Below are 56,750 nucleotides of genomic sequence, written 5' to 3' on the forward strand. Positions count from 1 at the left end.
AGATGGGGGAGTTTGAGGGGGCCTGCGGGCTCGCTGACTCGGAGCGGGCCCCCTCAAGTTTACCCCGTCACGCTTTCCCAAAGCCAATGGGGACACCCAAAAAACCAAAAACACCGTCCTCAATGGAAATGATAAAATTTCTCAAAAATAGTTCTTGACAACTAACAGAGGTTAGAATATACTAACCTCTGTAAAAGATAATCCTTATCAACAACGCAAAAAAACAAAGAAAAGAGGTAAAAATGATGCCGTTATCCATGGCAAAAGAAGGCGAACCCGTCGTTATCAAAAAGGTAGGCGGAAAAGATGAGACGAGACAGTTTCTGGAAAATCTCGGCTTTGTGGCAGGCGGCACAGTTACCGTCGTATCTGAGATCAATGGAAACCTTATCGTCAATGTAAAGGAGTCCCGCGTAGCGATCGGCAAAGATATGGCCAACAAAATTATGGTTTGATTCATAGCAAATCCGTGAGATACTGCACAATCCCGTGGAGCCGCTATAAAAAATCAAATAGAAAAGAGGAGAAAAACTATGAAAACCCTGAAAAATGTTGCCGTAGGGCAGACAGTCACCGTCAAAAAACTGACCGGTGAAGGTCCCGTTAAGAGACGGATCATGGACATGGGAATCACCAAAGGTGTGGAGATTTACGTCAGAAAAGTGGCGCCCCTTGGAGACCCGGTTGAAGTAACTGTAAGAGGATACGAGCTGTCCTTAAGAAAAGCAGATGCTGAAATGATTGAGGTAGAGTAAATTTTTTTGCCTGCGTGTTAGAGGATTCTAACAAAAGTTAGTAAAGGCGAATAAAAAGAAAAGGAGCGAAAAAATGTCAGTAAAGATTGCATTGGCAGGTAACCCGAACTGCGGTAAAACCACATTATTTAATGCGCTGACAGGATCCAACCAGTTTGTTGGTAACTGGCCCGGCGTAACCGTAGAGAAGAAAGAAGGTAAACTGAAAGGTCATAAAGATGTCATCATCATGGACCTTCCGGGAATCTATTCCCTCTCTCCCTACACCCTTGAGGAAGTTGTAGCCAGAAACTATCTGATTAACGAGAGACCGGATGCTATCATCAACATCGTTGATGGTACCAACATTGAGCGTAACCTGTATCTGTCCACACAGATTATGGAGCTTGGTATCCCCGTAATCATGGCCATCAACATGATGGACCTGGTTGAGAAATCCGGCGATAAGATACATATCGACAAACTGAAAAAGAAACTGGGCTGCGAGGTTGTAGAGATCTCCGCACTGAAAGGAACCGGCATTCAGAAAGCAGCTGAGAAAGCAGTTACCCTGGCTGAGTCCAAAAAGAATGTAACTCCGGTTCATGAGTTCCAGGAAGATGTGGAAGCCGCTATCCACGCAGTAGAGGAGCGCCTTGGTTCTTCCGTTCCGGAATCCCAGAAACGTTTCTTCGCAATCAAACTTCTGGAGAAGGACGACAAGATCATCGAGCAGATGACCAACGTTCCGGATGTTTCCAGAGAGATCAAAGCACTGGAGGACAAATTTGATGATGATACCGAGAGTATTATCACCAATGAGCGTTATGTTTATATTTCCTCCATCATCGGCGTTTGCTGCACCAAGAATAAAACCAAGAAGCTGACCACTTCCGATAAGATCGACCGCGTGGTTACCAACCGTTGGCTGGCACTTCCGATCTTCGCAGTAGTTATGTGGCTGGTTTACTATGTATCTGTAACTACCGTCGGCGGCTGGGCAACTGACTGGGCAAACGATGGAGTGTTCGGTGATGGCTGGCACCTCTTCGGAATCGGAACTTCCTCCTACGAAGATGCAGCAGCTGATTACAGCCGTGCAGACCAGATCGTAGCAGCTGTTGATGAAGACGGCAATGTAACATCTGTAGATATTGTTGATGACGAAGATAAAGTCATCGAGACTGTAAAGATCAGCGACAGCGTTGTAGCAGACGCAGAAAAGGTCGTTGAGGCTGGAGAGCCGGATCCCGCTGAGTACGGCGTATGGGTACCGGGTGTTCCGGTTATCATTGAGAGCGGACTGGATGCCATCGGCTGTGCTGGCTGGCTGAAGGGGCTGATCCTTGACGGTATCGTAGCCGGTGTCGGAGCTGTTTTAGGTTTCGTTCCGCAGATGCTGGTACTGTTTATTTTCCTGGCCTTCCTTGAGGCCTGCGGTTACATGGCCCGTGTCGCATTTATCATGGACCGTATCTTCCGTAAATTTGGTCTTTCCGGTAAATCCTTCATCCCGATGCTGATCGGTACCGGTTGTGGAGTCCCGGGTATCATGGCTTCCCGTACGATCGAGAACGACAGAGACCGTAAGATGACGATCATGACCACCACCTTTATCCCCTGTGGCGCAAAACTGCCGATCATCGCACTGATTGCAGGCGCTCTGTTTAACGGCGCCTCCTGGGTGGCTCCAAGTGCATATTTTGTAGGTATCGCAGCAATCATCTGCTCCGGTATCATCTTAAAGAAAACCAAACTCTTCGCTGGAGATCCGGCTCCCTTCGTTATGGAGCTTCCGGCATACCATATGCCCACAGTCAGCAACGTGCTGAGAAGCATGTGGGAGCGTGCATGGTCCTTCATCAAAAAGGCCGGCACCATCATCCTTCTTTCCACCATCGTTCTGTGGTTCCTGATGAACTTCGGTTGGGTTGACGGTTCCTTCGGAATGCTGGAGGCTGAGCAGCTGAATGACAGTATCCTTTCCAAAATTGGTAGCTTCATCGCACCGATCTTCACCCCGCTTGGATGGGGCGACTGGAAGATGGCAGTTGCAGCAGTTACCGGTCTGATCGCAAAAGAAAACGTAGTAGGTACCTTTGGTGTTCTCTTTGGCTTCGCAGAGGTTGCTGAAGACGGTAACGAAGTATGGGGCCAGCTGGCAGGCAGCATGACTCAGATTGCAGCTTATTCCTTCCTGGTATTCAACCTGCTGTGTGCTCCCTGCTTCGCAGCTATGGGTGCTATCAAACGTGAGATGAACAATACCAGATGGTTCTGGACAGCAATCGGTTATCAGTGTGGTCTGGCTTATGTGGTTTCCCTTTGCATCTACCAGCTCGGTACTCTGTTCACAGGCGGCGGATTCGGCATCGGCACGGTTGTAGCCATCCTTCTTGTGATCGGCTTCATCTATCTGCTGGTTAGACCGTACAAAGAGAGCACAACTCTTAACGTTGGCGTAAAAGCAACAAAATAAAAATTATCAGGGTCCGAAAGTGAGGTGTCCTGTAAAATGGGAACAGTAGTTGTCGGTGTAATATTAGTAGGCATCGTAGCTCTGATTGTACGGAGTATGATTCGCGACAAGAAGAGCGGTAAGTCCCTGCAGTGTGGCGGAGAATGCAAGAACTGCGGAGGCCACTGCGGAAAATAAAAACGCAGCCTTTGGAGGTGTGAGAAATTGCCAAAGAATTCCGGAACAAGGAAACTGAAAGATCAGGGAGATTACAAGAGAACACAGATGCAGAAGGATCTGATCATCCAGAAGCTGAAGGAACAGGGACTTCGCATCACCAAGCAGAGGCTTATCCTTCTGGATATCATTCTGGAGGAGGACTGCTCCTGCTGTAAGGAGATCTATTATAAGGCCTCCCAGAAGGACGACAAGATCGGCTCTGCCACCGTGTATCGAATGATCAATACCCTGGAGGAGATCGGAGCGATCAGCAGAAAGAACATGTACAGAGTTGACTGCAGTCCGGAATGCAGAAAGGAAAATGCCTGCACCATTGAACTGGAGGACAACACAGTCATTGAACTGAATGAAGAAAAATGGAATCAGATCATCCGCACAGGACTGGCAGCCTGCGGCATCACCGCAGACGGCCAGAAGGTCCGGAGCATTACCGCAAATATGCCGGCCTGTGTGGAAGCCTGATCGGTTTCCGAGGTAAAGCTGCCGCAAAGTTGACGAAAGTCGATTTTGCGGTAGTTTTTTTGTTTTGTTCAGAGTCAGGCAGATTTTCAGTCAAAAGTGTGAGTCATGCTTGCATGAACGAACACTTTTGACTGAAAATCTATTTGGCGGATACGCCACACCGACGAAATGCGAGGCATTTTGGAGGTGCGCTTGACTTTTTTGAAAAAAACATATTTTCTAATCCCCAAAAGGATGTTACAATAAGCTATAGTGAGATCAATGTCCGGTTACGGCCGGGAAAGGGGAAAGCTATGAACGATGTACTGATTATTGGAATTGCCGACGGCTCAGGAAGCGGCAAGACAACTCTGACGAATCAGATCGCGTCACTGTTCCAGGAACATGTGACGGTTTTGAAACATGACAACTACTACAAGGCTCATGACGATATGACCTTTGAGGAACGGAAAAATCTGAACTACGATCATCCGAACGCTTTTGATACCGAGCTGATGATTGAGCATCTGAAGGAACTGAGGGCAGGACGTCCGGTTCAGTGTCCGGTCTATGATTACAAAGTCCACAACAGGAGCAAGGACACGATCACCGTAGCGCCCAGCAAAGTGATCATCGTGGAAGGAATCCTGATCTTTGAAAATAAAGAGCTCTGTGATATGATGGATGTGCGTGTCTTCGTGGACACCGATTCCGATATCCGTCTGATCCGCCGTCTCCAGAGAGACGTTCTCGAGCGGGCCAGAAGCCTGGAATCCGTCATCAACCAGTATATGAATACGGTGAAACCGATGCATGAGCAGTTTGTGGAGCCCAGCAAGAAAAACGCGAATATTATTATTCCGGAAGGCGGTTATAATAAGACTGCCATGGAGATGCTCCAGAACCACATCAACAGCCATCTGAAACGGACGGCAGACTTATAATGGTAACGGCCGGCGAGATGCCGGATTGTTTATAAACAAAAAGGAGGAATTTAAAAAATGAAGAAAAAGGTATTAGCAGCAGTTTTATCTCTGTCCATGATCCTTTCCACAGGAGTAGTCGCTATGGCTGACGAGACAAAGGATCCGTCAGAAGTAAAGGTTGGAGTTATCACTGATGTCGGCGGCGTAAACGACGGCTCCTTCAACCAGTCTGCATGGGAAGGTCTGCAGAGAGCTCAGGAAGAGCTGGGAATCACTACAAGCTACCTGGAGTCCAGCACCGATTCCGATTACATCCCGAACCTGGAGACCTTCATCGACGAAGAGTATGACCTGATCATCTGTATCGGATACCAGCTGGCTGACGCAATGCGTGAAGAGGCTGAGGCTAATCCGGATCAGAAATTCGCCATCGTTGACGATTCCAGCTGTGCAGATCTGGACAACGTTACCTGCCTGATGTTCGAGCAGGCTCAGGCTTCCTACCTGGTAGGTTATGTAGCTGGCCTGACCACCAAGACCAACACCATCGGTTTCGTTCTGGGTATGTCCACCGGCGTTATGAACGAGTTCGGTTACGGCTACTGTGCAGGTGCTCTCGATGCTAATCCGGATGTTACCATCCTTCAGAACAACGCAAACAGCTTCGCAGATACCGCAGCAGGTAAGACCGCAGCCAACAACATGATCGCTGACGGCGCTGACGTGATCTTCCACGCAGCAGGCGGAACCGGTCTTGGCGTGATCGACGCTTGTAAAGAGGCTGGCATCTGGGCCATCGGTGTTGACTCTGACCAGAGCGCTGTTGCTCCGGACACCATCCTGACTTCCGCTATGAAACGTGTAGACAACGTTTGCTACGACGAGGCACAGGCTGTTCTCGAGGGCAAATATGAGCCGGGTGTCCAGACCTTCTCCCTTGTTGACGGCGGTGTAGATATCGCTCCGACCGTTGACAACATTGATGCAGAGGTTCTGAAAAAGATAGAAGAAGTAAAAGAGAAGATCGTTTCCGGTGAAGTAGAAGTTGCAAAGGACAAAGAGACCTTTGAAGCAAAATACGGCGATGTATATCAGCTGGATGAGTGATCAAGACGTTTAAACGACTGATCTGGGCAGAGGGGCTTTGAAAAGGGCACTCTGCCCCTTTTCCGTAAAAGGAAACAAGAAACAGGAGAGATTTTAAATGAGAGACATTAGTATGGAACGGGTAAACGAGACAAGAGAAAAAATGCTGGAGACAGTAAAAAGTCCCACTCTGACGCATGAGCAGAAGGTAGCCACGATGGCAAACCTGGCAGATTCCCTGCTTGAGGTTGTGGACCTTCCGGAAGGCCTTCATGAGCTGATGGACCAGCCCATCGAGTCAAAGTGCATCTGCGATCTGGCAGAGGGACACGCACCGCTCCGTCCCCGGTATATTATCCCGGATTATGCGAAATTTATGAGAGAGGGAAGCAAATTCCTGCAGCTGGATCCGCCGAAGGATCTTTTTGAGGCGCTGAATTCCCTTCTGATTTTTTACAAACATGTGCCCAGCGTGACAAATTTCCCGGTATATCTGGGAGCACTGGACGAACTGCTGGATCCTTTTGTACAGGATATGGATGAAGAACTGGCGAAGAAAATGATCCGTCTGTTCCTGATCCATGTAGACCGCACGGTTCTGGATTCCTTCTCCCATGCCAACGTGGGACCGAGGGATACCAAGGCGGGAAGGATCATCCTGGAGGTGGAAGCAGAGCTGGAACAGGCTGTACCGAACATCACGATGAAATACGATGAGGACATCACTTCCGATGAGTTTGCGCTCATGGGCATCAATACCACCCTCCACAGTGCGAAACCGAGCTTTGCAAACCACAAGATGTTCAAGAGCGAGCTGGGCGAGGATTATGTGATCGCCAGCTGCTACAACGGACTGAAGCTCGGCGGCGGTTCCTATACGCTCTGCCGTCTGCTCCTGGGCAATATCGCAAAACGTGCCTCCAGCGTGGAAGATTTCAAGAAAAATCAGCTTCCCTACGTCTGCCAGGTGATGGCCGATTATATGGATGCAAGAATCCGTTTCGAGGTGGAAGAGAGCGGTTTCTTTGAGAATAACTTCCTGGCAAAAGAGGGCTTCATCCACAAAGACCGGTTCACAGCCATGTTTGGTATGGTAGGTTTGGCCGAGTGCGTCAACCGTCTGATGGAACTCCAGGGCAAGACCGGCAGATACGGCCACGACGAGGAAGCAGACGCTCTGGGCGTGGAGATCATGGATCAGATCGACGCTTTCAACAAGGCCCATGTGAACCCCTACTGCGAGGCTACGGACGGCCATTTCCTTCTTCATGCCCAGGTAGGCATCGACAGCGATATGGGAATTTCCCCGGGAACCCGTATCCCCATCGGGGAGGAGCCGGAGGAGCTCATCGACCATCTGCGTCACTGCGAGAAATTCCACAAATATTTCCCGTCAGGAACCGGAGACATTTTCCCCATCGATACCACGGTACACAAGAACCACGACTTCCTTCTGGATGTCATCAAAGGCTCTTTCCGCGAGGGAATCCGCTACCTGTCCTTCTATGCGGCAGACAGTGATGTGATCCGTATCACCGGTTATCTGGTGAAAAAATCTGAGATCGAGAAACTGGAGCGGGGCGAAAACGTCCTTCAGGACACCACGGCCCTCGGCATGGGAGCCAAACACAACAGCCGCATCCTCCAGAGAAAAGTGCGGTAAGCTCATGGAACAGAAAGAAACAGGCATGGCCGCGGCGGAAAGCTGCGGCCGGGTGCCGGTAAATAAGATCATTCCCTTCAGTGCAGTGGACGGACCGGGAAACCGGACGGCCATCTTTCTGCAGGGCTGTAATTTTGACTGCCGCTACTGTCATAATCCGGAGACCCGAAATCTCTGCCGAAGCTGCGGGACCTGCGTGGAAAAATGTCCCAAAGGAGCCCTTTTCTTCGGGGAGGACAAGAAGGTTCATTTTCATCCGGAAAAATGCTGCGGTTGTGATACCTGCATCCATGTCTGTCCCTTCGGATGCAGCCCCAGGATCCGTATGATGAATGCGGAGGAGGCCTTTGCTGAGGTGAAAAAACAGCAGCCTTACATCCGGGGGATCACTGTGTCCGGCGGGGAATGTACCCTGTACCCGGATTTTTTGCAGGAGCTTTTCACCATCGCGAGAAAAGCCGGTTTGGGGACACTGATTGACAGCAACGGAACTTTGAATTTTGAAAAATATCCGGAGCTTCTTGCAGTGACAGACGGAGTGATGCTGGATATAAAAGGCTGGGATCTTGAAGACCATTTAAGGGTCACGGGCGTGTCCAACGAGATGGTATTAAAGAACGCAGAGTATCTGGCAGCTTCCGGCAAGCTTTTTGAGGTGCGAACAGTGGTGGTACCGGAGCTTTTTGACTGTGAGAAGACAGTCCGTGAAACGGCCCGCCTGGCTGCGTCTCATCTGGCGCAGGGAAATATCCGTTATAAGATCATTGCCTACCGGCCCATGGGAGTCCGGGAGGCATACTCACATTACCGTGTGCCGGATAAAGCATTTTTAAACGGCCTGGCTGATCTGGCTCGTCAGGAAGGAATGACGGACGTGCTGATCGTCTAATATGTAACTATTCAGAGCCAAGCAGATTTTCAGTAAAAAGTGTGAGTCATGCTTGCATGAATGAGCACTTTCTACGGGAAATCTATTTGGCGAGAAGCCACAACGAGATGAAACACAGCGGAATCGAGGTGCGGCTCTGAATAGTTATCTAAAATAAGGAGGAAATAGACGTGGAAAGGCAGAGCAACGTTGATAAAAACACTGTGGCCATTCAGATGACGGACATTGTCAAGAAATTCGGCGACTTTACCGCCAACGACCACATTCATTTGACTGTCCACAAGGGAGAGGTCCATGCGATCCTGGGAGAAAACGGCGCAGGAAAAAGTACGCTGATGAATATTCTCTACGGTCTGTACCAGCCCACATCCGGAACCATCGCCATCGATGGAAAAAAGGTGGTCATCGACAGCCCGCAGAAGGCCATCGATATGGGAATCGGTATGGTACACCAGCATTTCATGCTGATCCAGCCCTTTACCGTAACCGAAAATATTGTTCTCGGCATGGAGCCGAAAAAAGGAATCACCGTGGATATCAAATCCGCGAGAAACCGCATCATGGAGCTTTCCGAGCGCTACAACCTGAAGGTGGACCCGGATGCGAAGATCGAGGATATCTCTGTAGGTATGCAGCAGCGAGTGGAGATCCTGAAAGTCCTCTACCGGGGAGCCAAGCATCTGATCCTGGATGAGCCGACGGCTTCCCTGACCCCGCAGGAGATCACCGAGCTCATCGAGATCATTCACAACCTGACCGCAGACGGCAAGAGCGTAATCCTCATCACCCATAAGCTGAAAGAGATCAAGGCCGCCGCCGATTACTGCACGATCATCCGTCAGGGTAAATACATCAACACCGTGGATGTGGACGAGGTCAACGAGAACCAGCTGGCTTCCATGATGGTCGGCCGTGACGTGGAATTCAAGGTTGAGAAAAAGGAGCAGAAGCCGGGAGAGATCGTTCTGGAGGTCAAGGACCTGCACGCGAAGGATTACCGTAACGTGGAGATCCTGAAAGGACTGAATCTGAACGTCCGCCGGGGCGAGATCGTAGGTCTGGCTGGCGTGGACGGAAACGGACAGAGCGAGTTTGTGGAGATCCTCACAGGTCTTCGAAAAGGCGAATCCGGTCAGGTGAATGTCCTGGGCGAGGATCTTTTCGGAAGCACACCGAGAAAAATCTTCGAGCATGGCGTGACCAGCATCCCCGAGGACCGCCAGAAACACGGCCTGGTTCTTGATTTTACCGTGTCTGAGAACCTGATTCTTCAGAATTTCGGCAAGGAGCCCTATTCCAAAAAGGGAATCCTGAAAAAAGATGTGATCCGCAAACATGCCACCGAGCTCATCAAGAAGTTCGATATCCGTCCCAGCGGTTGTGAAAACCGTCTGGCAGGCCAGCTCTCCGGAGGAAACCAGCAGAAGGTCATCATCGCCCGTGAGGTGACAAACGACGGAGAACTCCTTATCGCCGTGAACCCCACCCGTGGATTGGATGTCGGAGCCATTGAGTTCGTGCATAAATATATTGTGGAACAGCGTAATAAAAACAAGGCAGTACTGCTGGTGTCTTTTGAACTGGATGAGATCATGAGCCTTTCCGACCGGATCGAGGTCATCTTCGGCGGTCAGATCGTCGGAAGCGTGCCGGGCAAGGATGCAGATGAGAACCAGCTGGGCTTCATGATGGCAGGAGGTACAAAACATGAGCAGGAAAGATAAGATTTTAAGTGGGAATGCACTCTACACATTCATTGCCATAATCATCGGCTTCGTGGCAGGAGCCGTGCTTCTGGCCGTGGCCGGCATCAATCCGGGCGTTGCTTACGGAAAACTGTTAAACGGCGTTTTCGGTCAGGTGAAATATGTCACCTGGGGCGTTGTGTATGCAGCGCCGCTGATCCTCACCGGACTGAGCGTTGCCTTCTCTTTCCGGACCGGCGTTTTCAACATCGGAGCTGAGGGACAGTTCGTTGTGGGTTCCATCGCAGCCTGCGTGGTCGGTATTGTCTTTCATCTGCCGGCCCCGCTCCACATTTTTCTCTGCATTGTGGCAGCTGTGGCAGCGGGAGCTCTCTGGGGCGTTATCGTCGGTTTCCTGAAGGTAAAACGAGGCATCAATGAAGTGCTTTCCTATATCATGTTCAACTGGATCGCCTTCTACCTTTCCAACTACATCGTAAACCTGAAAGCCATCCGGAGAGTCGGAGGCGGTGAGGCCAGCCAGGACGTGGCAGATACGGCCCGCATCCTCGCGCCGGAATTTGTCAAGACAGCTACCCGCTGTACCGCAGCCAACTGGGGTATCGTCATCGCTGTTGCAGCAGCCATCCTCGTATGGTTCATCATCAGCAAGACGACTCTGGGTTATCAGCTCCGGGCAGTCGGTTTCAGCAAGAGCGCCGCTGAGTACGGCGGAATCAACACCAACAAGATGTTCCTGACCGCTATGGCGATCTCCGGAGCACTGGCAGGCCTGGGCGGCGCTGTTCAAACCCTTGGTATGGCCGGCCGTGTGAGCCAGTTTGCCAGCCAGGAGCAGTACGGTTTCCAGGGAATCACCGTAGCGCTGATTGGTTCCTCCCATCCGGTGGGCTGCATCTTCGCAGGTGTTTTCTACGGAGCCATGAAATACGGCGGCGGTAAGTTAAGCCTGGTAAACGCACCGGCGGAGGTTGTTGATATCATCATGGGTATCATCATCTTCTTCATCGCCATCTCTCACATTTTCAAAGTGATCTTTAACCGGAAAAAAGGAGGAAAATAAAAATGAATGTAATCATTAAAGATCTTGGTCTTCTGATCAATGCAATGCTGATCGCCACGCCTCCTCTTCTTCTGGCAGCCCTGGGCTCCTGCTTTTCCGAGCGCAGCGGCGTGGTAAATATCGGAATCGAGGGTATGATGACCATCGGCGCTTTCATCGGCGCAGTTGCCGCTTACTACAGCGGAAACGGCTGGCTCGGTTTTTTCTGCGGCGGTCTTGCGGGAGCGGCCTTCGGCGTGCTTCATGCGGTTGCCTGCGTTACCTTTGGCGCGGACCAGACGATTTCTGGTACGGCCATCAACTTCATCGCGCCGGGACTTGCGGTCTTCCTCTGCAAGGCCATGTTTGAGAACTCTTCCGATTCACCGGCCCTTGACACTGCCAGCAAACTGCCGAAAATGTTCAACGGCGTATTTCCGGCCGGTTCCTTCGGTTACAACGTGCTTTCCACCTATTCCGCAGCTTATTTGAGCTTCGTGGTCGTTCTGGTGGTATGGTTCGTTTTCTACAAGACCCGTTTCGGTATGAGACTCCGGGCGGTAGGCGAGCATCCCCAGGCCTGTGAGACTCTGGGAATCAACGTGTTCCGCATCCGTTACATCTGCGTGATCCTCTCCGGATTCCTCTCCGGACTTGGCGGAGCCTATGTGACCCTGGCAACCGTAAGCCAGTTCCGCCCGAGCGTTATCGTAGGACAGGGCTTCATCGCTATTTCTGCCGTTATTTTCGGTAAATTCAAACCCCAGGGAACTTTCAAGGCCTGCCTGCTGTTCGGCTTCTGTAACGGCGTGAAATCCCTGCTGGGAGCAAGCAATGTCGTTTCCCCGTATCTGATCTCCATGATCCCCTATGTGGTAACGATCCTGGCGCTGGTATTCTTCGTAGGAAACTCCAGAGTTCCGGCAGCCAACGGAAAACCGTATGTGAAGTCCAAATAATTATGAGGTAAAAGAATGGAAAAAGAGAAGCTGAAATCAATGCCGAAGGTGGAGCTTCACTGCCACCTGGACGGTTCGCTTTCTCGCTCATTCATCAGTCAGGAGCTCGGTAGAGAGGTAGATCCTACCGAGCTCCAGGTGGCTTATGGATGCCGCAGTCTGAAGGAGTATCTGGAAAAATTTGACCTTCCGGTGCAGTGCCTTCAGTCGGAGAAAAGCATGAGAAAAGCCGGATATGATTTTATCCGGAGCGTGGCGGCGGAAAATATGAAATATGTGGAAGTGCGTTTTGCACCGCTCTTTTCCGCCCATGAAGGATTTTCCACAGAGCAGGTCATCGAAGCCCTGCTCAACGGTCTGGAAGACGGGCGGAAAGATTTTGGCACCGAGTCCAACATCATCGTCTGCGCGATGCGTCATCAGTCCGAGGAGGACAACCTGGCCATGTTCAGGGCGGCCAGAAATTTCCTGGGCGAGGGCGTCTGCTGCGGAGACCTGGCAGGAGACGAGGCGGCCTGGCCGATGAAGAATTTTGTCTATCTATTCGGGGAGGCGAAACAACTGGGCCTGCCTTTTGTGATCCATGCAGGGGAGTGCGGCAGTGCGGAAAACATCCGGGAGGCCGTGGAGTGCGGGGCCAGAAGGATCGGCCACGGCATCGCGATGAAAGGCCATCCGGACATTATCAAGCTGGTGAAGGATACCAGAACCGGCGTGGAGATGTGCCCTATCAGCAACCTGCAGACCAAGGCTGTGGAAGGGCCGGAGGACTATCCCATGCGGGAATTTCTGGATAACGGCCTTCTCGTGACGGTGAACACGGACAACCGTACCGTGAGTAACACCAGCATTTCCAGGGAGCTGGGCTTCATCCAGGAAACCTACGGTATCCGGGACGACGAGCTGAAGCTCATGATGGAAAACGCCGTGCGGGTGTCCTTTGCAGGGGACAGCGTAAAGGACCGGATTCTGAAAGAAATCCGGGCATTCGGATAAGGGAGGATAAAACAAATGAGAGAACAGCTGCGACAGATAAAACTTTGGAAGGTGATTTTTGCGGCAGTGGGTATCCTTCTGGTGGGAACCGGCGTGGCTTTCAACGCCAGGGCGGCCCTGGGAAACGATCCCATCGGCATTATCTATGACGGCGTCCGGAACGCGGCGAACCTTACGGCAGAGCAGCTTGGTATGACATCCAATATCGTAAACATCGTTCTTCTGGTACTGGTATTTCTGGCAGACCGGCATTATGTGAATCTGGGAACTTTTATCTATCTGATTCCCTACGGATTTGCCGTGGACCTGGGCGGAAAGCTCTATCAGGCCCTGATTCCGGCCCAGACGCTGCCGTTCCAGATCCTGGGCGCTTTCATCGGCTGTCTTCTCTTATATGTGGGTGTGGCAATGTTTATCACCATGGACATGGGTGTGGATCCCTTCACCGGCGTGGTGCTCGTCCTTAGGGACAGGCTCCACATGGAGTACCGGAAAATCAAGGTAATCTTCGACCTGTGCATGATGGTACTGGGCTTTGTGCTGGGAGGAAAACTGGGTGTGATCACGATCCTGACGGCCATCACCGCGGGACCCTGCATCCAGGCGTTCTCCGGCCTGCTCAAAAAATTCTTTGAAAGCAGGGGGATTGACTATGAGTAAAATGTATGAAAAACTTCAGAAATGTGTTTCCATCATCCGTGAGAAAACCGATTTTGTCCCGGAGGTGGCCCTGGTCCTCGGTTCCGGTCTGGGGGAATATGCCCGGAACATGGATGTAAAGGCGGAGGTTCCCTATTCTGAGATCGAGGGCTTTCCGGTCTCCACCGTGGCAGGCCATGACGGCCGCTTCCTTTTCGGCTATGTGGAGAAGGTTCCGATGGTCATTATGAAGGGAAGAGTTCATTACTACGAAGGGTACGATATGACGGATGTGGTGATGCCGATCCGGATCATGGGAATGCTGGGGGCGAAAAAAGTGATTCTGACGAATGCGGCCGGCGGTGTGAATCAGGATTTCCAGCCGGGGGATCTGATGATGATTACGGATCATATTTCGACTTTCGTGCCGAGTCCGCTTCGGGGGGAGAATCTGGATGAACTTGGAACCCGTTTCCCGGATATGAGTCATGTGTATGACCCGGAGCTCTGCGAGGTGATCCGGAAGGCGGCGAAGAAGCTGAATGTACCTTTGAAAGAGGGAATTTATGTTCAGTGCTCGGGGCCGAATTATGAGACGCCGGCGGAAATCCGCGCTTTCCGTGGAATGGGAGTGGATGCTGTCGGCATGAGTACCGTATGCGAGGCCATGGCCGCGAATCATATGGGGATGAAAGTGTGCGGGATCTCGTGCATTACGAATATGGCAGCGGGGATCTTGGATCAGCCGCTGAACCATAAGGAGGTGCAGGAGGTCGCTGACCGCGTGAAGACGACGTTTGAGCGACTTGTAACTGAGACTGTGATGCAGCTTTGAGGAAAGCTGGAGGAAATATATTTGAGGGGGTCCGCGACTCGGAGCGCGCCCCCTCAATTTTGCTTTTCTATGCCGTTTGGTTGGGATGGCGTAATCCCCTGGCATCACTAACTACCTACCTCTTTCCATCCAGCCATTTACAAATATACATGGCTGAAAAGTAGTCATGTGCAAAACATGTAAGTATTAGTGAAAGAAAATTTTTGACATTTAAGAAAAAGTGTGGTAGAGTAAATACAAAAAGAAGGTACTGCCGATAGACGGTTAGCCTGATATATTATTTTGCAAAATAGTCGTCTAGTTTTTCGGGCTGGGGCGGCTATTTTTGTGTTTTATGACTATCTTTACCGAATGTGTATCCGATACTGAAGCAGGTCAAACCAAAGCTGACTATTGCGATAAAATCTAAAATACTCATTGGCTCAGTCCTCCTTTCCATTAGTTTTCCGGAAGGGTGTCTATGTATTCGGATGATCACAGTCCGTATTTTGCATTGGTTTTTTCGAAAACTGAGTGTAAAAACACTCTGCAATCCTCCGCATAATAACAGGACTAACCGCCTACCGTTATGGCAGTACCCGTATTGATTATAACAGCTTAAATGACAAAATCCAACGAAAAACATATTTATATTTTACAAAAATAAATTTTTTGGTTGCAAAAAATGAAAGGAGAAAAATAATCAAATGGACATCATAGAATTAAAAGCCCCGTCCCCTGAATACGCCGCCGACATCTGGCAGTTCCGGCAGGAAATCCTGGAGAAGGATGCTGGAAACAAGGATCAGTTCGCAGGCTGCGGGGGACTTGAAAACTGTACCTCAGCGGAGGAATGGATCGAGCGTATGAAGCTTGGTGAGAGTGAGGAAAACTGCAAGGATGGCAAGGTGCCGTCCCATATGTATCTGGCAGTCCGGAAAGCGGATAACCGGATCGTTGGCCTGATTGACCTGAGACACCACATCAATCACCCGATCCTCGGAACCTGGGGCGGTCACAGCGGTTACTCTGTGCGACCCTCCGAGCGCGGCCATGGCTATGCAAAAGAGATGCTCCGCCAGCTTCTTCCCAAGGCCGGAGCCCTGGGAATCCAGAAATTTCTTATCACCTGCAAAGTCGGAAATCTCGCCAGTGAGAAGACGATTCTTGCAAATGGCGGTGTCTTTGACAAGATCGTTGATGGAAACGGAGAAGAAATCAAGAGATTCTGGATTACGATTGACCCGGAGAAATGATATTTTGAAGGAAAAGAAGTAAGGATTGGAAAAGAATCCTGACAGTAATAAGAGAGCCACCGGCCTTAAAGCTCCGGTGGCTCTACTCTATTTTTTCTTATACCCGCAATCGCAATAGGGTCCCCCGGAAGCCAGGGTGTATTCCCGCACAAAGACGGAGGCTCCGGTGGCTTCGCTCATATCATAGTCCAGGTGGCAGAGGGCGGGAGTCAGGTCGTAGAGGCCGAGTTTTTTCATGAGGGCGCAGATGCCGCACTTGTAAAAACGGGCCTCGTAGCCGCTGCCGTCAGGATATTCGAAGTAGTCCATATTCCAGGAAAAAGGATTGCGGTCGGCGGCTTTGAGCCGGGCCGTTTTCTGCATCTGCTGTCTGTCTTTTTCGGAAAATTTCAACTTTCCGCTCTGGCGGAAGAACCAGCTCACGAGGGGAGTCATGCTGGAATCCCGATAGTAGTTTGTCAGGGTTTTCACATCCGGCCGTTTTGGCATGGAGAGGACGAAAGCGCCGATCATGGCACAGCTGACGATATTCATCTTAAAGCGATCCTCTTTTTCAAACTCCGGCAGTTCGCGGATGATCTTCTTGTACCGTACTTTCGCTTTTCGCGTGACTTCCTTTGCCTCAGTGGCATTCAAACCGAAGCAGGTTTCAAGGTTTTTGCGGAAAGATCTTGTAAAAACTGCCCACAGGGCCACGGGCATTCCCATATACTTCATTTTCGGACTCCTTTCCACTCCGCGATGGCTCTTGTCATGATGACTTCGATATCCATGCGGGTTTTTCTGCATTCTTCCGGGTATTTTTTCGCTGCTTTAAAAGCGAGTTTTACGAAAAGGCCGGAGCCGATGGGCAGCATGGTTTTCAGCATTCCTTCCGGGAAAACGAAATGGGTGCCGTGTTTGTAGACGACAGCTTCCACCTCGCAGGCGTGGGGCCGTTCAGAGAGACGTTTTTCCATGCGGCGGATATATTTGGCGGTGTCCCAGAGAACGTCGTCCTCAGCGCCGATGAGAAGCAGTTTTCCGTGGATGTTCTCAACCTTGATTGTCTCGGCTTCCGTGATGGGATGAGCAGCCTCGGAATCGTCGAAAAGCTTTCTGGAGTTGAGCATATCTCCGGTGCGCCTGGACTCTACGGCGATGATTTGCCAATATTTGGGATGCTGATAGAAGAAGGGCATGTAGGGGAGCGGCTTGCCGTGGTAGGAAAAGAGGGATTCTCCTTCGATGGGCCATTCCTTGCAGCCGTCTTTTTTGCCCTGCATGAAGCCCTGCCAGATGAAATCGCTGGGCGTCATGGCGATGGTGAGGGTCAGCTCGGGAAAATAAGAAGCCGCGGTCAGAGCCAGCGTTCCGGTGGTGGAGGCTCCTGCGATGGCAAGCCGGCGGTTTCCGGTTTTTTTCAGCCATTTGATGGCCCGTTCAATCCGCTCGAGAGGATAATTGTGATGGCCGTAGTCTTTTTTCGCAGGGGACATGGTCAGGACGTTGATGCCGAGACTCAGGAGATATTTGACCGACGAGCGGGCCATGTAGTCCTCGGGGTCATCCCCCAGCATGGTGATCATCGCGCAGTCCGAACCGGCCGCGCATTTCCAGTATGCGCCGTAAAAGCCATCTTTTTCCGTATCAAAATGAATCTTTTTCATCAAAACTCTCCTCCTCTGTATTAAATTCTTACTGACATTATACCGTTTACAAAAGGGAATGAAAAAGTCTTTAGATGATAAAATCAATCAATAAGAGTGAGGTAAAAGAAAATGGCGAAAATCCTGATTATCGATGACGACGTTTCGATTGGAAATATGATAGAGACCGCTCTTCTGAAGGCAGGACATGAGGCGTGGCGGGCTTATTCCGGGACGGAGGCCCTGTTTTTGCTGGAGAGGGAACGGCCGGATCTCATCCTTCTGGATCTGATGCTGCCGGGGCTTTCCGGGGAAGAACTGCTTCCGAAGATTCGCGAAATTCCCGTGATCGTGGTCAGTGCGAAGGTGGGCATTGACGACAAGGTAAACATGCTTCTGGGCGGGGCAGTGGATTACCTCACGAAGCCTTTTGAGCTGAAGGAGCTTCTGGCCCGGATCGAGGTCCAGCTTCGGAAAAAGGAAAGCCGCAGGGAAAAGGAAAACCTGACGGCGGGAAAGCTTACCATGAAACTGACCTCCAGGGAGGTGACGCTTGCTGGCCATCCGGTTCACCTGACGAAAACCGAGTACGCAGTCTTAAAAATTTTGCTCCAGAATCCCGGTCAGGCCATCGCAAAGTCGGTGCTCCTCGATCGGATCAGCGAAGACACGCTGGACTGCACGGAAGCTTCCCTGAAAATGCACATCAGTAACCTGCGGAAAAAGCTCCGGGAGATCGACGGCAAAGACCACATCGAGTCGGTCTGGGGGATTGGGTTCCGGCTCCTTTGACCTTTACGAAATCTTTACTCTTTTCCTGACCGCTTTCTTTACGGTTTTGCGGTAGAGTATGGCAGAACGAAAGGAGCGATTGACATGACTGACTGTCTGGTAACAAATGAACTTTGCAAGAGCTACAGAAATTTCAAGGCACTGCATCGGCTGAACATGCACATTCCGAAGGGGGCCATCTATGGTTTTGTGGGAAAAAACGGAGCAGGGAAGACGACGCTGATCCGGCAAATCTGTGGCCTGCAGAATCCCACTTCCGGGAGCTACAGCCTTTACGGAGTAAAAAATACGGACCCTGCGATCCGGAAAGTGCGGAAACGGATGGGAGCTGTAGTGGAAACGCCGGCCATTTATCAGGATATGACGGCCGCTGAGAATCTGAAAATGCAGTATCAGCTTCTGGGCCTTCCTTCTTTTGAAGGGATCCCGGAGCTTCTGGAGCTGGTGGGCCTTGAGAAGGTCGGGAAAAAGAAGGCGAAAGATTTTTCTCTGGGTATGCGTCAGAGACTGGGAATCGCCATTGCCCTCTACGGGAATCCGGATTTTCTTGTGCTGGATGAGCCCATCAACGGCTTGGACCCCCAGGGTATTGTGGAGATCCGGGAACTGATTTTGAAACTGAACCAGGAATATCAGATCACAGTGCTGATTTCCAGCCATATTTTGGACGAGCTGGCTAAGCTGGCGACGCATTACGGCTTCATTGAGGGCGGGACCCTCATCAAGGAGATCAGCGCCAGGGACCTGGAGGCGGCCTGCCGGAAAAGTATCCGCCTGACGGTTTCCGACATCCGGGCCCTCTGCCGGGTCCTCGACCGGATGAAACTGGAGTACCGCATCGATTCCGAGAGAAAGGCGGAAATTTACGGGGAGGTGGGCGTGACGACGCTTACTATGGCCCTCGCCCAGGAAAAATGTGAGATTTTTTCCATGCAGGAGCACGAGGAAAGTCTGGAAACCTACTATATGAATCTGATCGGAGGTGGACAGCATGAGTAATCTTTTCTCCGCAGGCCTTTACCGCCTGAGAAAAAGTAAAGTTTTCTGGCTGGCTCTTATTTTTATGGCAGTGATCAGCGTGATTTTGTGCGTGGAAATGGCGCGAAACGCGGTTACAGACCCGAATATTACTTTCGCGGACGGTATGTTTTCCAATCAGGCCGTCATGAACCTGGTGATGGCGGTTTTTGTCACGCTGTTTCTAGGAACGGAGTACAGCGACCGGACCATCCGGAATAAAATCATCAGTGGCCATTCGAGAAGTACCATTTATCTGGCTGCGTTTCTTGTAAGCAGTGTGGGAGGACTTATCATTTATGCGGTTTCTCTGGGAATTTCAGCGGGTCTTGGCAGTTTGCTGCTCCATGCTGCCGAAACGCCTTCTGTGGGGAAAATTTTTTCTCAGGCCCTCATTGGAGCGCTGGTCTGCCTGGTGGACGCGGCTTTTTTCACCTTCTTTGTCATGGTGCTGGGGAATAAAACTGCCGGGGCTGTGACCGGGCTTGTGGCAGGAATCACGCTTCTGACCCTGGGTGTGGCTGTTTACAGCCGTCTTTCCGAAGACGAATTTATCTACGAGCCGAAGAGCGTTTACAAGGCGATGCAGAATTTAGTTGGGGAAAACACAGAGGAAAGTGTGGATTTTTATCTCAACGACGACACGGAATGGGTAAAGCTTCCCAATCCGCGTTATCTTTCAGGAAAGTTACGGCTGGTCTATGAGAATCTGCTGGACTTAAATCCGGTGGGTCAGAGAGCGGAGCTCAGCGGCTGGGAGTTTGCGAAACCGGCCCGGGCGGTTGTTTTTGACCTTCTGGAGATCGTGCTTTTCGGCGCGGCCGGAATCCTGATTTTCCGAAAAAAAGAACTGAAATAGAGGTGATCGGATGCTGACCTGGTGCCTTTTTGCCCTCAGCGTTGTGGTGATTTTTCTGCTGGGACTTAAGATTTTTTCCTTAAAAAAGAATATGGATCGGGTCAGCAGCGAGTTTGCGAGGCTTCTTACGGAGGAGACCAATGGGCTCATCACCGTTGACACGCGGAATCCGGAGATCCGAAAGCTGGCTCGGGAACTCAATGAGGAACTTAAAACCCTAAAGGAGCAGCGCCGGAACTATCAGAACGGCGACCGGGAGCTGAAGGAAGCCGTGACGAATATTTCCCACGACCTTCGCACGCCCCTTACCGCGATCAGCGGCTACCTGGAGCTTCTGGAGGAGGAAGAAAAAAGCGAGACGGTGGAGCAGTATCTCTCCTTCATTTCCGGCAGGACTGAGGCCATGAAGCAGCTGACGGAAGAATTGTTTCGCTACACCGTGGTGCTTTCTGCCGGGCCGCCCGAGCTCAGCGAGATCGACCTTCGGGAAGTGCTGGAGGCCAGTCTTTTGAGCTTTTACGGAGCCCTCACTGAACGAAAGATCACGCCGGAAATCCATCTTCCCAAGGAGCCGGTTTTGCGAAAAGGAAATCGCGAGGCCCTGTCCCGGGTGTTTGGAAATATTCTGAGCAATGTCCTCAAGTACAGCGACGGCGACCTGAAGGTGGAGTTAAAAGAGAACGGCGAGCTTACCTTTTCCAATCACGCCAGAGACCTGGACGAGGTTCAGGTGGGAAAGCTCTTCGACCGATTTTTCACCGTGGAAACCGCCCGGGGCTCCACCGGCCTCGGCCTCTCCATCGCCAGGACGCTGATGGAGCAGATGGGGGGAAAGATTGTGGTGGGGTATGAAGACGGGGTGCTGAAGATCCGGCTGAATGTTAATGAGTGAAAACCATATTTTACCTTACCTCCGCATAGGATATAAAAATCCCGTGCGGAGGTTTTTTCTATGAATATGCTCTGGGGCGGTATGCAGCTCATTGGAATTTTATATGGGGCATTTAACGGGCGGATGCAGGAGATCACGGACGCGGTTTTGAGCGCATCCCGGGAGGCGGTGACGCTCTGCGTGACGATGACGGGGATTCTGGCTTTCTGGCAGGGACTGATGGAGATTGCGAAGGACGCGGGGCTCACGGATGTGCTTTGCGGAAAGATCCGGCCGCTGATCCGTTTTCTTTTTCCGGAGATTCCGGCGGATCATCCGGCGTATGAGTCAATTTCCATGAATTTTATCGCGAATTTCCTTGGTCTTGGCATGGCGGCCACCCCGGCAGGCCTAAAAGCCATGAAAGATCTGGAAAATCTCGAAGAAAAGCGGCGGGGCGGCAGGCTTCTCGGCAGAACTCCGGTGCCTCCCGGAACCGCCAGCCGGGAAATGTGTACCTTCCTTATTATGAATATCTCCTCCCTCCAGCTGATCCCCGTCACGATGATTGCCTACCGCAGCCAGTACGGCAGCGTGAACCCCGCCGCCATCACCGGCCCGGCGATTCTGGCTACCGCGGCAAGCACCGGTGCGGCGGTGATTTTTTGCGGGGTGATGAACCGAAAACGTCGATAATGCTTTAAAAAGTTGAAGAATCCTTTGCACGAATAATGCACAGGATTCTTTACTTTATATATAATAAAAAATAATGTTTGCAAATTTTTACTATTGAAAGATACTATGGGATACGGTAAAATATAAAGCAGTTTTATACTCACTGAAGAGAGGGCGAATTTATGGCAGAGTATACATTGTATATAGATGAAAGTGAGACATTTAACAGCGCTGGTGATAAATATTTTGTTATGAGCGGAGTTATTATAAAAGACAGCAATTATTCAGACATAGAAAATGTTTTAAATAAAGCAAAACAAATCGTATGGGAAAATATTCCGGGGTGTGAGAGGTACATATTACATGAAAAAGATATCAGCTTTGCAAGCAATCGCCTAAATTCACGAAAACTGAGTATGATACCAACGTGTTACCATATTTTTCAGGACAAGCATAAAGTAGTTCAGCTGTATAATGAATTATCAAAGATATTTAAAAATATGGATATATCAGTACTGGGAGTGTGCTTAGCTAAAAGGGTGTTATATTCTTGCTATGGGGAGAGTAAATTAAACAATCAATTTACAATAGCCATTCAATTGTTGATAGAACACTATTGTCAGTTCTTAATAAAAAATAAGGCAGTGGGGAATATATGTTATGAAGCAATGCAGCCAGAGCAAAATGATAAAATACAGCAGAGAATCTATGAGCTGAAAGCATTGGGAACTTTATATTATTCGTCAAAAACCATTCAGGATCATATAAAACAAATAAATTTTGTACCAAAAACAGATAATTTAGCGGGATTGCAGTTGGCAGACTTTGTCCCGAATACATTGGGGAGATATGCAGCTTCCATGAAGCCTAAAAATAAGGATTTTGCTAAAAATGTAAGAGCCAAGCTTTATGATGGAGATGCAAAAGAAAAGTATAAATTTGGTTTTAAAATTTTGTCATAAAAATGATTGACTTTCTAACTAAAGAAAGTATAATATAAATCAATGGGATTGTGGTTGTGAGGTGCTGATGAACTTCAGTGACCGTTTATGAACCGTTCTTTCGAGGGCTGGGAATAAGAAACAACCTGTCGAACCCATCAACAAAAGATACTTAAGGGCCTTAGCTATTTGCTAAGGCTCTTTTTCTATGGTAAGATAAGGATATCAATAGAAAAAAGGAGGAACCTACCTATGGATGAGAACTTAAGAAAAAGAAACGAAACCCTCGCGAAAACCGTCATTAAGGGTCTGAAATCCCGCAACATGTCCGGCTATTATGCAGCGGATAAGGAGGAAGCGCTGAAGCTGGCTCTGGAACTGATTCCTGAGGGGAGCACGATCAGCATGGGCGGCTGTGCAAGCGCCCAGGAAGTGGGACTGATCAAAGCGCTGAAAGAGGGCAATTATAATTATATCGACCGGGCAAAGCTTTCACCGAGGGAAAGTCTTATGGCTGCCTACGATTCTGATATTTTCCTTTCCAGTGCCAATGCCATCACAAGCGACGGTATCATGGTGAATATCGACGGAAATTCCAATCGCGTGTCCTGTATCGCCCAGGGACCGAGAAAAGTGGTCTTTATCGTGGGAATGAATAAAGTCTGTCCGGACCTCGATGATGCTATGAAGCGGGCCAGAAATGTGGCGGCTCCGGCCAATGCCCAGAGATTTGACGTCAAGACACCCTGCAAGGAGACCGGAAAATGCTTCGACTGCAAATCCCCGGATACGATCTGCTGTCAGTTCCTGATCACGAGATATTTCCGTCACGAAGGCCGGATTCATGTGATCCTTGTAAACGATAATCTCGGCTTCTAAGTTGGAAAGTCAAATACCCCGCTACAGGCAACGGGGTATTTGATCCTCGCGGAAATAAATTTTTTTACCACTTGTACTTTAAAAAAGAGTGTGCTATGATACGCATGAGGGTGGCAGATAGCAGTCTGCAGCTCCCAACAGCTGAAAACTAAATAAGAAAATATCAGGTGCCGTTTTAAAAAGAGAAAACTTTCAGCAAACGGGTAAAAGAGAAGCAGGTGAAAGTCCTGCGCGATCTCGTCACTGTAAACAGGGAGTCAAGGCCAGAATGTCACTGGGAAACCGGGAAGGCGGCTGCGGCAAGGATCTGTGAGCCAGGAAACCTGCCTGATGTTGGTACGGGGATAGTTATCCCGGATCACGAGTAATTGATTGTACCGTTTATCTTTTTCCCGCGATCCTTTTGCCTGTGTGTAAGAGGATTTTTTCATGTCACCGTACCTTATGATTTTCGCTGATGCAAAAATTAACATACATCAGGACGTCAGACCATAAAGATCTGTGTCTGGATCAAGGAGGAGAAGTAACATGAAAAACAAAATGGTAAAAGCTCTGGCAATCATGATGAGTGTATCCACCATCACAATGATGGGTTCCGCAAGCGTATATGCTTCCGAGACTGAGACCGAGACAGCCACTGAGGCTGTAACAGAAGCAGCAACCGAGGCTGTAACAGAGACAGCAACCGAAGCAGCATCTGAGGATGCCACTGAGGCAGGCTCTGAGAGCGACGATCAGGCAGCAGCTGATAATGTAGCAGCTCTGATCGATAAGATCTATGTTCAGGAGAGAACCGATACCACCGATGCAGACTGTACCGCAGCCAAAGAAGCATGGGATCAGCTGACCGATGCTCAGAAAGAGCTGGTTGAAGGTGAAGAGGCAAGCCCGGAGTATTTCGGACGTGACACCGGCGACGCTTCCAAAGACGATCCCCGCAACGGCGATGAGATCGGTGACAACGAGCTTCTGGTAGTAAGCTTTGGTACTTCCTTCAACGACAGCCGCGCAGAGGATATCAAGGGCATCGAGGATGCTCTGCAGGAAGCATATCCGGACTGGTCTGTAAGAAGAGCATTCACTGCTCAGATCATCATCAACCATGTACAGGCAAGAGATGACGAGAAGATCGATAATATGGATCAGGCTCTTCAGCGTGCCGTTGACAATGGCGTTAAAAACCTGGTGGTACAGCCGACTCATCTGATGCACGGCGCTGAGTACGACGAGATGGTAGAAGCGATCGACGGTTACAAAGATAAATTTGAGTCCGTAGCCATCGCAGAGCCGATGCTGGGCGAGGTAGGCGACGACGCTACCGTTATCAATGACGACAAGAAGGCAGTTGCCCAGGCGATCACCGATGAAGCTGTAAAAGCAGCCGGTTATGACAGCATGGAAGCAGCAGCTGAGGATGGAACTGCATTTGTATTTATGGGTCATGGTACTTCCCATACTGCAAATGTAACCTATGATCAGATGCAGACCCAGATGGAAGAGCTTGGATTCACCAATGCTTTCATCGGTACGGTAGAGGGTAAGCCGGAAGATACCGCTTGTGAAGAGGTTATCAAGAAGGCTCAGGATGCAGGCTTCAAGAAAGTTGTTCTTCGTCCGCTGATGGTTGTAGCTGGTGACCACGCTAACAACGATATGGCAGGCGATGATGAGGATTCCTGGAAGAGCCAGTTCGAGGCTTCCGGAGCATTTGACAGCGTTGACTGCCAGATCGAAGGACTGGGAAGAATCGATGCTGTTGAGCAGATTTATGTAGAGCATACAAAAGAAGCTATCGATTCTATCGCAAAATAATCAATAAAGCGGACATTCGCAATCCGCTTTTGCGACTGCGTTCAAACAAAAGGATAAATCTCAGCTGCCCGGAATGTTTTCAAAGACATCCGGGCAGTTGTTGTAAAAGAGGAGGAAATTGATTATGAAACGTTCCATGACATTCTTTTTATCACTGATCTGTGCTACTGCCATGATGGCAGCTCCTGTGGCAATGGCAGCAGAGACCGAAACCGAGACAGCTGTTACCGAGATGGTATCTGAGGCTGAGACGGAGACCGGCAGCGAGACCGAAACCGAGGCAGAGGGCGTTCTGGAGGATGGCACCTACACCGCAGAGTTTGATACGGACAGCTCCATGTTCCATGTCAATGAGGCAAATGACGGAAAAGGCGTTCTGACGGTAAAAGACGGTGAGATGACCATTCACATATCTTTAAGCGGCAAAGGCTTCCTGAATCTTTTCATGGGAACCTCCGAGGATGCGAAAAAAGACGGCGCAGAGCTTCTGGAGCCGACCACAGATACCGTAACCTATAAAGACGGAACTTCTGAGGAGGTTTATGGCTTCGATATCCCGGTGCCGGCCATTGATGAAGAGTTTACCGTGGCAGCCATCGGCAAAAAAGGCAAATGGTACGACCACAAAGTCAGCGTCAAGAATCCGGTGAAAGAGGACGGCGCAGAGAAAAAGACCGTTGCTGATCTGAATCTGGAGGATGGCGATTACACGACAGAGGTAACTCTGGAGGGCGGAAGCGGCAGAGCAACCGTAGATTCTCCGGCAGCCATTACGATCAAAGACGGCGAGGCAACTGCAACCATCGTATGGAGCAGCCCGAACTATGATTATATGCTGGTAGACGGTGAGAAATACGAGCCGGTAAACACCGAGGGAAATTCTACTTTTGAGATCCCGGTAGATGGCTTCGATTATCCGATGGAAGTCGTTGGAGATACCGTAGCTATGAGCGAGCCTCACGAGATCGAGTACACCCTGCAGTTTGATTCTTCTACTATGGAAAAGGCAGAATAAAAATGAAAAAAAGAACAGGATGGCTTCTGAACGCAGTCCTGGGGTTTTCTGTGATCTTTTCTTCTTCGGCAGCGCTGGTTCCCATCCGGAGCTTCGCAGCCGAAGAAACCAGTGAGACGGCCGGAGCTGACACTGCGAAGGAGGATCTGGCAGGACTCAAATATGACCACAGTCTGGAGCTTCAGTATGCGGATCAGTTTGCCGTGGATTATTATGAGGGCGATTATGCCCTGATTACGATTGAAGGCGGCGACCAGTTTCTTCTGGTGCCTGAGGGAAAAGAAGCGCCGGACGGTCTGGATGCGGATATCACCGTGATCCATCAGCCTCTGGAAAATATCTACCTGGTGGCAACTTCCACGATGGACTTTTTCCGAGCTCTGGACGGACTTGGCAGCATCAGTCTTTCCGGAACGAAAGCGGATGGCTGGTATATCGACGAGGCGAAGCAGGCTCTGGAGGATGGTTCCATTGTTTTCGCCGGAAAATACAGTGCGCCGGATTATGAGCTGATCCTGTCAAAAAACTGTGATCTGGCTTTGGAATCCACGATGATCTACCATAATCCCGAAGTAAAAGAAAAACTCGAAGAGTTTGGCATTCCGGTTCTGGTGGAACATTCCAGTTATGAGAGTCACCCCTTAGGCCGGACCGAGTGGGTGAAACTTTACGGCGTCCTGCTGGATAAAGAAGAGGAAGCAGAGGCGGTTTTTGAGGAGCAGGCAGAGAAGCTCAACTCTATCAAAGACAGCGAGAACACGGGAAAAACCGTGGCCTTTTTCTATATCAATTCCATGGGCTCTGCCAACGTGCGGAAATCCAATGATTATGTGTCGAAAATGATCGAGCTGGCCGGTGGAAAGTATATTTTCAACGATCTGGGCACCGATGAGGAAGGCCTTTCCACGATGAACATGGGAATGGAAGATTTCTATGCGGGAGCCAAGGATGCGGATTATATCATTTATAACAGTACCATTGACGGCGAGCTGGGTTCTCTGGACGAGCTGCTGAAAAAGAGTACGCTTCTCAAGGATTTCAAGGCGGTCAAAGAGGGAAACGTCTGGTGCCTGACCAAGAGTATGTTCCAGGAAACGACCTGTCTTGGTGATGTCATCATGGATATCCACCGGATGCTGACGGAGGACGATCCCGAAGGGCTCACCTACCTGTATCGATTGGAGTAATATGGAAAAAAGAGGAAAAATCCGTTATATTTTTTCATTTGTTACCCTGACAGTGCTTTTAGGAGCACTGATTTTCTGGAATATCAACGCCGGCAGCGTCTCCGTGAGTCTGGGTGAGGTCTTCTCTATCCTTTTTCAGAAGGGAGGAGATGAGACGGCCAGAAATATCATCTGGTCCATCCGTCTTCCGAGAATCCTGGCGGCGCTGATCCTGGGTGGAGCTCTGTCCGTATCAGGTTTCCTGCTCCAGACCTTCTTCAACAACCCTATTGCGGGGCCGTTTGTCCTGGGAATCTCGTCGGGAGCCAAGCTGACGGTCGCCCTGACGATGATCTTTCTTCTGGGAAAAGGCCTGACCGCGGGTTCCGCGGTGATGATTATGGCGGCTTTCGTGGGTTCGCTGATTTCCATGGGATTTGTGCTTCTGGTCTCCAGAAAGGTCCGGAATATGTCGATGCTGGTCATCTGCGGCGTTATGATCGGTTATATCTGCTCCGCTGTGACGGATTTTGTCGTAACGTTCGCTGACGATTCCAACATCATCAACCTGCATAACTGGTCTCAGGGAAGCTTTTCCGGTATGAACTGGGACAATGTGGCTCTCATGGCTGTGGTGGTTTTTGTGGCGCTGGGGCTGGCATTTTTCCTTTCCAAACCCATGAGCGCTTACCAGCTGGGGGAGGCTTACGCGAGAAATATGGGCGTGAATATCAGTCGGTTCCGGGTGGAACTGATCCTGCTTTCCAGCGTGCTTTCCGCCTGCGTGACGGCTTTTGCAGGTCCGATCTCCTTTGTGGGAATTGCAGTGCCGCAGCTGATGAAGAGTCTTCTGAAAACGGCGAAACCGATTCTGGTGATTCCGGCCTGTTTCCTGGGCGGAGCAGTGTTCTGCCTCTTCTGTGACCTCATTGCCAGAACCGTTTTTGCGCCCACGGAGCTCAGTATCAGTTCGGTGACGGCAGTCTTCGGAGCACCGGTGGTGATCTATGTCATGATAAACCGGAAGCGGGGGTAAGCCATGGAGAAAAGTTTTATTTATACGGAAAATATGACCGTGGGTTACGATGGAAAAGCGCTTATCCGGGATATCCGGCTTTCGCTGGAGAAAGGCCAGATCCTAACGCTCATCGGCCCCAACGGTGCGGGAAAATCCACGATTTTGAAGAGTATTATCCGTCAGCTGAAGCTGGTGGATGGAGCCGTTTTTCTAGATCAGAAATCCATGGAAAAAATGACGGATAAGGAGATTTCCAGGAAGCTTGCGGTAGTTATGACGGGCCGGATGCAGCCGGAACTCATGACCTGCGAGGATATTGTGGGAACGGGACGTTACCCCTATACGGGTGTTCTTGGCATTCTTTCTGCGGAAGATCACGAAAAAGTGCGCGCAGCCATGGAGCTGGTTCATGCCTGGGATCTGAAGGACCGGGATTTTTCGGCGGTCAGCGATGGCCAGCGCCAGCGAATCCTTTTGGCCCGGGCCATCTGTCAGGAGCCGGAGGTCATCGTTCTGGACGAGCCGACTTCTTTCCTGGATATCCGCCACAAACTGGAACTTCTCTCTATTTTAAAGGAGATGGTCCGGGAAAAACATATGGCGGTGCTCATGTCTTTGCATGAGCTGGATCTGGCCCAGAAGGTGTCAGATCTGGTGATCTGCGTTCACGGCGACCGAATTGAGCGCTGCGGCGTTCCAGAGGAGATCTTTACCGATGAGTATATCCGTCACCTTTACGGGGTGACGGCGGGAAGCTATAACGCATCCTTTGGCTGCCTGGAAATGGAGCCTGCCAAAGGAAAGCCGGAGGTCTTTGTGATCGCCGGTGGCGGCAGCGGAATCCCGGTATTTCGAAAGCTCCAGCGTCAGGGCGTTCCTTTTGCTGTGGGTGTCCTTCAGGAAAATGACGTGGACTATCAGGTAGCGAAGGCGCTGGCAGCGAAGGTCGTGACGGAAAAGCCCTTTGAGGAGATCTCGGAGGAGCGCTATCAGGAGGCCAGAGAGCTGATGCGAAGCTGCAAAAAAGTGATTCTGGCGGTTTCCGGTTTCGGCACGATGAACCGGCGAAACGAGGAGCTGAAAAACGAAGCCGAGAGTTTAGGGATTTTGGAAAAATAAACTGAATTTCGGGCGGTGGAAGTGAGAACTTCTGCCGTCCGTTTTTGGTTGTGACGACCGCCAATCAGACACAAAAAGTGATGGATGTTTTATAGACAAGCATGGCAGCGGGATGGTATGATGCAGGTATCAACTACGGCAGTAATTGTGCGGAAATGGAGGATGAAAATGAATTTTAAAGCGGTAAACGTATCACCTATGGAAAAAGTATTTCCAACGGCGGCCCCGTCCGAGGAGGGAGCAAGAGAGAAACTCAGCGGCTTAAGAGGGGAGATCGTCTCTTTTCAGCTCGCCTACTATGCGGAATCCCAGGGCTTTGCGAGAGCAGAAGCGGAAGTGGTTTCACCGATTCGGGCAAATGTAAAGCTTCGGAAGGTAGCGCTGGTTCCCTGTGAATATCCCTGCGGCCCTATTGTGGATGAGGACTATCTCACAACTGCGCCGGGGCTTTATCCGGACCGGCTGGAAGTGCTGGAAAAAGTCTCTGACGAAGAAAAAGATGTTTATAAAGACGTTCCTCTGATTCATGGCCAGTGGAGAAGCCTCTGGATCGATGTGGAGATTCCGGAGGATATGGAAGCAGGCGAGTATCCGGTGACAATCCGCCTCATTCATAAAGGGGAGGTTCTGACGGAAAAAAACGTCTCTCTGGAGGTCATCGGAGCTGTGCTTCCGGCCATGAAGGTTCCGCATACGGAGTGGTTCCACAGCGACTGTCTCGCTAATTATTATGGCGAGGAGGTTTTCTCTGAGGAATACTGGAGAATCGTGGAAAACTTCGTAAAGACAGCAGTGAAGCATCGTTACAACATGCTTCTGACCCCGATCTTTACGCCGCCTCTTGATACGGCTGTGGGCGGAGAGCGGCGGACCGTCCAGCTGGTGGATGTGACCGTTCAGGCAGATGGAAGCTATGCGTTTGGCTTTGAAAAACTGGATCGCTGGGTGGAAATGGGAAAACGCTGCGGCATCCGTTTCTTTGAGCTGTCTCATCTCTTTACCCAGTGGGGAGCGACTGCTGCGCCGAAGATTATGGCGGAAAAAGACGGAACCTGTCAGCAGATTTTTGGCTGGGATACTGATGCTTCCGGGGAAGAATACCGGACATTTCTGCATGCTTTCCTGACTGCTCTGAAACTGGAGCTTGCAAAACTTGGTATCGAGAAAGAAACTTATTTTCATGTTTCTGACGAGCCTTCCATGGAGCAGATCAATTCCTATCGGGATGCGAAAAAAGCGGTGGAGAAGGATCTCGAAGGCTACGGAATGTTTGACGCCCTGTCCGATTATGGTTTCTATGAGCAGGGGCTGGTTCAGCAGCCGGTCTGCGGCCTGAACCACATCGCGCCTTTCCTGAAGGCCAGAGCGGAGGGTAAAGGACCGGAAAAGCTCTGGGGCTATTACTGCGTGGGTCAGCCGGAAAAAGTGACAAACCGTTTCATTGTGCAGCCGGGCTACCGTACCAGAGTTCTTGGGGCTCAGATGTACAAATATGAGCTGGCCGGTTTCCTGCAGTGGGGCTATAACTTCTACAACTCAGCCTTTTCTCTGCACCCCATTGATCCCTACCGCTGTACAGACGCGGACGGAGCTTTCCCGTCAGGCGATCCCTTCATCGTCTACCCGGGAAAAGACGGCGCTCCGGAGGAGAGTCAGCGTCTCATGCTCATGGATGAGGCCATGTCCGACCTCTGCGCCATGAACCTCCTCGAAGGTCTCTGCGGCCGGGAAGCAGTTCTCGCCTGCCTGGAACCCGATGGAGAGGAAATTCTCACTATCGAGGAGTACCCCAGAAACCGGGAGTATCTCACGGCAGTCCGGGAGAGAGTCAATCGGAAGATTGCGGAAAATATGTAAGTTCAGACGGCTCCGGAAGTGTTCCGGAGCTGTTTTTGGAAAAATTGAAGTGGAAATGCGGCTTACTGCTTTGCTGTATAATAAGTGTTCCTTGCTTTTCCATGTCGTACAAGCAAATTCTGTTTTAGCAATCCATTGATCAGTCTTGTAGCAGTTGAGGCGCTTACTTCAAGAAGAGAGGCTGCATTGTTTTTGGTGATCTGGTTATAATTTCTGGCATATTCAAGAATACGTTTTTCCTGACTGCTCAGAGCTGGATTGTCGTTCAGGATAAAGACAGGGGCCTCTTCTTTTGCAGGAATGGAAGTAATTGTGGAGCCAGAATTGATATTGACATTTGGAAGTATGATTTTGAAGGTGTTTTTGGTTGTTTCAATTCTGGGTCTTGTGTTTGTACCTTCGTAAGCTTTCATGATTTTACTGATTCCGGTGCCGTAAGCTTCGATCAGCTGAAGGCGGTAAAAGATATTTGCAAGATCCGGATTCCGGCAGATTGAAATACCGGCCAGGATATCCTCCAGCTCAATTTCAGGCATCAGGCCTCCAATAGATACAAACTCGATCCGGTCTTTGTAAAGGCTGATGAGCGCACTGGCGCTGAAGGAATACTCCCGATGTACCAGGAGGTTCAGCAGGGCCTCCCGGATGGCAATTTCAGGATAGTCCCGCACATCGACCCGGAGCAGCTTTTCTACGGTTGCACGGGTCTGATTGCGGAAATCAATAAAATCATATACTTCATGCATCTGTTTCATCAGCGATCCGGAAAATTCCCGGCGGTCCTTAAAAATGGTCTGATCTTTTCCCTGAAAAACGGCTGCTTTGATACTGTGGACGCACTGGTCAGATAAAAGCAGAGCCAGATTGGTGTAAAGGCCGTCAGAATCAATCAGCTTTAGAGAGCGCATCTGCTGGGGACCAAACTCGACATTCCGAAGCTGAAATTCTTCTGTTGTGGCATAAAAAGTGAGATTCTGGTTTAAACTTCGCATGGCTTCAAAGTGGTCGCCATCTGTTTCTTTAATCATGCGACGGATTGCTGCATCGGTAGCGGGAACAGAAGAATATCCCTGCCGGACATACACGCCTTCTGGTCGCATTCCTTTCTTAGCAATATAATAAGGACGGTCGGTTCCACGTTGAATGTCTACGACAACAATTTTTTTCTCATTTTCATAAATCGTTTCATAGTGTAAAAACATCGTTATATCTGGTTTGATCGTGTCACACACCATATTGCTGATCTGTAAGGCAGCATTGTCCGGATCTTCAAGACCTGCCACTGTCCCGTCATCCCGGACACCAACATACAATTTTCCACCGTTACAATTTGCAAAAGCAATGATTTCTTTCTTGATATCATCGACAATCACTTCTTTCAATTCTACCGTTTCACTTTCCTGGAAAATCATGCAATCAGCTCCTTTGCCTCTGTTTGATTCTATTTTAATGAATCGATTCAGATTTGTCAAGTAAAATTTGACACGATTTTGAATCGATTCTGACATGATTTTTCAGAGCTGTGCCAGAACTTCCCCGATATCGCCTTCGATACAGATGGATTTTTTCGAAATCTCTTCAGGGGCGAGAGCTTCGTTCAGGTTGATGCAGGCGTAACGGGCGTCGGGCCATCGGTCGGTCATGTTCCAGAAGGGATATTTGATGATGCCCGGGGTGTTGTAGCCGGTGCCAAGTTCCAGAAAGAGGACTTTGGTGGGCTGGTGGCGTCGGAGAAATTCCGAGTAGCGTTCGGCGGCCTGGTGCCAGCCCTCATCCTCCACGAAGGTGCTGTCCGCCCGGAGATTCATGGTCAGGGGCTTACCGCAGTGAGGACAGCGGGGGACCAGGTTTGAGGGGATCGTCATTTTGGGAGAAGCGGGAGGCAGCAGGGTATTGTCTTCCAGAATCTTAAAGCCCTGGGAAAGCACCATTTGGCGGATGATTTTCTCATTGTCATAGGTGACAGGCTGGCAGGGGCGGCTGCACTGGAAGAGGCCATAGTCGCCCTGCGTATAAAAGAGGCGGTGTTTATCGAAGCCGGCTTTCTGGAAGCAGTGATCGACGTTGGTGGTAAGGACGAAATAGTCTTTCCCTTTTAAAATGGTATGTAGTTTTTCGTAGACCGGTTTCGGCGGGTTCATGTAGCGGTTGATCCAGATATAGCGGCTCCAGAAGGCCCAGTATTCTTCCAGGGTGTCGTAGGGATAAAAGCCGCTGGAGTACATATCATGGAAGTTATATTTTTCTTCGAAATCGCTGAAATATTTCCGGAAGCGTTCACCGGAATAGAGGAAGCCCGCGGAGGTGGAAAGGCCTGCTCCGGCTCCGGCGATGATGCAGTCTGCTTCATCAAGGGCAGCCGATAAAAGCTTGATCTGGGTGGAGAGGTCTTCGGGTGGTTGGGTTTTAAATGGGAGTTTCATATGAGTGATTCCTTTATAAAAATGTGTGGTTTTGTAAGCCGGACGCCCCGCAAGCTGGTTCCAGGCGGGCTTTCAGTTGCGGCGGAGCGAAATTCTAAGGCTTGCCGGAAGCTGCTAAGGGCATTCGCAGAAACCCATAACTCGCTGCGCTCAAACAATGGATTTCTGCTCATAACGCAGCTTCCGGCAAACCAAGAATTTCTGCTCTGCCTCCACATGAAGCCCGGCTGGAATCAGCTTGTGGGGCTGGATACGGCAGAGTCAGTAACTTTGTGGTGGTTTGAAAACAGATAACGTGATTCAGGGGGTTAAAAGTTTTTTGTAGATGATAAAATCTTCATCTTTGAATACATTGAAAATCACTTTGATCGGATAACCGTTTTCTTTCAGGTAGTTTTCCACGGTTTCCACAGCGATCTCGGCGGCCGTTTCATTGGGGAAGTGAAATTCGCCAGTGGAGATGCAGCAGAAGGCGATGCTTGTAAGGCCCTGTTTTGCGGCAAGATCGAGGCAGGAGCGGTAGCAGGAGGCCAGAAGCTCGCAATCCCGGCTGGTTAAGGGGCCGTGGACAATCGGGCCCACCGTGTGGATCACATATTTGCAGGGCAGGTTGAAAGCCGGTGTGATTTTGGACTGGCCTGTGAGTTCTTCGTGGCCCTGGCGTTTCATCAGCTCGTTGCAGGCGAGGCGGAGTTCCACCCCGGCGAAGCTATGGATACAGTTGTCGATACACCGGTGGTTGGGCACATAGCAGCCGGTCATGCCGCTGTTGGCTGCGTTGACGATGGCATCGCAGCGAAGGGTCGTGATGTCGCCCTGCCAGAGATAGAGAGCTTCTTTTAGGGGAGTCAGTTCAGAGAAATCGGTGATTCCTTTGGCGGCGGTCTCCGCGGTTAGATAGGAATCCTGGATCTCCAGAAATTCCCGGGAGCATTTTCTGGGCGGTCGGATATTCATAAGTCCCCGGAGGAGCTGTTTTTGTCCCTCCGAATCTGAGGGCACAGAAAGCCCCTGAAATTCAGGAGCTTCTTTTAAGAGTTCATGGATGAGGGATTGTCTTTTTTCACTTTGATTCATGGGAACACCTCTTTTTGATGACCTGTTTTGGGCAGGTTTCCACGCAGCGGCCGCAGTGCAGGCAGCGGTTCTGGTCGATAACGGCCGGAATTTTTGAAGTATCAATACATTTCTGGGGACAGACGGAAAAACAGAGATTACAGCCGATGCAGCCCTCATGGATGAAATAACCGGAGAGGTGGTTTGTCCCAGAGCATCATGTCGATGACTCTGGTCCATAGAAAAGTACCTCCTGTTATAATAACACTTTCACTCCGAGATGTTGCATTAAAACTCGTAGGGCGGGTTCCCAGAGAAGTCAGCGATGAGGCCGTGGGCATTTTCCAGATAGAAGACCTCGAAAATGGGGTTGTCGGCGGTCTGGTACTGGCCTTTTACGATGGGGTTGGCGATGCACATTTCTTTGGCAGCCATGTTGTTCTCGAAAACAGCTTTGCCGTGAAGACGGATCCATGCGTAAGAAGGGCTGGACACAGAAATCTCGATCTCCGGATTTTTCTGCATGTCTTTGTACACATCTTTGGTGCTGTTGGATGCAGAGGTGCCGCCCCGGGTGGAATACACCCTGACGGAGCTTGGCTACAGCCTGAAGCCCATCATGGATGCCATGTGGACCTGGGGAGAGAATTATCAGGCGCAGAATGAGAAACTTCAGTAAGAGATAGCTGTAGGCAGCATCACGGCAGTAGTGAGAAGTACGAGAATAGCTGGACCTGCAGCACAAATCAAAAGAAAAGGGCTGTCACCCGGCAAAAAATATTTGCTGATGTGACAGCCCAAATTCTGTTATTCCTTCACACTCAGGCGCACCAGCGCACGCTGGAGTTTCGCCTGGGCGATCTTGTATTCTTTATCGGTAAGGCCTCCTTTGGCCAGCATTTCTTCGGCGTGTTTTTTCGCTTTCTCCGCACGGGGCTGGTCGATGTCCTCTTTCCATTCCCAGGTGGTGGCCAGAAGGCGGCAGGTGCCGTTCATGACGGAAAGCATGCCGCCGATGCAGGCTGCTTCCCTGCGGGTTCCGTCTTCCATGACAACGGTGGATTCACCCATTCCCAGGGCCGTACAGAAGTTGCTGTGGCCTGCCAGGATGGCCAGGTCTCCGGTGATGGTGCGGCAGATGACCTTTTCCACGTTTCCTTCAAAGAGAAGGCCGTCGGGGGTTCCGATATGCAATGGAAATGTCTTCATAGCGGGCCTCCTTTACAGCTTCTTGGCCTTTTCAAAAACATCGTCGATGGTTCCTGCAAAGAGGAAGCAGCTTTCGGGGATGTCGTCGCACTCGCCGTTCAGGATCATCTGGAAGCCGCGGAGGGTCTCCTTTAAGGGAACGTACTGGCCGGCCATACCGGTAAACTGCTCTGCCACAGAGAAGCTCTGGGACAGGAAACGCTGTACCTTTCTGGCGCGGCTTACGGTGAGCTTGTCCTCTTCGGAAAGCTCGTCCATACCCATGATGGCGATGATATCCTGAAGCTCTTTGTAACGCTGAAGCACTCGCTGAACCGCACGGGCGGTCTCGTAATGCTCGGTTCCGACAATATCCGGGGAAAGGATACGGCTGGTGGAATCCAGAGGATCCACGGCCGGGTAAATACCCTGGCTGGAAATCTCACGGGAAAGTACCGTGGTGGCATCCAGATGGGTGAAGGTGGTAGCCGGAGCCGGGTCGGTCAGGTCATCGGCGGGTACATAGACGGCCTGAACGGAAGTGATGGAGCCTTTTCTGGTGGAAGTGATACGCTCCTGAAGAGCGCCCATCTCCGTTGCCAAGGTGGGCTGATAACCAACGGCAGAAGGCATACGGCCCAGAAGAGCGGACACCTCGGAACCTGCCTGGGTAAAACGGAAAATGTTGTCGATGAAGAGAAGTACATCCTGATTTTTCACATCACGGAAATACTCCGCCATGGTAAGTCCGGAAAGGCCCACACGCATACGGGCTCCGGGGGGTTCGTTCATCTGACCGTAAACCAGGGCGGTCTTGTCGATAACGCCGCTTTCTTTCATCTCATTGTAAAGGTCGTTTCCTTCACGGGTACGCTCGCCAACGCCGGTAAATACGGACAGTCCGCCGTGAGCGGTGGCTACGTTGTGGATCAGCTCCATGATAAGGACGGTTTTTCCTACGCCGGCTCCTCCGAAAAGACCGATTTTACCGCCCTTTGCGTAGGGGCAGATCAGGTCTACGACCTTGATACCGGTCTCCAGGATTTCGGTCGCGGGCATCTGCTCCTCGTAAGCGGGAGCCGGACGATGGATCGCCCAGTGCTCTTTTGCTTCGGGAGCGGGCATGTTGTCCACGGGATCGCCCAGAAGGTTGAACACTCTTCCCAGGCATTCCTCGCCCACGGGTACCTTGATGGGGCCGCCGGTATCCAGGGCTTTTGCTCCGCGGACCAGTCCGTCGGTGGAGTTCATGGCGATGCAGCGCACGGTGTTGTCACCGGTCTGCTGGGCCACCTCCGCTACCAGTCGGGAGCCGTTATTATCAATCTCAATGGCGTTGAGAAGGGCAGGCAGTTCATCGTGGGCGAACCGGATATCCAGAACCGGGCCGATGACCTGCACTACCTCGCCAACATGTTTTTCAGTCATTGTTGATCTCCTTTTTTAGAGTCCTTCCGCACCGCCGACGATCTCGGTGATCTCCTGGGTGATGCTGGCCTGACGGGCTCTGTTGTAGTAAAGATTCAGTTTATCGATCATATCCTCCGCATTGCTGGTGGCGGCTTCCATGGCGGTACGGCGGGCGGCCAGCTCGCTGGCAACGCTTTCGCAGACACCGCCGTAAATGAGGCCTGCCAGATACTCCGGAACGATGGCGTTAAAGACTTCCACCTCGTTGGGCTCATACCAGATCAGATTCCGGATTTTTTTACCCTCTGCAGATTTCTCATGATCGGTGAGATCTGTCAGGGGAAGCATGGAAAAGATTTCCGGCACCTGAGAGAGCATGGAGACAAAGCTCGTAAAGCAGAGTTCGATGTGGCCGAATTCTCCTTTTTTGAAGGCGGAGCAGAGAAGGCTCGCCATCTCAAAGCAGTCCGCCACGGAAATCTCCGCGATCTCGGCAAATTCCTCGGTGAGGATCGGAAGTTTCCTTCGGTGGGCGTATTCCACAGCCTTTTTTCCGATGGGCAGGACGACGAAATCCTGTCCGGCACTGGCTTCCTCCAGGCATTTGAAAAGGTTGACGTTATAGCCGCCAGCCAGGCCGCGGTCTCCGGCGATGACGATGTAGCAGTATTTTTCGCTGGAGGATTTCCGGGCGTAAATGGAGGAAAAATCCAGGTTGCCCTCTGCGATGTCTACCAGAGTCTGATGGAGTTCACGGAAGTAAGGGCGGCAGGTGTCTGCCCGGTCTTTGGCTTTCCGGAGTTTGGAGGAGGCCACCAGTTCCATGGCCTTGGTGATCTGCATGGTGCTTTCCACACTCTTGATCCGAAGTTTTACGGATTTCATATTTGCAGCCATAAGTGATTCCTCCTGTATAGTGGTTGATGTATAGCTACGAATTGCTTCGCTGCGAAGCAGCTCATGCAAGGTCTCTGCTCCGCGTTGGCGGGTCTCAAGCTCAAAAGCCTTACCGTGCAAGCACGAACGGCTTTTTGAGTTTTCGACCCTGTTATACAGGTTTCGAATCCAGGAACTGCTTCGTATAGGTATCAAGTACCGTTTTCAGCTGATTTTCCGTCTCTTCCTCGAGTTTTCCGGTGGAACGGATGGTCTGCATCACGGCAGCGCCCTCCGCGTCGGTGTCGAGGTAGGTGTAAAGGCCCATCTCATAGTCGTGAACGTCGGAAACCTTCACAGCGGAGAGGATTCCTTTCGTGACGGCATAGAAGATGGCTACCTGTTTTTCTACGGGAACCGGGGAGTTCTGGTTCTGCTTCAGGACTTCCACGATACGGGCGCCCTGTTCCAGACGGGCCTTGGTGTCGGCGTCCAGATCGGAACCGAACTGGGCGAAGCTCTGGAGCTCGCGGTACTGGGAGTAGATCAGCTTCAGGGTTCCGGCTACCTTCTTCATGGCCTTGATCTGGGCGTTTCCGCCTACTCGGGAAACGGAGATACCCGGGTTTACCGCAGGCATAACGCCGGAGTGGAAAAGCTCGGTCTCCAGGAAGATCTGACCGTCGGTGATGGAGATCACGTTGGTGGGAATGTACGCGGAAACGTCTCCTGCCTGGGTCTCGATGATGGGAAGAGCGGTCATGGAGCCGCCGCCGTGGGCGTCATCCAGTTTTGCAGCTCTCTCCAGCAGTCTGGAATGAAGGTAGAAAACGTCACCCGGATAAGCCTCACGGCCGGGCGGACGGCGGATCAGAAGAGAAAGAGCACGGTAAGCCACCGCATGCTTACTCAGATCATCGTAGATGATGAGCACGTTCTTTCCTTTATACATGAAATATTCGCCCATGGCACAGCCGGAGTAGGGAGAAATGTACTGCAGAGGGCTGGCCTCGGAAGCAGTAGCCGCTACAACGGTGGTGTAGTCCATGGCGCCGTTTTTGGCGAGATTTTCCACAAGGGCGGCCACGGTGGAACGTTTCTGGCCGATGGCGACGTAGATGCAGATCACATCTTTGCCCTTCTGGTTGATGATGGTGTCCGCAGCGATGGCGGTTTTACCGGTCTGACGGTCGCCGATGATGAGCTCACGCTGGCCGCGGCCGATGGGGATCATGGAGTCGATGGCCTTGATACCGGTCTGGAGGGGTTCATGAACGGAACGCCGTTCACAGATACCCGGGGCCGGGCTTTCAATGGCGCGGTACTCGTCTGCCACGATGGGGCCTGCGCCGTCGATGGGCTGTCCCAGTGCGTTGACGACACGGCCAATGAGGGCGTCGCCGACGGGAACGGAAACGACTTTTCCGGTTCTCTTGACGCTCTGGCCTTCGCCGATCTTCTCACCGTCTCCGAACAGTACGATGGAGACGCTGTTTTCTTCCAGGTTCTGCGCCATGCCGTAGCTTCCGTCTTCAAATTCCAGAAGCTCGCCAGCCATACAGTTGATAAGACCGCTGGCCCGGGCGATACCATCGCCCACCATCAGGATGGTTCCGGTCTCGTTCTGGTGGATGGCGTTATCATAATATTTGATCTGGCTGCGGATGACCTTGGATATTTCTTCAGGTTTTAATTGCATGGTTCCATTTCCATCCTTTTATATAGTTTAACAGTTCAGAGCATCAGCAAAATGAAAAAACAGACTATGCAAACTTGTTTGCAATAGGATGGATTTTCATTTTTGAATGACTGAACATCCGATTACAGTGTCAGGCTGTCCAGTTTCCGGGAAAGTCCGTCGAGGCGGCCTTTTACGGTTCCGTCCAGCTCTTTGCCCTCCAGCTCCACGCGCACGCCGCCGAGGAGAGAAGGATCTGTTTTAAGACTCAGGGAAATCTTTTTCCCGCTGAGTTTTTCTAATTTCTGTTTCAGTGCTTCTGCCTGTGCCTCTGTCATGGGAACCGCACTAGTCGCCGTTGCCTCGGCGATACCGTTGTCACGGTTGTAGCGCCGGGCATATTCGTCGCAGCAGCCGCCGAATTCCCGAAGAAGATTTCGTTCACAGAGAAGCTTTAAAAAATTGACCAGATATCTTTCTGCCTGATTTCCGAAAGCGGCCTCGATGAGATCGATGCGCTCGTTTCCCGGAATGGACGGCTCTGAAAGAAGATGAACATAATCCGGATTTTCCTGGAAAAGAGTACGGATGACTTTCATTTCCTCCAGGATCTCGCCGGTAAGCCCTTCCTCAAGGGCGAGGGCGTACATGCTTTCTCCATAGACTCTGGCTGCCTGTGTCATGAAATATCACCTGCATTTCTGTCTGCGGTTTCATCTACCTGTGAGATGAAATCATCGATGAGTTTCGCATGATCCTTTTCGTTTACTTCCCGTTCGATGACTTTGCCGGCGATCTCCATGGCCATGCCGCCGATCTCGTCTTTCAGTTCGTTGACGGCCTTGCGTTTCTCCTGAACGATGTCAGCTTCAGCTTTTTCTTTCAGGGCAGCGGCCTGTCTAGATGCCTCCCGGAGCATTTCCTCACTCTGGATGGCAGCCGTTTTCTGGGCGGTAGTAAGGATCTCACTGGCCTTGTTTTTGGCATTCTGCATGTTTTCTTCGTATTCCGCCTTCATGGCCTGCGCTTCTTCTTTGGCCTTTGTGGCATCCTGGATCTCCGCGTCGGCGTGGGCCTTGCGTTTTTCCAGGATTTCATTGATGGGCTTGAAAAGGAAACGCTTGATGAGATAAACCTGAATAAAGAGGTTTAAGATCGTGGCTACGAAGGTCCATGGCACAATGCCTACTAAATCCTGTACCTGCATATTTATGGCCTCCAAACCTTGTTCTGTCTGTGTAGCTGTTTGGCGGGTCCCAAGTTCAAACGCTTTATCGTACAAGCACGAACAGCTTTTTGAACTTTGTCCCCTGGTATGCTTAACTCAGGAAGTTCATGAACATTCCCGGAGCTACGAAGATCAGAAGAAGGCCGGTTACGAAACCGTAAATACCGGTGGTCTCAGCGATGGCACAGCCCAGGAGCATGGTGGAAGTCACGTCACCTTTGCACTCCGGCTGACGGCCGATGGCCTCAAGAGCTTTTGCTACGGCGTTACCTTCACCGATACCAGGTCCGATACCTGCGATCAGGGAGCAGCCTGCACCGATTGCACAACCAGCTAATGCGATACCTTTTGCGAGCATCTGAAAATCCATAATAAAGTCCTCCTTGAGTAAAGTGTTTTTTTAATCTTAACCTTCTTCCGCAGCGTTCGCGATGTACATGACGGTCAGCATACAGAAGATAAATGCCTGCATGCATCCTGAGAACCAGTCAAAGTAGACGGACAGGATGGCAGGGATTCCCACATCGAGGAAGGGAATCTTTGAGAGAACGTCCCCCACGACACCGGGGATCAGTCCGAAGAGCGCGGAGCTTGCCACAGCCAGAGCGCCGTAGATCAGCGCGTTGATTACCACGCCGGAAAGAATATTTCCAAAATGACGGCAGGCCATGCTGACCGGCGTTGCCAGTTCGGAAAGGATATTGAAAGGAGTCATCACCGCGATGGGGGTGGTAAAGCCCTTCAGATATCCGCCGAAGCCGTTGGTCTTGATTTTCTGAGCGGTGATCATGATAAATACCACCACAGCCCAGGCGGCTTCTGTGGAAAGATCAGCGGTGGGGCTTCGAAGGCCGATGAGGCTGATCAGGTTGGAGAGTACGCTGGTGGCAAAAAGCGCGGCCACAAAAGGTACGAAATAGCGGAATCTCTCGCCCATATTTCCGACGACAAACTGGTTGGCCTTCTCTACGATGAGCTCGGCCAGAGCCTGTCTCTTGGATATGTTCTCTTCCTTCAGATCACGGGTGAGCCAGATGCACGCGCCAGTGATGAGAAGCATGACAAGCCAGCTGACCACCATGGTTTCGCTGATCTTAAGCTGCCCTAAAATAGGCACATTGATGGGTGTTTCCCAGAGGATCCGGGCCCCCGTAATATCCAGTTCCATTTGTTTTCACCTCCGTTCCTCATTCTTTATGAATCAATCCCATGAGCTTGATCCCGAAACTCGGGAACAACAGGGGAAGAATTCCGGCAGCAAACTGAAAACAGGGAGCTGCAATGGCGACGACAACCCAGGCCATCTGGAGAAGGGTCCGGCGGGAATAGCTGGCCTTCATGCGGAGCCTTGCGTTGTCTTCATTTGCCTCGGAGGCAACCTTCTGTACGGTGACGCCCATGAGGAAGAAATTCAGGACAGCGATGAGGCCGCCTAAGAATCCACCCAGGATTACCGTGTAGTCAAAGGGGACTTTTTCCGGCATGCATGCGTGGAGAATCACAAAAACGATCCACATGACGACGACACCTGAAAAAGTGAAGATCCCGACGCGCTTTGTCTCTTTTTTGATGGCAGGCGCAAGGTCTTTGAACAGGTTCATAAACTCACTCCCTTCTTTTAATGATGATTGTTAAAAGAAATATGCTGTTTGGTCTTTTTCCGTTCCTTCTTCTGATGGCTGGTGACGGAGAGATAAAGTTTGTAGGCTACCATGGCCGAACCGCCGAGCCCGAAGAAAAAGCCGGGGATGTAAACCCAGGAGCCGAGATTGAATTTTTCCGTCAGCCACCAGGAAAGGGCCAGACACAGAAGAAGCGGGGTAATAAAAGAAAGGCCGAACTGCGTTAGTATGGTCAGGTTTTTCAGGATATCCGCCCAGTTTTTCATTATATTTCCCCCGTTTCTGCGATAATAAACACCAATAACTAGAGTCTATCATAGCATATTTGAAAATACAATCCACTGCATAATAAACATTTTATTAAAAAAATCACAAAGAAGTGAAAAAAACGTAATAAATAGCGGGAAATCCATATGAAATAGGATGGAAAAAGTCAATATACGAGAATCTTCCTATTAAAAATATTCAGAGCCGCACCTCGATTCCGCTGCGTTTCATCCCGTTGTGGCTTTTCGACAAATAGATTTCTAGTCGAAAGTGTTCGTTCATGCAAGCATGACTCACACTTTTTCCTGAAAATCTGCCTGGCTCTGAATATTTACAAACTGAGTCTTGCAAACTATATGAAAAAATGGTAAAATTTTATAAATTTTTGGCTCGCACTTTCACAATTTAAAGTTTTACACTTTCTTGCGATAAAGAGCAGCCCGGAAGAATGAAAAGAGGAAGTAATCATGAGAGAAGAAGGCTTACTGAAAAAACTGGTCGCCGCTCATGGCGTTTCCGGTTTCGAGAAAAATGTCCGGAAGATCATTGAGGAGGAAGCTGCTCCTTATGCGGATGAGATGACAGTGGATGCCATTGGAAACCTCATCGTCCTGAAAAAAGGAACGGACGGGGAAAATAAAAAGAAGCTGATGTTTGCGGCCCATATGGACGAGATCGGCTTCATGGTAAAAAAGATCGAGGCGGACGGACGTCTGAAGGTCTGCAACATGGGCTGGAACTGGGCAGGTTCCGCTTATAATGAGAGAGTCGAGTTCCAGAACGGTGTCAACGGCGTGGTTGGCTGCGAGGGCTGGATCGAGGATGCAAAAAACGATGTGGGCAAGCTCTTCATCGATATCGGAGCCACCTCTGCGGAGGATGCGGCAAAACATGTAAAACTCGGCGATGTGTGTGGTTATTTCGGTCCCTGGATCGACCTTCAGAACGACCGGGTAAGCTCCCGCTCCCTGGATGACCGTATCGGCTGCTATCAGCTTCTGGAAGCCCTGAAAGAGAACGACGGTACTTATCCCAATGATGTCTACTATGTATTCACCGTTCAGGAGGAAGTCGGCTGCCGCGGTTCCAAAGTGACTGCAGCCCGGATTCAGCCGGATTTCGGTTTCGCTGTGGATATCACACCGGCTCACGATTACCCCTGCGACCTGCAGGGAAGCAACACCGTGGACGGCGGCATCGGCATCAAGATCTGTGATCCTTCTGTTGTCTGCGATCCGGATCTCGCAGCTGCTATGGAGGAGTGCTGCGAGAGAGACGGCATCAAATATCAGAGAGAGGTCATCGACAAGGGCGGCACTGACGCTTCCAGCATGAACCTTTCCAACTGGGGCGTAAAGGTCAGCGGTATCGTTACCGTGGTCCGTTATCCCCATGCTCAGTGTTCCGTGGCATCGAAAAAAGATATCGAGGCAGGCGTGGATCTTATGAAGGCCATTTCTGCTTATGAATTTAAGGATTGAGAAAAAAGGAGGAAGTTATTATGAAAAAAGCAACAGCTTTTCTGGCAGCAGCAGTAATGATGGCATCCCTGGCCGGCGGAGCACTCTCCGTTCAGGCAGCAGCCAAGACCGACCTTACCATCGCTGTAGACGCGGACGTGGATACCTTACATTCTACCGATTACAGCACCACCGTGGAGCATGACATTTTAAGCCAGATCTACGACACTCTGATGTACATGAACCCCGACGGAAGCCATGATCCGGAGCCGAGAATCGCAGAATCCTACGAGATCAGCGACGACGGACTGGATTACACCTTCCATCTGAGAAACGATGTGACCTTCCACAACGGTACACCGCTGACTGCCAAAGACGTAAAATTCTCCCTGGAGCTCTGCAAGGACTCCGAGTATCAGGGTTCCATGGTGACAGGCCTTGACAGCGTGGAAACACCGGATGATTACACCGTTGTCTGCCATTTGAGCAATCCGTATTCCCCGTTTATGCTGGGCGTGTGTCAGGTAAACATCGCTTCCAAAGATTATTATGACAGCTCCGCAGATGAGTTTGCCACCAATCCCGTAGGAAGCGGCCCGTACAAATATACCGGCAGAAGCAAAGGAAGCAACGTAACTCTGGAAGCCTATGACGGCTATTACAGAGGCGAAGCTCCGATCAAGGAAGTGACCTTTGAGGTGATTCCGGATCAGTCCACCACTGCCATCGCCCTGCAGACCGGCGAGGTGAACTTTGCAACCATCGAGTCCTCCACCATTGCACAGCTTTCCGCAAACCCGAATATCGAGATCGCAGAGGTAGCAAACTCCGGTTTCACCTATGTATCCATGAATACCGAGAAAGAGCCCTTCAACGATGTGAAGGTTCGTCAGGCCATCAACTACGCCATCAACCGCGAGAACCTGGTTCAGGTCTGCTACGACGGCGAGGCCGAGGTGAACTCGAATATCTGCTCCAAAGACCGTTTCGGTTACTCTGACGACCAGTTCCAGTACACCTACGATCCGGAAAAAGCAAAAGAGCTTCTAGCTGAGGCCGGCATCGAGACTCCTTACGACCTGGGCGAGATGCTGGTAGCTGAGAAATATTCCAATATCGCTACCGTTCTTCAGAGCGATCTGGCAGCTGTCGGACTGAACGTGACCATCGCAGTCAAAGAGTTCAACTCCTACATCGGCGACCTGACCAGCGGAAACTACGGCATCACCGCTCTTGAGATGACACTGGACGGCGATACCCAGATGCTTGAGATGGCATTTACCAGCGATTACATCGGAACAGCAAATAACGCCCGTTACAGTGATGCAACCATGGACGAGCTCTTCGAGAAGACCAGAACCGAGACCGACACCGATGCGAGAAAAGAGCTCTTCGACGAGATCCTTACCAAAGCGCAGGATGAAGCGATCTACGCCGTGATCGACAACCCGCTGACCCTGTTCGCTTACAACACCGATCTGAACTGCCCGGAGTTCCCCTACGAAGGAATCTACTCCATCTACGATTTTACCTGGGCTGAGTAATTACATAGCAAGGCAGGCGCTGTCAAAATGAACAGCGCCTTTCTTCGTTTAAAAAGGAGAGCACTTTTATGCACAAATATGTTATCAAACGTCTTCTCTACATGATTCCGGTGCTTCTGGGCGTGGCTTTTCTCGTGTTCACGATCCTTTCCCTGACGCCGGGTGATCCGGGTTCCATCATCCTCGGAATCACGGCAAAACCGGAAGACATTGCGGCGCTGAACGCAGAGTTCGGCTATGACCAGCCGTTCCTGGTCCGTTTTTTTAATTACATCGGCGATATCATTTTCCATTTCAGTCTGGGAACCTCCTATCAGACCCGCCAGCCGGTGATTGAGGATATCATGGCGCGTTTCCCGAATACCCTTCTTCTGACGGTCTTCTCCATGTCCATCGCCTCCATCCTGGGTATTTCTTTAGGAATCCTTTCCGCTGTCAAACAGTATTCCGTTCTGGACCACACGCTGGTGGTGGTGGCTCTGATTTTTGCCTCCATCCCCGGTTTCTGGCTCGGACTTATGCTGATGCTTTTATTCTCCCTGAAGCTTCACTGGCTGCCCTCCTACGGCGCAGGAAGCCTGAAACACTTTATTCTGCCGACGCTCACGGTCTGTATGGGTTCGGCCGCGGGCCTTTTAAGGCTGACCCGGTCGGCCATGCTGGAGACGGTCCGTCAGGAGTACATCCGCACCGCAAAGGCAAAGGGAGCTTCACCGAAGCGCATCATCTGGAAGCATGCCCTTCGTAACGCCCTTCTTCCCGTGGTGACGACCCTCGGAACCAGCTTCGGCGCTTCCCTTGGCGGCGCCATTATCGCGGAGACCGTTTTTGCCATGCCCGGTATGGGAACCCTGATCACCACAGCGATCCGTCAGAAGGATATTCCGGTGGTTATGGGCGCAACGTTGTTCCTCGCGACCCTTTTCAGCCTGATCATCCTCGTCGTGGATGTGCTCTACGCCTTCATCGATCCCAGAATCAAGGCAAAATACCAGAATGGAGGAAAAGTCCGTGAATAGAAAAAGAGCGAAAAAGCACGCCCAGTTAAAAGAATTCTGGCGGCGTTACAAAAAGAATAAAGCGGCGGTTGTCGGACTTGTGCTCCTCTGCATCATCGTGGGAATGGCTGTTTTTGCCGATCTCATCGTCCCCTACGCAAAATGTGTCGAGCAGGTGGGAGCCGACCGTCTACAGTGGCCGAGCGTCGCGCACTGGTTCGGAACCGACGAGTTCGGACGTGACGTTTTTGCCCGTGTGGTACACGGAGCGAGATATTCCCTCTTCATTGGCGTGGCGACGAGTCTCATGGCTCTGGTGGCAGGAGCGATCCTGGGAGCCAGCGCCGGCTATTTCGGCGGCATGGTGGACAACGTGATCTGCCGAATCATCGACGTTTTCATGTGCGTACCGCCAATCCTGCTTTCCCTGGCTGTTGTGGCAGCCCTCGGAACCAGCATGAGAAATCTGATCATCGCAATCACGATCTCCTGTATTCCCGGAAACGTCCGGCTGATCCGTTCCGTGGTGCTCACCGTAGCGGATCAGGACTATGTGGAGGTGGCCCGGTCTTACGGCGCTTCCAACGCGCGGATCATTTTCCGGTATGTGCTTCCCAACGCCATGGGCCCGATCATCGTAAATACGACCATGGCAATCTCTGACATGATCCTGTCTGCGGCAGGCTTAAGCTTCATCGGCATGGGAATCCAGCCGCCTTCACCGGAGTGGGGCGCGCTTCTTTCCGCAGCGCAGACGTACATTTTTACATCACCTTACCTTCTGGCCTTTCCGGGCGTGTTCATCATCTTGAGTTCCCTTTCCTTTAACCTGGTGGGAGACGGACTGACGGACGCTCTGGATCCGAAGCTGAAGGATTGACGGGGAGGACATTATGGGAAAAAAAGTTTTGGATGTTAAAAATCTGACCATACAGTACCGGACGGACCTGGAGACGGTCCATGCGGTGAACGGGATCAGTTTTTCCCTGGAAAAAGGGGAAACCCTGGGGCTGGTGGGAGAGACCGGTGCGGGGAAAACGACGACAGCTCTCGGTATCATGGGCCTTCTGCCCGAGCGTACCGCTGTGATTCCGGAGGGAAGCATTGAATTTGAGGGCACCGACCTTTTAAAGCTCTCCGAGCAGGAGATGCAGAAGGTCCGTGGAAGCCAGATCTCCATGATTTTTCAGGACCCGATGACGGCCTTAAACCCGGTGCTGCCCGTGGGAAAACAGATCGGCGAGGCGCTTTTCCTTCACAATGAGGAAAATTTGAGCAAGGACGAGATCGAGAAAAAAGTTGAGGAGACGCTGGAACTCGTGGGAATCCCAAAAGCGAGAAAGGTGGAGTACCCCTATCAGTTTTCCGGCGGTATGAGACAGCGCGTGGTTATCGCCATCGCCCTGGTCTGTAACCCCGCTCTTCTGATCGCCGACGAGCCCACGACGGCTCTGGATGTGACGATTCAGGCACAGATCCTCACGATGATCTGCAACCTTCAAAGAAAATATGGAACCTCCGTTATCATGATCACCCACGACCTGGGCGTTGTGGCGGAGACTTGCGATAAAGTGGCGATCATGTATGCCGGTGAGGCCGTGGAGTACGGAACACTGGCGGACATTTTCACCGGGGAAAATCATCACCCCTACACGGTCGGCCTTTTCGGCTCGATTCCGAGTCTTACCGAGGAGAGCAAGCGGCTGCACCCCATCGAGGGCCTGATGCCGGATCCTACAGAAAAGCCCGCGGGCTGCTGGTTCGCTCCGAGATGCCGTCACTGTACGGAGAAATGCAAGAAGCAGGTGCCGCCTGTCTATGAGAAAAACGGTCATCAAATCCGCTGCCATCTGTTTGGCGGGGAAGAAAGGAAGGTGCGGTGATGGAAGAGAAGCTTCTTGAGGTCAGACACCTGAAAAAATATTTCCACACACCTGCGGGACTTCTCCATGCGGTGGACGATGTGGATTTCAGTATCCCGAAGGGAAAGACGATGGGCGTGGTGGGAGAGTCCGGCTGCGGAAAATCCACGTTGGGACGGTCTCTTCTCTGCCTGGAACCTCCCACAGCCGGGGAGATCCTTTTTGAGGGAAAAAATATTGCGGCTCTTTCCAAGCGGGAAATGAAGAAGGTTCGGCCAAAGATCCAGATGGTCTTCCAGGACCCCTATTCGAGCCTGAACGGCCGTATGACGGTCCGGCAGCTGATTGCGGAGCCTCTGCTGGTCAATAAGATCTGCAAAAATCGAGCCGAGGTTGATAAGAAGGTCGATGAGATGATGGAGACCGTGGGCCTTGCCAGGCGTCTCGATATGGCTTATCCCCACGAGCTGGACGGCGGCCGCCGCCAGAGAATCGGCATCGCCCGGGCTCTGATTCTGAATCCGGAGTTTGTGGTCTGTGACGAGCCGGTTTCTGCGCTGGATGTTTCGATTCAGGCGCAGATCCTGAATCTTCTGATGGATCTTCAGGAGAGCATGAATCTTACTTATATGTTTATCACCCATGACCTTTCTGTGGTGCGTCATATTTCCAATGAGATTATGGTTATGTATCTTGGAAAGTGTGTGGAGCGGGCGGAGGCGAAGGAGATTTTCCGGAATCCGGTCCATCCGTACACGAAGGCGCTTCTGGCGGCAATTCCGATTCCGAGTATCGAGTCCTGTCACAAGAAGAGGGAACTTCTGCAGGGTGAGGTTACGAGCCCTGTGAATCCGAAGCCGGGATGCCGGTTTGCGGTGAGGTGTCCGTTTGCGACGGATGAGTGCCGGAAGGGAGATATTCCTCTCCGGGAGGTTGCACCGGGGCATTTTGCGGCTTGTTGCCGGGCGGAGGAAATATAAATAAAGTGGCTTCGAGGACGCCCCGCGCGCCGGTTTCCAATCTGGTTTCAGTTGCGGCGGGGCAAACCAAGAATTTCTGCCTCGCCTCCACATGAAAACCTGATTGGAGACCGGGACGCGGGGCTGTATTGCGAAGCCGGGAAGTTTGGGTTGTGGAAAGTGGTAATTCTGTGGAAGGTGTGGATAACTTTTCTTAAAAAGCGGTTGCCTGTGGAAAATGTTTGAATGAAATAAGGAGAAAAATGCGATATGAAGCATAGAGAATACAGCTGGCCTTATGGGAATGAGGTGGGCCAGGAGGAGATCATCAGGAGTGATGTGCTGGTGCTGGGCGGCGGCCTTTCGGGGTGTTTTGCAGCGATTGCGGCGGCCAGGAAGGGGCTTTCGGTTGTCGTTGTGGAGAAGGGCGCGGCGGAGAAGAGTGGCGCGGCGGGAACTGGTTTTGACCACTGGGAGTCTGCCTGTACAAACCCCTGCTCCGAGGTGACACCGGAGGAGATCGCTAACGCTTACGTCCGGGAGCAGGACTGGTACAGCAACGGTATCGCCCATTATATTGAGTGCCGGGAGGGTTACGACCGTCTCCTGGATCTGGAGTCTTTCGGTGGAAAGATCCGCGATACGGAGGGCGAGTTTGAGGGCGCGGAGTTCCGGGATGAGAAGACCGGCCTCATGTTTGCCTATGATTACAAGAATAAATTTACGCTCCGTGTCTGGGGAACCACGTTTAAGCCGGCTCTGGTAAAGGAGATGAAGCGGCTTGGTATCCGTGTCTGTGATCGGACCGAGGCGACGGCCCTGCTTCTTGACAAGACCGGGAAAAAGGGTATCGGAGCTATGGGTATGAATACCCGGACCGGAAAATTTATGATTTGCCAGGCGAAGACTACGGTGCTTGCCATGTCCCGTCCGGCGCGAGTCTGGCTGTTTGACCCGGATCTTACGGGGCTTTGTGAGTTCCGTCCCATGCAAAGCATCGGAAGCGGCCATGCCATGGGCTGGAGAGCCGGCATGGAGTTTACAATGATGGAGAAAACGGTTCGGGCGGAGTTTTCCGCAGCTGGAAGGAGTTTCCCTCCTTACGGAGCCGGAAACAACCACAACACCTGGTATGCGGCCACGATGGTGGACGCGAGAGGCGTGGAGATTCCTTATGTGGACCGCGACGGAAAGGAGCTCAAGACCGTCTCCGAGCGTTATTACCCGGCGGAGGGACAGAAGTTCTTCCTCAAGGGTGGCGTTATCGACAACCCGAAATATGAGTACCGCGGACCGGAAACGCTGGATTTCGGCGAGCTTATGAAGCGGGGCTATGAGCTTCCCTTTTATGCGGACTTAAGCCGGATGCCGGACAATGAGCGCCGGGTAATCTGGGGCATGATGGTGGGCCAGGAGGCCAAGACCAATGTGCCGATTTACAAAAACTACAACGACCGCGGTTTCGACCCGGCCAAACATATGCTCCAGAGCTACGGAACCGGCTGGCAGTCCGCCAACTTCCTGGATCAGGAGCGCCAGTTCTTCGGAGCTCCAGGAGGAATCCTGCACAACTGGGATCTGATGACAAACATCGAGAACGTTTACGCCGCAGGCGATCAGCTTTACGCCTCCGACTGTGCGGGGTTTGCCTGTGCGACCGGCTATTACGCAGGCCGTAAGGCAGCGAAAGCCGCTCTTACTACTGACTGGACCGCCTACGATCCCGAGGATGTGAAAAAAGAGCAGCAGCGTCTCTACGCCCCGCTTTCTGTGGATCCGGACGAGGGTATGACCTGGAAGGAACTGAACATGGCCATCGCCAAAGCCATGCAGAACTACTGCGGCGGCGTGAAATGTGACGCTCTTCTCATGGAAGGCCTGGATCTTCTGACCACCTTTGAAAAAGAGATGGTGCCGAAGCTCTCCTGCCAGAACCCCCACGAGCTTATGCGCGCCCACGAGGTACTGGATATCCTCACCGTGGCGAAGATGGTGCTCTACGCGAGCCTGGCCCGGAAATCAAGCTCCGCGCCCCTCTGCTTTACCAGAAGCGATTACCCCGAGATGGACCCGGAGAAGGATCGTCACCATATCGCGATCCATCAGGAAAACGGCGAGGTCAAGGTGAGAAATGTGCCGCTGAATTTCTTCGGCGAGCTGAAGACCGAGTATGAGAAACGAAATCAGGATTATATCGAAGAACTGAAGAGCCGGAACGAGGTTCTGGAAAAAGACGCGGAAAAAGTGCTGGAGAACGGCCTCAGGAAGCTGAGTGCCAAAGGCTGGGAAGGCGCCGGTTATGAGAAAGCCAAAGCTCTGACAGAAGATACTACTGCCCCGGCAGAGGGAACCGCTCCCACAGCCTTCGAGCTGGAGGAGACGCCCTGCAGCGTCCGTCCCATCGTTTACCATCCGGACAAATGCATCGGCTGCAACCGCTGTGCCTCCGTCTGCCAGTGCGACGTCCTTTATCCCTCCCCGGAGAAAGGAAAACATCCGGTAGTCATGTATCCCGGCGAGTGCTATTACTGCGGAGCCTGCGTCATGGTCTGCCCGAAAGACGCCATCGAGCTGGTTCACCCGCTGATGAACCGCGCGAAATTTGTACCGACAAGAAAACCGGAAGAAGCATAAAAAAATACCGGGAAAGTGACATCTCAGATCACTTTCCCGGTATTTTTTTCTTAAAGGAAGACCGCCCGGCACACCAGACAGAGCAGGAGAACTCCGTCGATGGAGCAGAGGACTTTTTCGCTGCGGACCCCGTTCCAGTAGCCGAAGGAGAAACCACCCACAGCAGCGAGGAAACCTAAGGACACCACCCAGAAGAAAGACAGGATGGAACTGTAGTAATACATGGTCATGCCGAGGAGCAGGGCTTCCGCGCTGGTCCGGAAGGAGAGCGCAGCACACTGCTTCAGACTTAAGGGAGAGGATTTCCGCTCATCCGGAAAGTCTGTTTTCCGCAGCCGTGCGAAAAGCTTGTAACCAATCCAGATCAGGAGAATCACATAAACCGTTTTGTAGATGCGCTCCAGGGCGGCAATGTGAAGATACTGCTTGATCCACCAGGTCAGGAGGATTCCGCAGGTCTGCATACAGATCTGGACGCCCAGAAAAATTGCTCCCAGGGCGAAGATTTTTTTCTTTCTGAGACCGCCCTGAGTGGCCCCGGTTTCCATCATGACGACGAAAATATGAAGAGCGATTCCCACACCCACGAGAACGCTCCATATAATAACTGACAAAAACAGCACCCCCTAATGATTTGTGTTATTTTTCTTTATTATGAACGATAAAGAAAAACAGGGACAGCATTAAAACAGGGAAAATGTCGTGAGGCTATGACAAAATGAAGAAAATGTCATAGGGACAGATGACAAAGCCCAAAAAGTGAAACTTTTCTTTTTTTCAATCTTTTGTAAAATAAAACTGCATGAGGAAACAAATGGTTTTTACCTGGAGAGAAGATCGCCCAGAGAATTGGAAACGAGCAGTTCGTAAATTTCCATGATCTGATCCACGGGAATTTCCGGTGATTCGATCAGCCATTTGGTAAGTACAAAAAGAAAAATATTAATATAATATTCGGTGATATTTTCCGCAGTCAGAAACGGATGCTTCGGTTTTGGAACCTTTTCTTCGATAATGGGAAGAAGAAAATCGTGCATGCTTCCTGCCAGGATATCCCGGAAGGAGTTCTGGGAAGAGCGCATGATCTCCCGCCGGTAAAATTCAGAGTCTTTCTGGATGGTGACGATCATAAAATGAAAAGCCTCCTTTACCAGGCCGCTCTGAAGAAACGGCCGCATGGGCTCCAGAACTTCATGAGTAAAAATATATTCGACAACTTCGTACTTATCCTGAAAATAATTATAAAAAGTAGGGCGCATCAGTCCCACTTCGTCGGTGATTTCCTTAATGCGGATCCTGTCTAGGTTCTTCGTCTTCAGGAGATTTTTCAATCCCTCACAGATCAGGCGGGCAGTGGTTTCATTGTTGGATAACATAAGACCTCCCTTACAGAAATAGAGATAACAGAAGTCAGTAGTTACCAGTTTAGCATGTTTTTGTTGAAATGCAAACAGGGAGTTTTAAAGATATATTATGTTTTCCATCAAAAAACGATATTTGACATATGAGAGCTTTTTTATATGATAAAATATATTGAAAAAAATAATCGCGGAGCTTTTTCCGCAGTTTTCAGGAGGTTGAAAAGAGAATGAAAGTCATTGATGCTGTAAAGAATACTGCTTTTACTGCTGCGATCAATTCAGGGTTGAAGTATCTGGAAAAAGATCCGGAGGTCAATATACCGAAACTGATGAGTCTGGTAGACAAGGCTGCTCCGGAGGGCTGGTACGAAGGTGCCAGAAATATGATCCGTAATGCCATCGAAGAAAAAGGAAACTGGTACGATCTGATCATGAAGATCTATCAGCTGGATCCCGGCGTGAGAAAAAACTTCTTCCAGAACTTTATCGTAAACGCATCCTTAAAGGGTTCCGCCATCCATCAGGATATCATGGCAAAAGAGGACTGCAACGTTCCCTGGGCTATCCTTCTCGACCCGACTTCTGCCTGTAATCTGCACTGTACCGGCTGCTGGGCTGCTGAGTACGGTCACAAACTGAACCTGGATCTGGACACCATCGATAACATAGTAAAACAGGGTAAAAAGCTCGGTATCTACATGTACATCTACACTGGCGGAGAACCCCTGGTTCGCAAAAAAGATTTGATTACTCTCTGTGAGCGTCATCCGGACTGTGAGTTCCTTTCCTTCACCAATGGTACTCTGATCGACGAAGCGTTCTGTGAGGAGCTGCTTCGCGTGAAGAACTTCGTTCCGGCTATCAGCCTGGAAGGCTTTGAGACCGCCAACGACGGCCGCCGCGGTGAGGGTGTATATGGCAAAGTAAAACATGCCATGAAGCTTCTGAAAGATCACAAGCTGCCCTTTGGTATTTCCACCTGCTACACCAGCGCAAACTATCAGGATATCACCAGCGAGGAGTTCTTCGATATGATGATCGAGGACGGCGCTCTGTTCGCATGGTTCTTCCACTATATGCCCGTTGGAAACGATGCTGTTCCCGAGTTGATGCCGAACCCGGATCAGCGTGAGACTGTTTACCGCCGGATCAGAGAGTATCGTAAAACAAAATCCATCTTCACCATGGATTTTCAGAACGATGCCGAGTTCGTACATGGCTGCGTAGCCGGAGGCCGTTACTACCTGCACATCAATGCAGCCGGTGACGTAGACCCCTGCGTATTCATCCATTACTCCAACTGTAACATCCACGAGCACACCCTGCTGGAAGCTTTAAAGAGCCCGCTCTTCATGGCTTACCACAGAGCACAGCCTTTCAACGACAACATGTTCCAGCCCTGTCCGATGCTTGAGAACTCCGGCAGGATCACCGAGCTTGTCAAAGCTTCCGGTGCAAAATCCACTGATCCTCAGTCTCCGGAGAGCGCAGAGCATCTCTGCGGGAAGACCAAAGCCTATGCGGAAGCCTGGGCTCCCAGAGCCGAGAAACTCTGGAAAGAGCGCCAGGAAGAAATCGCCGAGAAAAAGGCAGCACAGAATAAATAAGCAAAGAAAAACCCCTGCTTCGATTTGCAAGAAGCGGGGGTTTTCTGCGTCAGGAGCGGGCCGCGGAAATCTGTTTTTTCAGAATGTTTACGATTTTGACATAAATAAAAGCCATCAGAAGGGCCATCAGAAATACGCAGATGGGCTTTGAAATATGGTAAAATGCCATCACAAAAGCTCCGGTTTCCTTATCGAGATGCACGATGGACATGACCAGCCTGGAGCAGAGGGTGACTGCAAGTCCCTGGAAGCCATAAATATACAGAGAATATTTCTTTCCGATGACAGCGAGAAGATTGTCTTTCGGAACCGTAATTTTAGGCTGATGCGTCGCGTAATATACAATAAGGAAAGAAAGCGGCATATTGAAGATAAAATTATTCCGTCCGATCGGCAGACTGGTATAAAAGGCCATACATTCTGCGAAAAGCAGCAGAACGGAGATAATGGATAAAATCAGGATATTCTGATTTGTCAGCCATTTTATGTTTAACTCAGGCATCACAAAGCCCAGGGTAAACATGGGAATTGCGGTAATCAGGAAATTTCGGCTCCAGTAATACGGCAGTGACTCCCCAAAAAAGAGGACGCTGTATCTTCCTAGTATGTAATACAAAAGTAGCAGCAGAGGGGAGACAAGGGCAAGAAGCTGGTAACCCATTTTAAAATGAGATGCTGCGGCGTAGATCAACAGACAGTAGGCATAGGCAAGCAGATACCACAAAACTCCGCTGAACAAAGGCTCGTTAAGTACAAGCAGCCGAAAAATACGGTCTTTGTTAATCGTAAGAGTCAGATCATCCGTATGAAACAGAAGATTACCCAACCGATAAAATGCAAAAATAATCACGCTGAAAAGGAGAAATTGCCATATCATTCTCAGGGCATTTTTCAAAAACCACCTGCCGCTGTTTTCCGGGTCTTTTTTTACATGCCTTGCGGCGAAATAGCCGGAAATCATAAAAAATATGGGAACACCACAGCGCCCCAGGATCGCTTCTATATAATAAAATTCGTCTCCGAGGCTTTTTGTCGCCATATGAGCCATGACAACTCCGAAGCAGGCCAGACACTTGATC

The 56,750-nt window shown here is 50.9% G+C and carries 57 protein-coding genes, 2 pseudogenes and 1 riboswitch (1 of these 60 running past the window's edge); of the genes and pseudogenes, 39 read left to right on the forward strand and 20 right to left on the reverse strand.

The genetic code is table 11. The annotated features are described in order from the left end of the window. Positions 1-242: 242 nt before the first annotated feature. The 16 genes from LKD71_RS10945 (at position 243) to LKD71_RS11020 (ending at position 15,849) form a co-directional block, all read left to right on the forward strand. Positions 243-455, forward strand: a complete 213-nt coding sequence (locus LKD71_RS10945) for a FeoA family protein (protein WP_178044776.1) — start codon at positions 243-245, stop codon at positions 453-455. Positions 456-533: 78 nt separating this feature from the next. After that, positions 534-755 (forward strand): FeoA family protein, encoded by a 222-nt coding sequence (locus LKD71_RS10950; RefSeq protein ID WP_117766111.1) that lies wholly within the window; start codon positions 534-536, stop codon positions 753-755. A 73-nt stretch (positions 756-828) separates the two neighbouring features. After that, positions 829-3,213, forward strand: coding sequence for a ferrous iron transport protein B (feoB, locus tag LKD71_RS10955; protein WP_178044775.1), 2,385 nt, complete (start codon positions 829-831; stop codon positions 3,211-3,213). A gap of 36 nt (positions 3,214-3,249) precedes the next feature. Beyond that, the gene (locus LKD71_RS10960) at positions 3,250-3,390 is read left to right on the forward strand and encodes a FeoB-associated Cys-rich membrane protein (RefSeq protein ID WP_177291740.1); all 141 of its coding nucleotides are present in this window, start codon (positions 3,250-3,252) and stop codon (positions 3,388-3,390) included. A gap of 87 nt (positions 3,391-3,477) precedes the next feature. Next, positions 3,478-3,894 (forward strand): transcriptional repressor, encoded by a 417-nt coding sequence (locus LKD71_RS10965; protein WP_227615483.1) that lies wholly within the window; start codon positions 3,478-3,480, stop codon positions 3,892-3,894. A 293-nt stretch (positions 3,895-4,187) separates the two neighbouring features. Beyond that, positions 4,188-4,817, forward strand: a complete 630-nt coding sequence (gene udk, locus LKD71_RS10970; protein WP_227615438.1) for a uridine kinase — start codon at positions 4,188-4,190, stop codon at positions 4,815-4,817. A gap of 96 nt (positions 4,818-4,913) precedes the next feature. After that, positions 4,914-5,906, forward strand: coding sequence for a BMP family lipoprotein (locus tag LKD71_RS10975; RefSeq protein WP_431835017.1), 993 nt, complete (start codon positions 4,914-4,916; stop codon positions 5,904-5,906). A 97-nt stretch (positions 5,907-6,003) separates the two neighbouring features. After that, positions 6,004-7,548 (forward strand): YjjI family glycine radical enzyme, encoded by a 1,545-nt coding sequence (locus LKD71_RS10980; protein WP_227615440.1) that lies wholly within the window; start codon positions 6,004-6,006, stop codon positions 7,546-7,548. Between the two features lie 4 nt (positions 7,549-7,552). Further along, a complete protein-coding gene (locus tag LKD71_RS10985) occupies positions 7,553-8,437 on the forward strand; it encodes a YjjW family glycine radical enzyme activase (protein ID WP_227615441.1) in 885 nt (294 codons plus the stop codon). A gap of 215 nt (positions 8,438-8,652) precedes the next feature. Next, positions 8,653-10,161 (forward strand): ABC transporter ATP-binding protein, encoded by a 1,509-nt coding sequence (locus LKD71_RS10990; RefSeq protein WP_227615484.1) that lies wholly within the window; start codon positions 8,653-8,655, stop codon positions 10,159-10,161. After that, on the forward strand, positions 10,145-11,206 hold the full coding sequence (locus tag LKD71_RS10995; protein ID WP_227615442.1) for an ABC transporter permease: 1,062 nt from the start codon (positions 10,145-10,147) through the stop codon (positions 11,204-11,206). Before LKD71_RS10990 ends, LKD71_RS10995 begins: the two co-directional genes overlap by 17 nt. A 2-nt stretch (positions 11,207-11,208) precedes the next feature. Then, entirely contained in the window at positions 11,209-12,144 is a 936-nt protein-coding gene (locus tag LKD71_RS11000; protein WP_177291746.1) for an ABC transporter permease, read from the forward strand. A gap of 15 nt (positions 12,145-12,159) precedes the next feature. Next, complete coding sequence (gene add / locus LKD71_RS11005) at positions 12,160-13,140, forward strand: adenosine deaminase (protein ID WP_178044771.1); 981 nt, start codon at positions 12,160-12,162, stop codon at positions 13,138-13,140. Between the two features lie 15 nt (positions 13,141-13,155). Next, the gene (locus LKD71_RS11010) at positions 13,156-13,800 is read left to right on the forward strand and encodes a YczE/YyaS/YitT family protein (RefSeq protein ID WP_177291748.1); all 645 of its coding nucleotides are present in this window, start codon (positions 13,156-13,158) and stop codon (positions 13,798-13,800) included. Then, the gene (locus LKD71_RS11015; RefSeq protein WP_227615443.1) at positions 13,793-14,614 is read left to right on the forward strand and encodes a purine-nucleoside phosphorylase; all 822 of its coding nucleotides are present in this window, start codon (positions 13,793-13,795) and stop codon (positions 14,612-14,614) included. Before LKD71_RS11010 ends, LKD71_RS11015 begins: the two co-directional genes overlap by 8 nt. A 686-nt stretch (positions 14,615-15,300) precedes the next feature. Further along, positions 15,301-15,849 carry a GNAT family N-acetyltransferase gene (locus LKD71_RS11020; protein ID WP_227615444.1) on the forward strand — a complete coding sequence of 183 codons (549 nt, stop codon included), beginning with the start codon at positions 15,301-15,303 and terminating at the stop codon, positions 15,847-15,849. Between the two features lie 87 nt (positions 15,850-15,936). Here the strand turns inward: LKD71_RS11020 and LKD71_RS11025 are convergent, their stop codons facing one another. Then, a complete protein-coding gene (locus LKD71_RS11025) occupies positions 15,937-16,566 on the reverse strand; it encodes an L-2-amino-thiazoline-4-carboxylic acid hydrolase (protein WP_227615445.1) in 630 nt (209 codons plus the stop codon). Further along, entirely contained in the window at positions 16,563-17,498 is a 936-nt protein-coding gene (locus LKD71_RS11030) for an acyl-CoA thioester hydrolase/BAAT C-terminal domain-containing protein (RefSeq protein WP_227615446.1), read from the reverse strand. Before LKD71_RS11030 ends, LKD71_RS11025 begins: the two co-directional genes overlap by 4 nt. Before the next feature lie 111 nt (positions 17,499-17,609). On the opposite strand from LKD71_RS11030, the gene LKD71_RS11035 reads away from it, so the two are divergent. The 13 genes from LKD71_RS11035 (at position 17,610) to LKD71_RS11095 (ending at position 31,498) form a co-directional block, all read left to right on the forward strand. Further along, entirely contained in the window at positions 17,610-18,269 is a 660-nt protein-coding gene (locus tag LKD71_RS11035; protein WP_227615447.1) for a response regulator transcription factor, read from the forward strand. A gap of 84 nt (positions 18,270-18,353) precedes the next feature. Next, positions 18,354-19,268 (forward strand): ATP-binding cassette domain-containing protein, encoded by a 915-nt coding sequence (locus LKD71_RS11040; RefSeq protein ID WP_227615448.1) that lies wholly within the window; start codon positions 18,354-18,356, stop codon positions 19,266-19,268. After that, positions 19,261-20,145, forward strand: a complete 885-nt coding sequence (locus LKD71_RS11045) for an ABC transporter permease subunit (RefSeq protein ID WP_227615449.1) — start codon at positions 19,261-19,263, stop codon at positions 20,143-20,145. Before LKD71_RS11040 ends, LKD71_RS11045 begins: the two co-directional genes overlap by 8 nt. 10 nt (positions 20,146-20,155) lie before the next feature. Further along, complete coding sequence (locus LKD71_RS11050; RefSeq protein ID WP_227615450.1) at positions 20,156-21,037, forward strand: sensor histidine kinase; 882 nt, start codon at positions 20,156-20,158, stop codon at positions 21,035-21,037. 60 nt (positions 21,038-21,097) lie between these two features. Further along, a complete protein-coding gene (locus LKD71_RS11055) occupies positions 21,098-21,712 on the forward strand; it encodes a nucleoside recognition protein (RefSeq protein WP_227615451.1) in 615 nt (204 codons plus the stop codon). A gap of 161 nt (positions 21,713-21,873) precedes the next feature. Next, positions 21,874-22,653: a DUF3800 domain-containing protein gene (locus LKD71_RS11060; protein ID WP_227615452.1), complete on the forward strand. Its 780-nt coding sequence runs from the start codon at positions 21,874-21,876 to the stop codon at positions 22,651-22,653. A gap of 231 nt (positions 22,654-22,884) precedes the next feature. Next, complete coding sequence (locus LKD71_RS11065; RefSeq protein WP_227615453.1) at positions 22,885-23,511, forward strand: lactate utilization protein; 627 nt, start codon at positions 22,885-22,887, stop codon at positions 23,509-23,511. Between the two features lie 148 nt (positions 23,512-23,659). Then, a riboswitch (cobalamin riboswitch) is annotated at positions 23,660-23,856 on the forward strand. Between the two features lie 183 nt (positions 23,857-24,039). Further along, positions 24,040-25,323 (forward strand): sirohydrochlorin cobaltochelatase, encoded by a 1,284-nt coding sequence (locus LKD71_RS11070; protein ID WP_178034892.1) that lies wholly within the window; start codon positions 24,040-24,042, stop codon positions 25,321-25,323. Between the two features lie 124 nt (positions 25,324-25,447). Then, positions 25,448-26,338 carry a hypothetical protein gene (locus tag LKD71_RS11075; RefSeq protein ID WP_178034893.1) on the forward strand — a complete coding sequence of 297 codons (891 nt, stop codon included), beginning with the start codon at positions 25,448-25,450 and terminating at the stop codon, positions 26,336-26,338. Positions 26,339-26,340: 2 nt separating this feature from the next. Beyond that, on the forward strand, positions 26,341-27,525 hold the full coding sequence (locus LKD71_RS11080; RefSeq protein ID WP_227615454.1) for an ABC transporter substrate-binding protein: 1,185 nt from the start codon (positions 26,341-26,343) through the stop codon (positions 27,523-27,525). 1 nt (position 27,526) lies between these two features. Further along, entirely contained in the window at positions 27,527-28,540 is a 1,014-nt protein-coding gene (locus LKD71_RS11085; protein WP_227615455.1) for a FecCD family ABC transporter permease, read from the forward strand. A gap of 3 nt (positions 28,541-28,543) precedes the next feature. Further along, entirely contained in the window at positions 28,544-29,641 is a 1,098-nt protein-coding gene (locus tag LKD71_RS11090; protein WP_227615456.1) for an ABC transporter ATP-binding protein, read from the forward strand. Positions 29,642-29,809: 168 nt separating this feature from the next. Beyond that, a complete protein-coding gene (locus LKD71_RS11095) occupies positions 29,810-31,498 on the forward strand; it encodes a DUF4091 domain-containing protein (RefSeq protein ID WP_227615457.1) in 1,689 nt (562 codons plus the stop codon). Between the two features lie 62 nt (positions 31,499-31,560). Here the strand turns inward: LKD71_RS11095 and LKD71_RS11100 are convergent, their stop codons facing one another. Beyond that, positions 31,561-32,910, reverse strand: a complete 1,350-nt coding sequence (locus LKD71_RS11100; protein WP_227615458.1) for an RNA-binding domain-containing protein — start codon at positions 32,908-32,910, stop codon at positions 31,561-31,563. A 102-nt stretch (positions 32,911-33,012) separates the two neighbouring features. Continuing rightward, positions 33,013-33,921: an SIR2 family NAD-dependent protein deacylase gene (locus LKD71_RS11105; RefSeq protein WP_227615459.1), complete on the reverse strand. Its 909-nt coding sequence runs from the start codon at positions 33,919-33,921 to the stop codon at positions 33,013-33,015. Between LKD71_RS11105 and LKD71_RS11110 the strand changes: the two genes are divergently transcribed. After that, complete coding sequence (locus LKD71_RS11110) at positions 33,922-34,215, forward strand: hypothetical protein (protein WP_227615460.1); 294 nt, start codon at positions 33,922-33,924, stop codon at positions 34,213-34,215. A gap of 6 nt (positions 34,216-34,221) precedes the next feature. Here LKD71_RS11110 and LKD71_RS11115 read toward each other — a convergent pair whose 3' ends face one another. The 3 genes and pseudogenes from LKD71_RS11115 to LKD71_RS11125 form a co-directional block, all read right to left on the reverse strand. Further along, positions 34,222-34,998, reverse strand: a complete 777-nt coding sequence (locus LKD71_RS11115; RefSeq protein ID WP_227615461.1) for a protein-ADP-ribose hydrolase — start codon at positions 34,996-34,998, stop codon at positions 34,222-34,224. Beyond that, on the reverse strand, positions 34,985-35,161 hold the full coding sequence (locus LKD71_RS18555; protein ID WP_227615485.1) for a 4Fe-4S binding protein: 177 nt from the start codon (positions 35,159-35,161) through the stop codon (positions 34,985-34,987). Before LKD71_RS18555 ends, LKD71_RS11115 begins: the two co-directional genes overlap by 14 nt. A gap of 104 nt (positions 35,162-35,265) precedes the next feature. Then, positions 35,266-35,532 (reverse strand): annotated as a pseudogene (locus LKD71_RS11125) (pyridoxamine 5'-phosphate oxidase family protein); the annotation flags it as partial. Between the two features lies 1 nt (position 35,533). On the opposite strand from LKD71_RS11125, the pseudogene LKD71_RS11130 reads away from it, so the two are divergent. After that, positions 35,534-35,656, forward strand: a pseudogene (locus tag LKD71_RS11130) (winged helix-turn-helix transcriptional regulator); the annotation flags it as partial. A 128-nt stretch (positions 35,657-35,784) separates the two neighbouring features. Here LKD71_RS11130 and atpC read toward each other — a convergent pair. The 10 genes from atpC to LKD71_RS11180 form a co-directional block, all read right to left on the reverse strand. Continuing rightward, a complete protein-coding gene (gene atpC / locus LKD71_RS11135; RefSeq protein WP_178045062.1) occupies positions 35,785-36,186 on the reverse strand; it encodes an ATP synthase F1 subunit epsilon in 402 nt (133 codons plus the stop codon). A gap of 12 nt (positions 36,187-36,198) precedes the next feature. Then, on the reverse strand, positions 36,199-37,593 hold the full coding sequence (gene atpD / locus LKD71_RS11140; RefSeq protein WP_178045061.1) for a F0F1 ATP synthase subunit beta: 1,395 nt from the start codon (positions 37,591-37,593) through the stop codon (positions 36,199-36,201). A 15-nt stretch (positions 37,594-37,608) separates the two neighbouring features. Continuing rightward, on the reverse strand, positions 37,609-38,472 hold the full coding sequence (gene atpG / locus LKD71_RS11145) for an ATP synthase F1 subunit gamma (RefSeq protein WP_227615462.1): 864 nt from the start codon (positions 38,470-38,472) through the stop codon (positions 37,609-37,611). Positions 38,473-38,623: 151 nt separating this feature from the next. After that, positions 38,624-40,150 (reverse strand): F0F1 ATP synthase subunit alpha, encoded by a 1,527-nt coding sequence (gene atpA / locus LKD71_RS11150; RefSeq protein ID WP_227615463.1) that lies wholly within the window; start codon positions 40,148-40,150, stop codon positions 38,624-38,626. A 122-nt stretch (positions 40,151-40,272) separates the two neighbouring features. Further along, entirely contained in the window at positions 40,273-40,812 is a 540-nt protein-coding gene (gene atpH, locus LKD71_RS11155; RefSeq protein WP_227615464.1) for an ATP synthase F1 subunit delta, read from the reverse strand. Next, positions 40,809-41,336, reverse strand: coding sequence for a F0F1 ATP synthase subunit B (gene atpF / locus LKD71_RS11160; RefSeq protein ID WP_178045057.1), 528 nt, complete (start codon positions 41,334-41,336; stop codon positions 40,809-40,811). Before atpF ends, atpH begins: the two co-directional genes overlap by 4 nt. A gap of 112 nt (positions 41,337-41,448) precedes the next feature. Then, positions 41,449-41,730 carry an ATP synthase F0 subunit C gene (atpE, locus tag LKD71_RS11165; RefSeq protein ID WP_178045072.1) on the reverse strand — a complete coding sequence of 94 codons (282 nt, stop codon included), beginning with the start codon at positions 41,728-41,730 and terminating at the stop codon, positions 41,449-41,451. Positions 41,731-41,763: 33 nt separating this feature from the next. Then, positions 41,764-42,525: a F0F1 ATP synthase subunit A gene (locus LKD71_RS11170; protein WP_178045056.1), complete on the reverse strand. Its 762-nt coding sequence runs from the start codon at positions 42,523-42,525 to the stop codon at positions 41,764-41,766. Positions 42,526-42,544: 19 nt separating this feature from the next. Continuing rightward, positions 42,545-42,958, reverse strand: a complete 414-nt coding sequence (locus tag LKD71_RS11175) for an ATP synthase subunit I (RefSeq protein WP_178045055.1) — start codon at positions 42,956-42,958, stop codon at positions 42,545-42,547. A gap of 17 nt (positions 42,959-42,975) precedes the next feature. Further along, a complete protein-coding gene (locus LKD71_RS11180) occupies positions 42,976-43,245 on the reverse strand; it encodes an AtpZ/AtpI family protein (RefSeq protein ID WP_178045054.1) in 270 nt (89 codons plus the stop codon). A gap of 468 nt (positions 43,246-43,713) precedes the next feature. Between LKD71_RS11180 and LKD71_RS11185 the strand changes: the two genes are divergently transcribed. From LKD71_RS11185 to LKD71_RS11215, 7 genes are all read left to right on the forward strand, one after another. Then, complete coding sequence (locus tag LKD71_RS11185; protein WP_227615465.1) at positions 43,714-44,727, forward strand: M42 family metallopeptidase; 1,014 nt, start codon at positions 43,714-43,716, stop codon at positions 44,725-44,727. 20 nt (positions 44,728-44,747) lie between these two features. Then, the gene (locus LKD71_RS11190; RefSeq protein ID WP_227615466.1) at positions 44,748-46,250 is read left to right on the forward strand and encodes an ABC transporter substrate-binding protein; all 1,503 of its coding nucleotides are present in this window, start codon (positions 44,748-44,750) and stop codon (positions 46,248-46,250) included. Positions 46,251-46,318: 68 nt separating this feature from the next. Beyond that, positions 46,319-47,269: an ABC transporter permease gene (locus LKD71_RS11195; RefSeq protein WP_227615467.1), complete on the forward strand. Its 951-nt coding sequence runs from the start codon at positions 46,319-46,321 to the stop codon at positions 47,267-47,269. Further along, positions 47,262-48,128, forward strand: a complete 867-nt coding sequence (locus LKD71_RS11200) for an ABC transporter permease (protein ID WP_227615468.1) — start codon at positions 47,262-47,264, stop codon at positions 48,126-48,128. Before LKD71_RS11195 ends, LKD71_RS11200 begins: the two co-directional genes overlap by 8 nt. Positions 48,129-48,141: 13 nt before the next feature. Then, positions 48,142-49,131 (forward strand): ABC transporter ATP-binding protein, encoded by a 990-nt coding sequence (locus LKD71_RS11205; protein WP_227615469.1) that lies wholly within the window; start codon positions 48,142-48,144, stop codon positions 49,129-49,131. Continuing rightward, positions 49,131-50,090, forward strand: a complete 960-nt coding sequence (locus LKD71_RS11210; protein ID WP_227615470.1) for an ABC transporter ATP-binding protein — start codon at positions 49,131-49,133, stop codon at positions 50,088-50,090. Before LKD71_RS11205 ends, LKD71_RS11210 begins: the two co-directional genes overlap by 1 nt. Positions 50,091-50,339: 249 nt before the next feature. Continuing rightward, positions 50,340-52,703 (forward strand): FAD-dependent oxidoreductase, encoded by a 2,364-nt coding sequence (locus LKD71_RS11215; RefSeq protein WP_227615471.1) that lies wholly within the window; start codon positions 50,340-50,342, stop codon positions 52,701-52,703. 50 nt (positions 52,704-52,753) lie between these two features. Here the strand turns inward: LKD71_RS11215 and LKD71_RS11220 are convergent, their stop codons facing one another. Together LKD71_RS11220 and LKD71_RS11225 are read right to left on the reverse strand one after the other, a co-directional pair. After that, on the reverse strand, positions 52,754-53,317 hold the full coding sequence (locus LKD71_RS11220; RefSeq protein ID WP_227615472.1) for a manganese efflux pump: 564 nt from the start codon (positions 53,315-53,317) through the stop codon (positions 52,754-52,756). A gap of 207 nt (positions 53,318-53,524) precedes the next feature. Continuing rightward, positions 53,525-54,079: a TetR family transcriptional regulator gene (locus tag LKD71_RS11225; protein WP_227615473.1), complete on the reverse strand. Its 555-nt coding sequence runs from the start codon at positions 54,077-54,079 to the stop codon at positions 53,525-53,527. A 212-nt stretch (positions 54,080-54,291) separates the two neighbouring features. Between LKD71_RS11225 and LKD71_RS11230 the strand changes: the two genes are divergently transcribed. Further along, positions 54,292-55,671: a radical SAM protein gene (locus tag LKD71_RS11230; RefSeq protein ID WP_227615474.1), complete on the forward strand. Its 1,380-nt coding sequence runs from the start codon at positions 54,292-54,294 to the stop codon at positions 55,669-55,671. Between the two features lie 49 nt (positions 55,672-55,720). Here LKD71_RS11230 and LKD71_RS11235 read toward each other — a convergent pair whose 3' ends face one another. After that, positions 55,721-56,750, reverse strand: partial view of an acyltransferase family protein gene (locus LKD71_RS11235; protein ID WP_227615475.1) — the 3' portion only. Its footprint extends 32 nt past the window's final position; only the last 1,030 of its 1,062 coding nucleotides appear in the window; the start codon falls outside the window, past its right edge; the stop codon is at positions 55,721-55,723.

This window comes from Fusicatenibacter faecihominis (assembly GCF_020686945.1).
GTDB lineage: Bacteria > Bacillota > Clostridia > Lachnospirales > Lachnospiraceae > Limivivens > Limivivens faecihominis.

Bases quoted from the DNA above. Each gene is read 5' to 3' on its own strand.
- LKD71_RS11045 (WP_227615449.1), top strand. From the start codon at position 19,261: ATGAGTAATCTTTTCTCCGCAGGCCTTTACCGCCTGAGAAAAAGTAAA.
- LKD71_RS11065 (WP_227615453.1), top strand. From the start codon at position 22,885: ATGGATGAGAACTTAAGAAAAAGAAACGAAACCCTCGCGAAAACCGTC.
- LKD71_RS11030 (WP_227615446.1), bottom strand. From the start codon at position 17,498: ATGAAAAAGATTCATTTTGATACGGAAAAAGATGGCTTTTACGGCGCA.
- LKD71_RS11105 (WP_227615459.1), bottom strand. From the start codon at position 33,921: ATGAAACTCCCATTTAAAACCCAACCACCCGAAGACCTCTCCACCCAG.
- LKD71_RS11175 (WP_178045055.1), bottom strand. From the start codon at position 42,958: ATGAACCTGTTCAAAGACCTTGCGCCTGCCATCAAAAAAGAGACAAAG.
- LKD71_RS11025 (WP_227615445.1), bottom strand. From the start codon at position 16,566: ATGAAGTATATGGGAATGCCCGTGGCCCTGTGGGCAGTTTTTACAAGA.
- LKD71_RS10975 (WP_431835017.1), top strand. From the start codon at position 4,914: ATGATCCTTTCCACAGGAGTAGTCGCTATGGCTGACGAGACAAAGGAT.
- LKD71_RS11115 (WP_227615461.1), bottom strand. From the start codon at position 34,998: ATGAATCAAAGTGAAAAAAGACAATCCCTCATCCATGAACTCTTAAAA.
- LKD71_RS11070 (WP_178034892.1), top strand. From the start codon at position 24,040: ATGAAAAACAAAATGGTAAAAGCTCTGGCAATCATGATGAGTGTATCC.
- atpH (WP_227615464.1), bottom strand. From the start codon at position 40,812: ATGACACAGGCAGCCAGAGTCTATGGAGAAAGCATGTACGCCCTCGCC.
- atpD (WP_178045061.1), bottom strand. From the start codon at position 37,593: ATGACTGAAAAACATGTTGGCGAGGTAGTGCAGGTCATCGGCCCGGTT.
- LKD71_RS11095 (WP_227615457.1), top strand. From the start codon at position 29,810: ATGAATTTTAAAGCGGTAAACGTATCACCTATGGAAAAAGTATTTCCA.
- LKD71_RS11055 (WP_227615451.1), top strand. From the start codon at position 21,098: ATGAATATGCTCTGGGGCGGTATGCAGCTCATTGGAATTTTATATGGG.
- LKD71_RS10980 (WP_227615440.1), top strand. From the start codon at position 6,004: ATGAGAGACATTAGTATGGAACGGGTAAACGAGACAAGAGAAAAAATG.
- LKD71_RS11215 (WP_227615471.1), top strand. From the start codon at position 50,340: ATGAAGCATAGAGAATACAGCTGGCCTTATGGGAATGAGGTGGGCCAG.
- LKD71_RS10960 (WP_177291740.1), top strand. From the start codon at position 3,250: ATGGGAACAGTAGTTGTCGGTGTAATATTAGTAGGCATCGTAGCTCTG.
- LKD71_RS11080 (WP_227615454.1), top strand. From the start codon at position 26,341: ATGAAAAAAAGAACAGGATGGCTTCTGAACGCAGTCCTGGGGTTTTCT.
- udk (WP_227615438.1), top strand. From the start codon at position 4,188: ATGAACGATGTACTGATTATTGGAATTGCCGACGGCTCAGGAAGCGGC.
- LKD71_RS11010 (WP_177291748.1), top strand. From the start codon at position 13,156: ATGAGAGAACAGCTGCGACAGATAAAACTTTGGAAGGTGATTTTTGCG.
- LKD71_RS11180 (WP_178045054.1), bottom strand. From the start codon at position 43,245: ATGAAAAACTGGGCGGATATCCTGAAAAACCTGACCATACTAACGCAG.
- LKD71_RS10995 (WP_227615442.1), top strand. From the start codon at position 10,145: ATGAGCAGGAAAGATAAGATTTTAAGTGGGAATGCACTCTACACATTC.
- LKD71_RS11100 (WP_227615458.1), bottom strand. From the start codon at position 32,910: ATGATTTTCCAGGAAAGTGAAACGGTAGAATTGAAAGAAGTGATTGTC.
- LKD71_RS11110 (WP_227615460.1), top strand. From the start codon at position 33,922: ATGAGTGATTCCTTTATAAAAATGTGTGGTTTTGTAAGCCGGACGCCC.
- LKD71_RS10945 (WP_178044776.1), top strand. From the start codon at position 243: ATGATGCCGTTATCCATGGCAAAAGAAGGCGAACCCGTCGTTATCAAA.
- LKD71_RS11050 (WP_227615450.1), top strand. From the start codon at position 20,156: ATGCTGACCTGGTGCCTTTTTGCCCTCAGCGTTGTGGTGATTTTTCTG.
- LKD71_RS11015 (WP_227615443.1), top strand. From the start codon at position 13,793: ATGAGTAAAATGTATGAAAAACTTCAGAAATGTGTTTCCATCATCCGT.
- atpF (WP_178045057.1), bottom strand. From the start codon at position 41,336: ATGCAGGTACAGGATTTAGTAGGCATTGTGCCATGGACCTTCGTAGCC.
- feoB (WP_178044775.1), top strand. From the start codon at position 829: ATGTCAGTAAAGATTGCATTGGCAGGTAACCCGAACTGCGGTAAAACC.
- LKD71_RS11195 (WP_227615467.1), top strand. From the start codon at position 46,319: ATGCACAAATATGTTATCAAACGTCTTCTCTACATGATTCCGGTGCTT.
- LKD71_RS11075 (WP_178034893.1), top strand. From the start codon at position 25,448: ATGAAACGTTCCATGACATTCTTTTTATCACTGATCTGTGCTACTGCC.
- atpC (WP_178045062.1), bottom strand. From the start codon at position 36,186: ATGAAGACATTTCCATTGCATATCGGAACCCCCGACGGCCTTCTCTTT.
- LKD71_RS10985 (WP_227615441.1), top strand. From the start codon at position 7,553: ATGGAACAGAAAGAAACAGGCATGGCCGCGGCGGAAAGCTGCGGCCGG.
- LKD71_RS11090 (WP_227615456.1), top strand. From the start codon at position 28,544: ATGGAGAAAAGTTTTATTTATACGGAAAATATGACCGTGGGTTACGAT.
- LKD71_RS11000 (WP_177291746.1), top strand. From the start codon at position 11,209: ATGAATGTAATCATTAAAGATCTTGGTCTTCTGATCAATGCAATGCTG.
- LKD71_RS11060 (WP_227615452.1), top strand. From the start codon at position 21,874: ATGGCAGAGTATACATTGTATATAGATGAAAGTGAGACATTTAACAGC.
- LKD71_RS11085 (WP_227615455.1), top strand. From the start codon at position 27,527: ATGGAAAAAAGAGGAAAAATCCGTTATATTTTTTCATTTGTTACCCTG.
- LKD71_RS11210 (WP_227615470.1), top strand. From the start codon at position 49,131: ATGGAAGAGAAGCTTCTTGAGGTCAGACACCTGAAAAAATATTTCCAC.
- LKD71_RS10990 (WP_227615484.1), top strand. From the start codon at position 8,653: ATGACGGACATTGTCAAGAAATTCGGCGACTTTACCGCCAACGACCAC.
- LKD71_RS10950 (WP_117766111.1), top strand. From the start codon at position 534: ATGAAAACCCTGAAAAATGTTGCCGTAGGGCAGACAGTCACCGTCAAA.
- LKD71_RS11040 (WP_227615448.1), top strand. From the start codon at position 18,354: ATGACTGACTGTCTGGTAACAAATGAACTTTGCAAGAGCTACAGAAAT.
- LKD71_RS11225 (WP_227615473.1), bottom strand. From the start codon at position 54,079: ATGTTATCCAACAATGAAACCACTGCCCGCCTGATCTGTGAGGGATTG.
- LKD71_RS10965 (WP_227615483.1), top strand. From the start codon at position 3,478: ATGCAGAAGGATCTGATCATCCAGAAGCTGAAGGAACAGGGACTTCGC.
- LKD71_RS11020 (WP_227615444.1), top strand. From the start codon at position 15,301: ATGGACATCATAGAATTAAAAGCCCCGTCCCCTGAATACGCCGCCGAC.
- add (WP_178044771.1), top strand. From the start codon at position 12,160: ATGGAAAAAGAGAAGCTGAAATCAATGCCGAAGGTGGAGCTTCACTGC.
- LKD71_RS11035 (WP_227615447.1), top strand. From the start codon at position 17,610: ATGGCGAAAATCCTGATTATCGATGACGACGTTTCGATTGGAAATATG.
- LKD71_RS11205 (WP_227615469.1), top strand. From the start codon at position 48,142: ATGGGAAAAAAAGTTTTGGATGTTAAAAATCTGACCATACAGTACCGG.
- LKD71_RS11185 (WP_227615465.1), top strand. From the start codon at position 43,714: ATGAGAGAAGAAGGCTTACTGAAAAAACTGGTCGCCGCTCATGGCGTT.
- atpA (WP_227615463.1), bottom strand. From the start codon at position 40,150: ATGCAATTAAAACCTGAAGAAATATCCAAGGTCATCCGCAGCCAGATC.
- LKD71_RS11190 (WP_227615466.1), top strand. From the start codon at position 44,748: ATGAAAAAAGCAACAGCTTTTCTGGCAGCAGCAGTAATGATGGCATCC.
- LKD71_RS11230 (WP_227615474.1), top strand. From the start codon at position 54,292: ATGAAAGTCATTGATGCTGTAAAGAATACTGCTTTTACTGCTGCGATC.
- atpG (WP_227615462.1), bottom strand. From the start codon at position 38,472: ATGGCTGCAAATATGAAATCCGTAAAACTTCGGATCAAGAGTGTGGAA.
- LKD71_RS11170 (WP_178045056.1), bottom strand. From the start codon at position 42,525: ATGGAACTGGATATTACGGGGGCCCGGATCCTCTGGGAAACACCCATC.